Annotated in this window: 54 protein-coding genes and 1 pseudogene (1 of these 55 running past the window's edge); 24 read left to right on the top strand and 31 right to left on the bottom strand. The window is 59.7% G+C overall.

The window, feature by feature from the left end; translation table 11 throughout:
• From hpf to MEB48_RS13795, 7 genes are all read right to left on the bottom strand, one after another.
• Positions 1–159 carry the 5' portion of a ribosome hibernation-promoting factor, HPF/YfiA family gene (gene hpf / locus MEB48_RS13825; RefSeq protein WP_095055115.1) on the bottom strand. Its footprint begins 150 nt before the window's first position, so only the first 159 of its 309 coding nucleotides appear in the window; the start codon lies at positions 157–159; the stop codon falls past the left edge of the window.
• A gap of 79 nt (positions 160–238) precedes the next feature.
• Positions 239–1732, bottom strand: a complete 1494-nt coding sequence (locus MEB48_RS13820; protein ID WP_237884747.1) for an RNA polymerase factor sigma-54 — start codon at positions 1730–1732, stop codon at positions 239–241.
• A 186-nt stretch (positions 1733–1918) separates the two neighbouring features.
• Positions 1919–2644: an LPS export ABC transporter ATP-binding protein gene (lptB, locus tag MEB48_RS13815; RefSeq protein ID WP_030128011.1), complete on the bottom strand. Its 726-nt coding sequence runs from the start codon at positions 2642–2644 to the stop codon at positions 1919–1921.
• Positions 2644–3192 (bottom strand): lipopolysaccharide transport periplasmic protein LptA, encoded by a 549-nt coding sequence (gene lptA, locus MEB48_RS13810; RefSeq protein WP_030128010.1) that lies wholly within the window; start codon positions 3190–3192, stop codon positions 2644–2646. The genes lptB and lptA overlap by 1 nt, the downstream gene beginning before the upstream one ends.
• The gene (gene lptC, locus MEB48_RS13805) at positions 3179–3751 is read right to left on the bottom strand and encodes an LPS export ABC transporter periplasmic protein LptC (protein WP_095055185.1); all 573 of its coding nucleotides are present in this window, start codon (positions 3749–3751) and stop codon (positions 3179–3181) included. Before lptC ends, lptA begins: the two co-directional genes overlap by 14 nt.
• A 7-nt stretch (positions 3752–3758) precedes the next feature.
• Entirely contained in the window at positions 3759–4283 is a 525-nt protein-coding gene (locus MEB48_RS13800; protein WP_030128008.1) for a KdsC family phosphatase, read from the bottom strand.
• Positions 4284–5258 (bottom strand): KpsF/GutQ family sugar-phosphate isomerase, encoded by a 975-nt coding sequence (locus MEB48_RS13795; protein ID WP_237884746.1) that lies wholly within the window; start codon positions 5256–5258, stop codon positions 4284–4286.
• A gap of 276 nt (positions 5259–5534) precedes the next feature.
• Between MEB48_RS13795 and MEB48_RS13790 the strand changes: the two genes are divergently transcribed.
• From MEB48_RS13790 to hisC, 10 genes are all read left to right on the top strand, one after another.
• Positions 5535–6344: an ATP-binding cassette domain-containing protein gene (locus MEB48_RS13790; protein WP_095055110.1), complete on the top strand. Its 810-nt coding sequence runs from the start codon at positions 5535–5537 to the stop codon at positions 6342–6344.
• Complete coding sequence (gene mlaE, locus MEB48_RS13785) at positions 6344–7141, top strand: lipid asymmetry maintenance ABC transporter permease subunit MlaE (protein ID WP_237884745.1); 798 nt, start codon at positions 6344–6346, stop codon at positions 7139–7141. Before MEB48_RS13790 ends, mlaE begins: the two co-directional genes overlap by 1 nt.
• On the top strand, positions 7141–7608 hold the full coding sequence (mlaD, locus tag MEB48_RS13780; protein WP_095055108.1) for an outer membrane lipid asymmetry maintenance protein MlaD: 468 nt from the start codon (positions 7141–7143) through the stop codon (positions 7606–7608). Before mlaE ends, mlaD begins: the two co-directional genes overlap by 1 nt.
• An 11-nt stretch (positions 7609–7619) precedes the next feature.
• Complete coding sequence (locus MEB48_RS13775) at positions 7620–8273, top strand: MlaC/ttg2D family ABC transporter substrate-binding protein (protein WP_237884744.1); 654 nt, start codon at positions 7620–7622, stop codon at positions 8271–8273.
• Entirely contained in the window at positions 8270–8575 is a 306-nt protein-coding gene (locus MEB48_RS13770) for an STAS domain-containing protein (protein ID WP_237884743.1), read from the top strand. Before MEB48_RS13775 ends, MEB48_RS13770 begins: the two co-directional genes overlap by 4 nt.
• Positions 8576–8689: 114 nt before the next feature.
• Positions 8690–8929, top strand: a complete 240-nt coding sequence (locus MEB48_RS13765; protein WP_105340088.1) for a BolA family protein — start codon at positions 8690–8692, stop codon at positions 8927–8929.
• A 22-nt stretch (positions 8930–8951) separates the two neighbouring features.
• The gene (gene murA, locus MEB48_RS13760; RefSeq protein WP_237884742.1) at positions 8952–10217 is read left to right on the top strand and encodes a UDP-N-acetylglucosamine 1-carboxyvinyltransferase; all 1266 of its coding nucleotides are present in this window, start codon (positions 8952–8954) and stop codon (positions 10215–10217) included.
• Between the two features lie 129 nt (positions 10218–10346).
• Positions 10347–10982 carry an ATP phosphoribosyltransferase gene (hisG, locus tag MEB48_RS13755; RefSeq protein ID WP_007901570.1) on the top strand — a complete coding sequence of 212 codons (636 nt, stop codon included), beginning with the start codon at positions 10347–10349 and terminating at the stop codon, positions 10980–10982.
• 378 nt (positions 10983–11360) lie between these two features.
• Positions 11361–12686, top strand: a complete 1326-nt coding sequence (gene hisD, locus MEB48_RS13750; protein ID WP_237884741.1) for a histidinol dehydrogenase — start codon at positions 11361–11363, stop codon at positions 12684–12686.
• Between the two features lie 2 nt (positions 12687–12688).
• Positions 12689–13756: a histidinol-phosphate transaminase gene (gene hisC, locus MEB48_RS13745; protein WP_237884740.1), complete on the top strand. Its 1068-nt coding sequence runs from the start codon at positions 12689–12691 to the stop codon at positions 13754–13756.
• A gap of 111 nt (positions 13757–13867) precedes the next feature.
• Here the strand turns inward: hisC and MEB48_RS13740 are convergent, their stop codons facing one another.
• From MEB48_RS13740 to algW, 3 genes and pseudogenes are all read right to left on the bottom strand, one after another.
• The gene (locus tag MEB48_RS13740; protein ID WP_237884739.1) at positions 13868–14596 is read right to left on the bottom strand and encodes a DUF4198 domain-containing protein; all 729 of its coding nucleotides are present in this window, start codon (positions 14594–14596) and stop codon (positions 13868–13870) included.
• Positions 14597–14714: 118 nt separating this feature from the next.
• Positions 14715–14984 (bottom strand): annotated as a pseudogene (locus MEB48_RS13735) (TonB-dependent siderophore receptor); the annotation flags it as partial.
• A 145-nt stretch (positions 14985–15129) separates the two neighbouring features.
• The gene (algW, locus tag MEB48_RS13730) at positions 15130–16290 is read right to left on the bottom strand and encodes a Do family serine endopeptidase AlgW (RefSeq protein WP_237884738.1); all 1161 of its coding nucleotides are present in this window, start codon (positions 16288–16290) and stop codon (positions 15130–15132) included.
• 103 nt (positions 16291–16393) lie between these two features.
• Between algW and MEB48_RS13725 the strand changes: the two genes are divergently transcribed.
• The 3 genes from MEB48_RS13725 to cysN all read left to right on the top strand — a co-directional run bounded on the left by MEB48_RS13725 (position 16394) and on the right by cysN (position 20235).
• Entirely contained in the window at positions 16394–17152 is a 759-nt protein-coding gene (locus tag MEB48_RS13725) for a Nif3-like dinuclear metal center hexameric protein (protein ID WP_237884737.1), read from the top strand.
• Between the two features lie 257 nt (positions 17153–17409).
• Positions 17410–18327, top strand: coding sequence for a sulfate adenylyltransferase subunit CysD (cysD, locus tag MEB48_RS13720; RefSeq protein ID WP_008008639.1), 918 nt, complete (start codon positions 17410–17412; stop codon positions 18325–18327).
• A 9-nt stretch (positions 18328–18336) separates the two neighbouring features.
• Positions 18337–20235, top strand: coding sequence for a sulfate adenylyltransferase subunit CysN (gene cysN / locus MEB48_RS13715; protein WP_237884736.1), 1899 nt, complete (start codon positions 18337–18339; stop codon positions 20233–20235).
• A 176-nt stretch (positions 20236–20411) separates the two neighbouring features.
• Here the strand turns inward: cysN and MEB48_RS13710 are convergent, their stop codons facing one another.
• From MEB48_RS13710 to MEB48_RS13700, 3 genes are read right to left on the bottom strand one after another with little or no spacing between them, the layout of a single operon-like run.
• The gene (locus MEB48_RS13710) at positions 20412–21317 is read right to left on the bottom strand and encodes an acyltransferase (protein WP_237884735.1); all 906 of its coding nucleotides are present in this window, start codon (positions 21315–21317) and stop codon (positions 20412–20414) included.
• Positions 21318–23417 carry a phosphate acetyltransferase gene (gene pta, locus MEB48_RS13705; protein ID WP_237884734.1) on the bottom strand — a complete coding sequence of 700 codons (2100 nt, stop codon included), beginning with the start codon at positions 23415–23417 and terminating at the stop codon, positions 21318–21320. It abuts the gene before it with no gap.
• Positions 23418–23477: 60 nt separating this feature from the next.
• Complete coding sequence (locus MEB48_RS13700; protein ID WP_237884733.1) at positions 23478–23816, bottom strand: DUF3565 domain-containing protein; 339 nt, start codon at positions 23814–23816, stop codon at positions 23478–23480.
• On the opposite strand from MEB48_RS13700, the gene MEB48_RS13695 reads away from it, so the two are divergent.
• The 3 genes from MEB48_RS13695 (at position 23785) to MEB48_RS13685 (ending at position 26207) form a co-directional block, all read left to right on the top strand.
• On the top strand, positions 23785–24270 hold the full coding sequence (locus MEB48_RS13695; RefSeq protein ID WP_007901600.1) for an FKBP-type peptidyl-prolyl cis-trans isomerase: 486 nt from the start codon (positions 23785–23787) through the stop codon (positions 24268–24270). The genes MEB48_RS13700 and MEB48_RS13695 overlap by 32 nt on opposite strands.
• Before the next feature lie 125 nt (positions 24271–24395).
• Positions 24396–24878 carry a glutathione peroxidase gene (locus tag MEB48_RS13690; RefSeq protein WP_052965554.1) on the top strand — a complete coding sequence of 161 codons (483 nt, stop codon included), beginning with the start codon at positions 24396–24398 and terminating at the stop codon, positions 24876–24878.
• A gap of 225 nt (positions 24879–25103) precedes the next feature.
• Entirely contained in the window at positions 25104–26207 is a 1104-nt protein-coding gene (locus MEB48_RS13685; RefSeq protein ID WP_237884732.1) for an NADH:flavin oxidoreductase, read from the top strand.
• 116 nt (positions 26208–26323) lie between these two features.
• Here MEB48_RS13685 and pmbA read toward each other — a convergent pair whose 3' ends face one another.
• On the bottom strand, positions 26324–27670 hold the full coding sequence (pmbA, locus tag MEB48_RS13680) for a metalloprotease PmbA (RefSeq protein ID WP_237884731.1): 1347 nt from the start codon (positions 27668–27670) through the stop codon (positions 26324–26326).
• Positions 27671–27778: 108 nt separating this feature from the next.
• Between pmbA and yjgA the strand changes: the two genes are divergently transcribed.
• Complete coding sequence (gene yjgA, locus MEB48_RS13675; protein ID WP_008026892.1) at positions 27779–28303, top strand: ribosome biogenesis factor YjgA; 525 nt, start codon at positions 27779–27781, stop codon at positions 28301–28303.
• A gap of 60 nt (positions 28304–28363) precedes the next feature.
• On the opposite strand, the gene tldD is transcribed toward yjgA, so the two are convergent.
• From tldD to mreB, 8 genes are all read right to left on the bottom strand, one after another.
• Positions 28364–29806, bottom strand: coding sequence for a metalloprotease TldD (gene tldD / locus MEB48_RS13670; protein ID WP_237884730.1), 1443 nt, complete (start codon positions 29804–29806; stop codon positions 28364–28366).
• Positions 29807–29818: 12 nt separating this feature from the next.
• A complete protein-coding gene (locus tag MEB48_RS13665; protein ID WP_237884729.1) occupies positions 29819–30673 on the bottom strand; it encodes a carbon-nitrogen hydrolase family protein in 855 nt (284 codons plus the stop codon).
• A gap of 205 nt (positions 30674–30878) precedes the next feature.
• Positions 30879–34682, bottom strand: a complete 3804-nt coding sequence (locus MEB48_RS13660; protein WP_237884728.1) for a YhdP family protein — start codon at positions 34680–34682, stop codon at positions 30879–30881.
• Between the two features lie 75 nt (positions 34683–34757).
• Positions 34758–36215, bottom strand: a complete 1458-nt coding sequence (gene rng, locus MEB48_RS13655) for a ribonuclease G (protein ID WP_237884727.1) — start codon at positions 36213–36215, stop codon at positions 34758–34760.
• Between the two features lie 55 nt (positions 36216–36270).
• Positions 36271–36867, bottom strand: coding sequence for a Maf family protein (locus tag MEB48_RS13650; RefSeq protein WP_237884726.1), 597 nt, complete (start codon positions 36865–36867; stop codon positions 36271–36273).
• Between the two features lie 90 nt (positions 36868–36957).
• Positions 36958–37449 (bottom strand): rod shape-determining protein MreD, encoded by a 492-nt coding sequence (gene mreD / locus MEB48_RS13645; RefSeq protein ID WP_095055128.1) that lies wholly within the window; start codon positions 37447–37449, stop codon positions 36958–36960.
• Positions 37449–38594 (bottom strand): rod shape-determining protein MreC, encoded by a 1146-nt coding sequence (mreC, locus tag MEB48_RS13640; protein WP_330932709.1) that lies wholly within the window; start codon positions 38592–38594, stop codon positions 37449–37451. The genes mreD and mreC overlap by 1 nt, the downstream gene beginning before the upstream one ends.
• 143 nt (positions 38595–38737) lie before the next feature.
• Positions 38738–39775: a rod shape-determining protein MreB gene (gene mreB / locus MEB48_RS13635; protein WP_002555108.1), complete on the bottom strand. Its 1038-nt coding sequence runs from the start codon at positions 39773–39775 to the stop codon at positions 38738–38740.
• A gap of 210 nt (positions 39776–39985) precedes the next feature.
• Here mreB and gatC point away from each other — a divergent pair, with 210 nt between their 5' ends.
• The 6 genes from gatC to MEB48_RS13605 all read left to right on the top strand — a co-directional run bounded on the left by gatC (position 39986) and on the right by MEB48_RS13605 (position 45189).
• The gene (gatC, locus tag MEB48_RS13630; protein ID WP_003221657.1) at positions 39986–40273 is read left to right on the top strand and encodes an Asp-tRNA(Asn)/Glu-tRNA(Gln) amidotransferase subunit GatC; all 288 of its coding nucleotides are present in this window, start codon (positions 39986–39988) and stop codon (positions 40271–40273) included.
• 16 nt (positions 40274–40289) lie between these two features.
• A complete protein-coding gene (gene gatA / locus MEB48_RS13625; RefSeq protein ID WP_237884724.1) occupies positions 40290–41741 on the top strand; it encodes an Asp-tRNA(Asn)/Glu-tRNA(Gln) amidotransferase subunit GatA in 1452 nt (483 codons plus the stop codon).
• Positions 41742–41751: 10 nt separating this feature from the next.
• Complete coding sequence (gatB, locus tag MEB48_RS13620) at positions 41752–43197, top strand: Asp-tRNA(Asn)/Glu-tRNA(Gln) amidotransferase subunit GatB (RefSeq protein WP_237884723.1); 1446 nt, start codon at positions 41752–41754, stop codon at positions 43195–43197.
• 128 nt (positions 43198–43325) lie between these two features.
• Positions 43326–43700 carry a septal ring lytic transglycosylase RlpA family protein gene (locus MEB48_RS13615; protein ID WP_237884722.1) on the top strand — a complete coding sequence of 125 codons (375 nt, stop codon included), beginning with the start codon at positions 43326–43328 and terminating at the stop codon, positions 43698–43700.
• A 50-nt stretch (positions 43701–43750) separates the two neighbouring features.
• The gene (locus MEB48_RS13610; RefSeq protein WP_237884721.1) at positions 43751–44812 is read left to right on the top strand and encodes a calcium/sodium antiporter; all 1062 of its coding nucleotides are present in this window, start codon (positions 43751–43753) and stop codon (positions 44810–44812) included.
• Entirely contained in the window at positions 44809–45189 is a 381-nt protein-coding gene (locus MEB48_RS13605; RefSeq protein ID WP_030128031.1) for a carboxymuconolactone decarboxylase family protein, read from the top strand. Before MEB48_RS13610 ends, MEB48_RS13605 begins: the two co-directional genes overlap by 4 nt.
• 144 nt (positions 45190–45333) lie before the next feature.
• On the opposite strand, the gene MEB48_RS13600 is transcribed toward MEB48_RS13605, so the two are convergent.
• From MEB48_RS13600 to kdgD, 5 genes are all read right to left on the bottom strand, one after another.
• Positions 45334–46275 (bottom strand): AEC family transporter, encoded by a 942-nt coding sequence (locus MEB48_RS13600; RefSeq protein WP_237884720.1) that lies wholly within the window; start codon positions 46273–46275, stop codon positions 45334–45336.
• Positions 46276–46450: 175 nt separating this feature from the next.
• The gene (gene garD / locus MEB48_RS13595) at positions 46451–48004 is read right to left on the bottom strand and encodes a galactarate dehydratase (protein ID WP_237884719.1); all 1554 of its coding nucleotides are present in this window, start codon (positions 48002–48004) and stop codon (positions 46451–46453) included.
• 11 nt (positions 48005–48015) lie between these two features.
• Positions 48016–49386: an MFS transporter gene (locus MEB48_RS13590; RefSeq protein ID WP_237884718.1), complete on the bottom strand. Its 1371-nt coding sequence runs from the start codon at positions 49384–49386 to the stop codon at positions 48016–48018.
• Between the two features lie 183 nt (positions 49387–49569).
• Positions 49570–51015, bottom strand: coding sequence for an aldehyde dehydrogenase family protein (locus MEB48_RS13585; protein ID WP_237884717.1), 1446 nt, complete (start codon positions 51013–51015; stop codon positions 49570–49572).
• A gap of 37 nt (positions 51016–51052) precedes the next feature.
• Positions 51053–51964 carry a 5-dehydro-4-deoxyglucarate dehydratase gene (kdgD, locus tag MEB48_RS13580; RefSeq protein ID WP_008015297.1) on the bottom strand — a complete coding sequence of 304 codons (912 nt, stop codon included), beginning with the start codon at positions 51962–51964 and terminating at the stop codon, positions 51053–51055.
• A 351-nt stretch (positions 51965–52315) separates the two neighbouring features.
• On the opposite strand from kdgD, the gene MEB48_RS13575 reads away from it, so the two are divergent.
• Positions 52316–52690 carry a hypothetical protein gene (locus tag MEB48_RS13575; protein WP_237884716.1) on the top strand — a complete coding sequence of 125 codons (375 nt, stop codon included), beginning with the start codon at positions 52316–52318 and terminating at the stop codon, positions 52688–52690.
• 71 nt (positions 52691–52761) lie between these two features.
• Here the strand turns inward: MEB48_RS13575 and MEB48_RS13570 are convergent, their stop codons facing one another.
• From MEB48_RS13570 to MEB48_RS13555, 4 genes are all read right to left on the bottom strand, one after another.
• Positions 52762–53508, bottom strand: a complete 747-nt coding sequence (locus tag MEB48_RS13570) for a FadR/GntR family transcriptional regulator (protein ID WP_237884715.1) — start codon at positions 53506–53508, stop codon at positions 52762–52764.
• A gap of 182 nt (positions 53509–53690) precedes the next feature.
• The gene (locus tag MEB48_RS13565) at positions 53691–55418 is read right to left on the bottom strand and encodes an ABC transporter ATP-binding protein/permease (RefSeq protein WP_237884714.1); all 1728 of its coding nucleotides are present in this window, start codon (positions 55416–55418) and stop codon (positions 53691–53693) included.
• Positions 55419–55514: 96 nt separating this feature from the next.
• On the bottom strand, positions 55515–56075 hold the full coding sequence (locus MEB48_RS13560; protein ID WP_007901386.1) for a response regulator transcription factor: 561 nt from the start codon (positions 56073–56075) through the stop codon (positions 55515–55517).
• Positions 56068–57330, bottom strand: coding sequence for an ATP-binding protein (locus tag MEB48_RS13555; protein WP_237884713.1), 1263 nt, complete (start codon positions 57328–57330; stop codon positions 56068–56070). The genes MEB48_RS13560 and MEB48_RS13555 overlap by 8 nt, the downstream gene beginning before the upstream one ends.
• Positions 57331–57671: the final 341 nt, after the last annotated feature.

Raw genomic sequence — 57671 nt, 5'->3', positions numbered from 1 at the left:
CGTGGCTTCGATCTTCTGCAGCAGCTTCTCGACGTTCATCGTGACTTGCACGTTGGTGATCCTGTCGAAATGCCTCTCCAATCGGTCGAGTTTTTCGCCGATATAGGTGCGCAGGGGTTCGGTCACTTCCAGTTGGTGTCCACTGATGTTGACTTGCATACAGCTTCTCCTTCGTTGCCAGTGCATAAAGCGGCAGGCAGAAATGCCTGCCACTGGAACGCTGTGGCGAGCCCGGCGGCTACATCAACCGCTTCCGTTCGCTGGAAGGCGCGATCCCCAAAGATTCGCGGTACTTGGCGACGGTACGACGGGCTACCTGAATGCCTTGTGCCTCCAGTAAACCAGCGATCTTGCTGTCACTCAACGGCTTTTTCTGATTTTCCGCGGCAACCAGTTTTTTGATGATCGCGCGGATCGCCGTGGACGAGCATTCACCGCCTTCGGAGGTACTGACGTGGCTGGAAAAAAAGTATTTCAGTTCATAGATGCCCCGTGGGGTATGCATGAACTTTTGCGTGGTCACCCGTGAAATCGTCGATTCGTGCATGCCCACCGCTTCGGCGATGTCGTGCAGTACCAGCGGTTTCATGGCTTCGTCGCCGTATTCAAGAAAGCCGCGCTGATGCTCGACAATCTGGGTGGCCACTTTCATCAGGGTTTCGTTGCGGCTTTGCAGGCTCTTGATGAACCAGCGAGCTTCCTGCAGCTGATTGCGCATGAAGGTGTTATCAGCGCTGGTATCGGCACGGCGTACGAAACCGGCGTATTGGGCGTTGACCCGCAGGCGTGGCACCGACTCCTGGTTCAATTCCACCAGCCAGCGCTCGTTGTCCTTGCGCACGATCACGTCGGGAACCACGTATTCGGCTTCGGTAGACTCGATCTGTGAGCCCGGGCGCGGGTTGAGGCTCTGGACCAGTTCGATGACCTGGCGCAGTTCATCTTCCTTGAGCTTCATGCGGCGCATCAGCTGGCTGTAGTCGCGGCTGCCGAGCAGGTCGATGTAGTCGGTGACCAGGCGCTTGGCCTCGGCCAGCCAAGGGGTCTTGGCGGACAGTTGGCGCAGTTGCAGCAGCAGGCATTCCCCGAGGTTACGGGCGCCGATGCCGGCGGGTTCGAATTGCTGGATGCGGTGCAGGACGGCTTCGATTTCGTCCAGTTCGATGTCCAGTTCCGGGTCGAACGCATCGAGGATTTCCTCGAGGGTTTCGTCCAGGTAGCCCTGATTATTGATGCAGTCGATCAGGGTCACAGCGATCAGGCGATCGGTGTCAGACATCGGTGCCAGGTTCAGTTGCCAGAGCAAATGGCTTTGCAGGCTTTCACCGGCCGACGTACGGGTGGTGAAATCCCACTCGTCGTCATCGTTGCTCGGCAGGCTGCTGGCGCTAGTCTGGTAGACGTCTTCCCAGGCCGTATCGACGGGCAATTCGTTGGGAATGCGCTCGTTCCAGTCACCTTCCTCGAGGTTATCCACCGTCGGGGCGGTTTCCTGATAGGAGGGTTCCTGAATGTCGGCGTTGGGTTTTTGGTCGGCGCTATCGGCCAAGGGGTCGGCGTTATCGAAGTCGTCGCCTTCTTCCTGGCGTTCGAGCATCGGATTGGACTCCAGGGCCTCCTGGATTTCCTGTTGCAGGTCCAGGGTCGACAATTGGAGCAGGCGGATGGCCTGTTGCAGCTGCGGTGTCATCGTCAGCTGCTGGCCCATTCTCAAGACTAGCGATGGTTTCATGGCAGGGGCTTAACACCTTAATTCGCCGGCGCACATGCGCCATCCACTACAGGGCGCCGAAGCGCCAAACATAAGCAAATTATATGCCCGAAACTGAAGTGTTTGCCTAGAGCGCTGTAACAATAAAAAGTTATTGATTTTTTATTGAAACAAGCGCTTTGGCACCTGGCCAGGCACCTCAGGCGCTTACAGCCGGAACTCATGGCCCAGATACACTTCCTTGACCAGTTCGTTGGCCAGGATGGTGGCGGAGTCACCTTCGGCGATCAACTGTCCGTCGTTGACGATGTAGGCCGTTTCGCAGATATCCAGGGTCTCGCGGACGTTGTGGTCCGTGATCAGCACGCCAATGCCTTTGGCCTTGAGGTGATGGATGATCTGCTTGATATCGCCCACCGAAATCGGATCTACGCCGGCGAAGGGTTCATCGAGGAGGATGAATTTCGGGTTGGTAGCCAGGGCCCGGGCGATTTCCACACGGCGGCGTTCACCACCGGACAGGCTCATGCCAAGGTTGTCTCGGATGTGGTGGATGTGGAATTCCTGCAGCAGGCTTTCCAGCTCTTGGCGACGACCGGCCTTGTCGAGTTCCTTGCGGGTTTCGAGGATGGCCATGATGTTGTCGGCCACCGACAGTTTGCGGAAGATCGACGCTTCTTGCGGAAGATAGCCGATACCCGCCTTCGCACGACCGTGCATCGGCTGGTGGCTGACGTCCAGGTCATCGATCAGTACGCGGCCCTGATCGGCCTGTACCAAACCGACAATCATGTAGAAACAGGTAGTTTTACCCGCACCGTTAGGGCCAAGCAAGCCGACGATCTGACCGCTGTCGATGGACAGGCTGACGTCGCGCACGACCTGGCGGCTCTTGTAGCTCTTGGCCAGATGCTGAGCTTTCAGAGTTGCCATTACTGGGCCTTTTGCTCGTCGGTTTTCTTCTTCGGCTGGATCACCATGTCGATGCGAGGACGCGCCTCGGTGACCTTGTTACCCGTGGCGCGACCGGCGCTCGCAAGCTTTTTGACCGTGTCGTAGACGATTTTCTCGCCTTGGGTGACGTTGTTGTCTTTGTCGATGACTTTGGCGCGATCGATCAGAACGACACGGTTTTGCGAGGCGTGGTACTGGATAGTGACGCCATAGCCCTGAACCGGCTTGGTATCGCCTGCCGTTTGCAGTTGCTCGAAATAGGCAAGGTTGCCCACCGAAGTCACCACGTCGATGTCGCCGGCCGGAGTGCGGGTGATGGTCACGGTGTTGCCGGTGACCTTCATCGAGCCCTGGGTGATGATCACGTCACCTTTATAAGTGGCCACGCCATTCTTGTCGTCCAGTTGGGCATCGTCGGCCTGGATGCGGATAGGCTGCTCTTGATCATTCGGCAGAGCCCAGGCGCTCACGCTTCCCAGTGCTGCGCCCAGACTGAGCAAAATAGGGAGAGTTTTAACGAGCCTCATACTGTCCTCTTACGTTCGATAGCAGGTGTATCCTGCTTTCTTTCAAGTACGCTTTCATTCCGTTGCCAGTCGATACACCGCCAGCGCCGTCGATTCTAACGGGTTGATCGGTCTGCGCATATTGCTGCTGCGGGAACACGGTCATGCGAGTGGTGGTAATCAGGGTCTTGCGGTTTTTCTCATCGAAACGCGTGATTCGTACCGAATCGATCAGTTCGACCTGAGTGCCGTCCGGATTGACTTCGCCGCGCTCGCTCTGGACGTGCCAGGGGAATTCGGTGCCACGGAACATGTTCAGGTCAGGATTGGTCAGCAATGTCACTTCGGTCGCTTTCAGGTGTTCGACCTTGTCCGACGTCATCTCGTATTGCAGTTTGCCGTCGGGCAGGTATTGCACGCTGTGGGCGTTGACGGCGTAATAGTCGATCGCGCTTTCATCGACCTTCACCACCGGCTTGTCGAGGAAGCGTTCCGGGCTGATGTTCCAATAGCCGACCGCTGCAAAAATCGCCGCGATGCAACCGAACACCAGGATATTGCGAATCTTTTTGCTCAGCATGATGGGCTCACAGGTACGCGGCATTGGCCGCATCGAGGCGGCCCTGGGCGCGCAGGATCAACTCGCAGAATTCGCGAGCGGCACCCTCGCCACCGCGGGCCTGGGTGATGCCATGGGCGTGTTCGCGCACGAAACTGGCGGCGCTGGCTACCGCCATGCCAAGGCCGACGCGGCGAATCACCGGCAGGTCTGGCAAGTCGTCGCCGAGGTAAGCCACTTGTTCATAACTCAGGTTGAGTTGGGCAAGAAGCCCGTCTAGGACTACCAGTTTGTCTTCTCGGCCCTGGAACAGATGTGGAATGCCGAGGTTCTTCGCGCGCCGTTCGACCACCGGCGTTTTGCGGCCGCTGATGATCGCGGTTTGCACACCGGCAGCCATCAACATCTTGATGCCCTGGCCATCGAGGGTGTTGAACGTCTTGAATTCGCTACCGTCTTCGAGGAAGTACAAGCGCCCGTCGGTCAGTACGCCGTCGACGTCGAATACCGCCAGTTTGATCTGTTTGCCACGTTGCAGCAGGTCCGTGCTCATTTAGATTACTCCCGCACGCAGCAAGTCGTGCATATTCAAGGCGCCGACCGGGCGGTCTTCGCTGTCGACCACTACCAGTGCATTGATCTTGTGGTCTTCCATGATTTTGAGCGCCTCGGCGGCGAGCATCTCGGCGCGGGCGGTCTTGCCATGGGCGGTCATCACTTCGTCAATGGTCGTGCTGTGAATATCAATGGTGCGGTCCAGAGTGCGTCGCAAGTCGCCGTCGGTGAAGATCCCGGCGAGTTTCCCATCTGCGCTCAGCACGACGGTCATGCCCAACCCCTTGCGGGTCATTTCCATCAAGGCATCCTTGAGCAGCGTGCCGCACGTTACTTGCGGCAATTCGGTGCCGGCATGCATGACGTTTTCCACTTTCAGTAGCAAGCGGCGGCCAAGGGCACCCCCGGGGTGGGAAAAAGCGAAATCTTCAGCGGTAAAGCCACGCGCTTCAAGCAAGGCAACGGCGAGAGCGTCACCCATGACCAGCGCAGCGGTGGTCGACGAAGTAGGTGCCAGATTCAGCGGGCAGGCTTCGTGTTCGACGCTTACATTGAGGTTGACTTCCGCAGCCTTGGCCAGCGGCGACTCGGGGTTGCCGGTCAGGCTGATCATTTGAATGCCCTGGCGCTTTATCAGCGGTAGCAAGGTGACGATTTCGTTGGTGGACCCGGAGTTCGAGAGCGCCAGAATGATGTCATCACGGGTGATCATGCCCATGTCGCCATGGCTGGCCTCGGCCGGGTGCACGAAAAAAGCCGTGGTGCCGGTGCTGGCCAGGGTGGCGGCAATCTTGCTGCCGATATGCCCCGATTTGCCCATGCCGACCACGACCACGCGGCCTTTGCTGGCCAGAATCATCTCGCAAGCACGTACGAAATCTGCATCGATATGGGGCAGCAAGCCTTGTACGGCTTCCAGTTCGAGGCGGATGGTACGTTGTGCTGATTGAATCAGGTCGCTGGATTGGTTCATGTCGGAAATCGAATAGCCTGATGAAAAGGCGGCGATTATAACGGTAATGATCAAAACCCTCACGCAAGTTCGTCGCGGTTTGTCATTCCTTGTTACTGAATCTCTCTAAATAGATGATTTGCGGCGGTCCTGTTGCTGAACATGCCCGGCTTGGGCCTTGGGCGCTTGAGCGTTGCAGTGATATAGTTCGCCGCCAGTTCGGCCTGCCCGGGGAGGTATGTGCTTTCGCCAGAAAGCCAGGCGTCCGAGTGAGAGGCTGCATCGCAAGGAGTTTAGATGAGCGCCGATAACGCCTACGCGGTCGAGCTGAAGGGACTGACCTTCAAGCGCGGTACGCGCAGCATTTTCAATAACGTCGATATTCGCATCCCGCGCGGCAAGGTCACCGGCATCATGGGGCCTTCCGGGTGTGGCAAGACCACGCTGTTGCGGCTGATAGGCGCACAATTGCGCCCCACCAGCGGCGAAGTCTGGGTCAACGGCCAGAACCTGCCAACGTTGTCGCGCAGCGATCTGTTCGATGCGCGCAAGCACATGGGCGTGTTGTTTCAGAGCGGCGCGCTGTTTACCGATCTTGATGTGTTCGAGAACGTTGCCTTTCCGCTGCGTGTCCATACCGGGCTGCCGGAAGAAATGATCCGCGACATTGTCCTGCTCAAGTTGCAGGCTGTGGGCCTGCGTGGTGCCATCGACCTGATGCCTGACGAATTGTCCGGCGGCATGAAGCGTCGTGTCGCGCTGGCCCGGGCAATTGCGCTCGATCCGCGAATCCTCATGTATGACGAGCCCTTTGTCGGGCAGGATCCGATCGCCATGGGCGTGCTGGTACGCCTGATCCGCCTGCTCAACGATGCGCTGGGCATCACCAGCATCGTGGTTTCCCACGATCTGGCCGAGACCGCGAGCATCGCCGACCACCTCATTGTTGTAGGTGACGGGCAAGTGTTGGGCCAGGGCGCGCCCAAGGATTTGATGAAATCGGACGAGCCACGTATTCGTCAATTCCTGACGGGCGAACCCGATGGTCCGGTCGCCTATCATTTTCCAGCGACGGATTACCGCGCAGATCTTCTGGGGAAGCGCTGATGCGCAAGATTTCACTGATAGAAAGAGTGCGCCGCTTCGGCTACGCCGGCATCGATGTGCTGGCGGTATTCGGGCGTTCGGCGTTGTTCCTGTTTCATGCCTTGCTCGGTCGTGGCGGCATCGGCGGCGGTTTTGGCTTGCTGGTCAAGCAACTGCATTCGGTGGGCGTGATGTCCCTGGTGATCATTGTCGTCTCCGGGATATTCATCGGCATGGTGCTGGCGCTGCAGGGCTTCAACATTCTGTCCAGCTACGGTTCGGAGCAGGCCGTCGGGCAGATGGTTGCGCTGACGCTGTTGCGTGAACTGGGCCCGGTGGTCACGGCCTTGCTGTTCGCCGGGCGCGCAGGTTCCGCCCTGACCGCCGAAATCGGCAACATGAAATCCACCGAGCAATTGTCCAGTCTGGAGATGATCGGGGTCGACCCGCTCAAGTACATCATTGCCCCGCGCCTGTGGGCCGGCTTCATTTCCCTTCCTGTGCTGGCGATGATCTTCAGTGTGGTGGGTATCTGGGGCGGTTCGTGGGTGGCCGTCGACTGGCTGGGTGTCTATGAAGGCTCCTACTGGTCGAACATGCAAAACAGCGTGACGTTTGTCGATGATGTGCTCAATGGCATTATCAAAAGCATGGTTTTTGCCTTTGTCGTGACCTGGATCGCCGTATTCCAAGGCTATGACTGCGACCCCACTTCCGAGGGGATCAGTCGTGCCACTACCAAGACCGTGGTGTACGCCTCTTTGGCTGTACTCGGCCTGGACTTTATTCTGACCGCCTTGATGTTTGGAGATTTCTGATGCAAAACCGCACCCTGGAAATCGGTGTCGGCCTTTTCTTGCTGGCTGGCATCCTGGCTTTGCTGTTGCTTGCGTTGCGGGTCAGTGGCCTGTCCCCGAGCGCCACCACCGATACTTATAAACTTTATGCGTATTTCGACAATATCGCCGGTTTGACGGTCAGAGCTAAAGTGACCATGGCCGGTGTGACCATCGGCAAGGTCACAGCGATCGATCTGGACCGCGACAGCTTCACCGGCCGGGTGACCATGCAACTGGAAAAGCGCGTGGATAACCTGCCGACTGATTCCACTGCATCTATCCTGACCGCTGGCCTGTTGGGCGAGAAGTACATCGGTGTGAGCGTCGGTGGGGAAGAAACCCTGCTCAAGGAGGGTGGAACCATCCACGACACGCAGTCGTCGCTGGTGCTCGAGGACCTGATCGGTAAATTCCTGCTCAATACCGTTAGTAAAGACGCCAAATGAGGAGCTTTTGAATGATCTCTATATTGCGACGTGGCCTGTTGGTAATACTCGCGGCCTTGCCGTTGATGGCTAACGCCGTAGCGGCGCCTTCCGCGCACGAACTGGTACAGGACACCACCACCCGGTTGCTCGCGGATCTTGCCGCGAACAAGGAAAAGTACAAGCAGGACCCGCAGGGCTTTTACACGGCGCTGAATACCATCGTAGGGCCTGTGGTGGATGCCGAGGGTATTTCCAGGAGCATCATGACGGTCAAGTATTCACGCAAGGCCACGCCCGAGCAGATGCAGAAGTTTGTCGAGAACTTCAAAAAAGGCCTGTTCCAGTTCTATGGCAATGCCCTGCTGGAGTACGACAACGAAAGCATCACCGTTGACCCTGCCAAGGATGAATCGGGAGACCGTACCAGCGTTGGCATGACGGTCAAAAGCAGCAGTGGCGCGATCTATCCTGTTTCTTACACGCTCGAAAAGATCAATGGCGAGTGGAAGCTGCGCAACGTGATCATCAATGGCATCAATATTGGCAAGCTGTTCCGCGATCAGTTCGCTGATGCAATGCAGCGCAATGGCAACGACCTGGACAAAACCATCAACGGTTGGGCCGGGGAAGTCGCCAAAGCCAAGGAAGCCACCGAAAAATCCACCGAGACCCAAACCCAATGAGTGAGTCGGCCATTCGCATGAGCGAATCCGGCGAGCTGCTGCTCAGTGGTGTGCTGGATTACCGGACAGGCCCGAACCTGCGCAAGCAGGGGCAGGCGCTGATCAAGTCCAGTAACGCGGCTGCGCTGGTGGTTGATTGCTCCTCGGTGGAGAAGTCCAGCAGCGTCGGCTTGTCGTTGTTGCTGTGTTTCATGCGCGATGCTCAGGCGGCCGGCAAGGCCCTGAGCATTCGTGCGATGCCCGACGATATGCGTGAAATCGCTCAGGTCAGCGAATTGACCGAGCTGTTGGCGTACTCCTGAACCGCATCTATAAAGAAGCCCCCCGTCAGAGTCCTGCTTCGCGGGGTTCGCAGGCGCGGGGCTTTTTTGTATGATGTCCGACCCGCGCGCACAGGGCGCCGATTGAGGTTGAGCATGCAGGCCGTAGAAGTGAAGAGCTTCCTTGAAGGAAAGCTGCCAGGAACTCAAATTGAAGTTGAGGGCGAAGGCTGCAACTTTCAGCTGAACGTGATTAGCGATGAACTGGCGGCGTTAAGCCCGGTCAAGCGTCAGCAGAGCATCTATGCCCATTTGAACCCATGGATCGCCGATGGCAGCATCCATGCGGTCACTATGAAATTTTTCAGCAGCGCGGCCTGGGCCGAGCGCACCTGAGCCCAAGGGCGTCGAGATTCTTATGGATAAATTGATTATTACCGGTGGCGCTCGTCTTGATGGCGAGATCCGCATCTCCGGGGCAAAGAACTCTGCCCTGCCGATCCTGGCTGCAACCCTGCTGTGCGATGGCCCGGTTACCGTTGCCAACCTGCCGCACCTGCACGACATCACCACCATGATCGAGTTGTTCGGTCGCATGGGCATCGAGCCGGTGATCGACGAGAAGCTCAGCGTCGAAATCGACCCGCGCACCATCAAGACCCTGATCGCACCGTACGAACTGGTGAAAACCATGCGGGCCTCGATCCTGGTGCTGGGCCCGATGGTTGCCCGTTTCGGTGAAGCCGAAGTCGCACTGCCTGGCGGTTGCGCCATCGGTTCGCGTCCGGTAGACCTGCACATCCGTGGCCTCGAAGCCATGGGCGCGGTCATTGACGTCGAAGGCGGCTACATCAAGGCCAAGGCCCCTGAAGGCGGCCTGCGCGGTGCGCACTTTTTCTTCGATACCGTCAGCGTGACCGGTACCGAAAACATCATGATGGCGGCCGCTCTGGCCAAGGGCCGTAGCGTGTTGGCAAACGCCGCTCGCGAGCCTGAGGTCGTCGACCTGGCGAACTTCCTGAACGCCATGGGCGCCAAGGTTTCCGGTGCCGGCACTGACACCATCACTATCGATGGCGTCGAGCGCCTGCACACCACCACTTACAAAGTGATGCCTGACCGCATCGAGACCGGCACCTACCTGGTGGCGGCAGCGGTCACCGGCGGGCGTGTGAAGGTCAAGGACACCGATCCGACCATCCTTGAAGCCGTCCTGGAAAAACTTCGCGAGTCGGGTGCTGAAATCACCTGCGGTGAAGACTGGATCGAGCTGAACATGCACGGCAAGCGGCCGAAAGCCGTCAACGTGCGGACCGCTCCGTACCCGGCGTTCCCGACCGACATGCAGGCGCAGTTCATCTCCCTCAATGCCATTGCTACCGGCACGGGCGCGGTGATCGAGACCATCTTCGAAAACCGCTTCATGCACGTTTACGAGCTGCACCGCATGGGCGCTCACATCCAGGTCGAAGGCAACACCGCCATCGTCACCGGCATCGACAAGCTCAAGGGCGCGCCAGTGATGGCCACCGATCTGCGGGCTTCGGCCAGCCTGGTGATTTCGGCGTTGATCGCTGAAGGCGATACGCTGATCGATCGCATCTACCACATCGACCGTGGTTACGAGTGCATCGAAGAGAAGCTGCAGATGCTCGGCGCCAAGATCCGCCGCGTACCGGGCTAGTCGTTGCCGTATGGGCGCAAGGACGCGCCTGCTGAATTTGTTATGAATCGAGGGTGGTGACACCCTCGATGTGTGTCCGGCGCCATTTGCGACCGGGCATGAGTACCTTGATAAGGACTGACGTTTCCCATGTTGACTATCGCACTGTCCAAGGGCCGCATCCTTGACGACACCCTGCCGCTTCTGGCTGAAGCGGGCATCGTGCCGACCGAGAATCCGGACAAGAGCCGCAAGCTGATCATCCCCACGACCCAGGCCGATGTGCGCTTGCTGATCGTGCGCGCCACCGATGTGCCGACTTATGTCGAGCATGGTGCCGCGGACCTGGGCGTCGCCGGTAAAGATGTGCTGATGGAATATGGCGGCCAGGGTCTGTACGAGCCTCTGGATCTGCGAATTGCCCTGTGCAAGCTGATGACCGCCGGCCGTGTCGGCGATGTCGAGCCCAAGGGCCGTCTGCGGGTAGCGACCAAATTCGTCAATGTCGCCAAGCGTTACTACGCCGAGCAGGGCCGTCAGGTCGACATCATCAAGCTCTACGGCTCGATGGAGCTGGCGCCGCTGATTGGTCTGGCGGACAAGATCATCGATGTGGTCGACACCGGTAACACCCTGCGTGCCAATGGCCTGGAACCTCAGGATTTCATTGCCGACATCAGCTCCCGACTGATCGTCAACAAAGCTTCGATGAAAATGCAACACGCCCGTATCCAGGCGTTGATCGACACCCTGCGCAAGGCAGTGGAGTCTCGACACCGCGGCTGATTTACCTGCGCGACCTTGAGTCGCGCCCGTCTATCCGCCTCATAGCCAGAATTCTCAGGTGCCCAAGCGGAAACGACTGTTGGGGAAGGTGCGCCGACGTTTAATAACGAATCGCGCCTCACTCCAAAAGGCTACTTATGGTAATAGAAGAATTTTTCTCGCAAGTAAGAATCGCGTAGCGGCCTGCCTTTTGGAGCAAGGCCCTGCGGGTTGGCACTGTGGTCGTGCCATGCTGCGTTGCGGGACTTGGTAAGGAAACAACCCTTACCTTCGTCCCGCGCCTTGCCTGGCACGACCACAATACCAACGCGATCCGTTATTAAACGTCAGCGCACCTTCGGGCGCCTGAGTTTTTGCCAATCCTATGAGGCTCTCGCTATGACCGCACCGACTGCAATTCGCCGACTCAACGCTGCTGACCCGGATTTCGCACATCATCTGGATCATCTGCTGAGCTGGGAAAGTGTGTCTGACGACTCGGTCAATCAGCGAGTGCTGGACATCATCAAGGCTGTTCGCGAGCGTGGCGACGCGGCGCTGGTGGAATTCACCCAGAAGTTCGACGGTCTGCAAGTCGCCTCCATGGCAGACTTGATCCTGCCGCGCGAACGCCTGGAACTGGCCCTGACACGCATCACCGTGCCCCAGCGCGAAGCCCTGGAAAAAGCCGCGGCCCGCGTGCGCAGCTACCACGAAAAACAGAAACAGGATTCCTGGAGCTACACCGAAGCCGATGGCACGGTGCTGGGCCAGAAGGTCACGCCGCTGGATCGCGCCGGTCTGTATGTGCCGGGCGGCAAGGCCTCGTACCCGTCCTCGGTGCTGATGAACGCGATTCCGGCCAAGGTTGCCGGCGTGACCGAAGTGGTCATGGTCGTGCCGACTCCGCGCGGCGAAATCAACGAGCTGGTGTTGGCCGCGGCCTGCATTGCCGGCGTTGACCGGGTGTTCACCATCGGCGGCGCGCAAGCAGTTGCCGCGCTGGCTTACGGCACCGAAAGCGTGCCGAAGGTCGACAAGGTGGTTGGCCCGGGCAACATCTATGTCGCCACCGCCAAGCGCCACGTATTCGGTCAAGTCGGCATCGACATGATCGCCGGCCCGTCGGAGATTCTCGTGGTCTGTGACGGTCAGACCGATCCGGACTGGATCGCCATGGACCTGTTCTCCCAGGCCGAGCACGATGAAGACGCCCAAGCGATTCTGGTCAGCCCGGATGCCGAGTTCCTCGATAAGGTCGCAGCGAGCATCGCCAAACTGCTGCCGACCATGGAGCGCGCCGACATCATCGAAACCTCGATCAATGGTCGCGGTGCGCTGATCAAGGTTCGCGACATGGAACAAGCCATCGAAGTCGCCAACCGTATCGCGCCAGAACACCTGGAGCTGTCGGTCGCCGACCCGCAGGCCTGGTTGCCGCAGATCCGTCACGCCGGCGCGATCTTCATGGGTCGTCACACGTCCGAAGCTTTGGGCGATTACTGCGCTGGCCCGAACCACGTGCTGCCGACGTCCGGCACCGCGCGCTTCTCTTCGCCGCTGGGTGTTTACGACTTCCAGAAACGTTCGTCGATCATCTTCTGCTCCGAGCAAGGTGCCTCCGAACTGGGCAAAACCGCTTCCGTGCTGGCTCGTGGCGAATCGCTGACCGCTCACGCCCGCAGCGCCGAATACCGCATCGTTGACGATAAGAAGGGCAACTGAGCATGAGTAAATTCTGGAGTCCCTTCGTCAAGAACCTGGTGCCTTACGTGCCGGGCGAGCAGCCGAAGCTGGCGAAACTGGTGAAGCTCAACACCAACGAAAACCCGTACGGTCCATCGCCCAAAGCGTTGGCCGCGATGCAGACCGAATTGAACGACAACCTGCGTCTGTACCCGGACCCGAACAGCGACCTGCTCAAACAGGCCGTTGCCAGGTACTACGGCGTGCAGGGCAATCAGGTGTTCCTCGGCAATGGTTCCGATGAAGTACTGGCGCACATTTTCCACGGTTTGCTGCAACACGATCAGCCGCTGCTATTCCCGGATATCAGCTACAGTTTCTACCCGGTTTACTGTGGGTTGTACGGCATCGCATTCGACGCGGTGCCGCTGGATGAACAGTTCCAGATCAACCCGGCAGACTACGCCAAGCCGAACGGCGGGATCATTTTCCCTAACCCGAACGCGCCGACCGGTTGCCTGTTGGCGCTGGACGCGGTTGAGCAGATCCTCAAGGCCAGCCCGGATTCGGTGGTCGTGGTGGATGAGGCTTACATCGATTTCGGCGGGGAAACGGCGATCACGCTAGTGGACCGTTATCCGAACCTGTTGGTGACTCAGACCCTGTCCAAGTCCCGTTCGCTGGCGGGCCTGCGGGTTGGCCTGGCGGTTGGTCATCCGGACCTGATCGAGGCGCTGGAGCGGATCAAGAACAGCTTCAACTCCTACCCGCTGGATCGTTTGGCGATTGTCGGGGCTGCGGCGGCGTTCGAGGATCGCGAGTACTTCGACAAGACCTGCCGGTTGGTCATCGAGAGTCGCGAGAAGGTGGTCGCGCAGCTGGAGGCGAAAGGGTTTGAGGTGTTGCCATCGGCGGCGAACTTCATTTTCGCCCGTCATCCGAAGCATGATGCGGCAGGGCTGGCGGCGAAGTTGCGCGAACAGGGCGTCATCGTTCGGCACTTCAAGCAGGAGCGGATTGCCCAGTTCCTGCGGATTTCCATCGGTGCGCCGGAGCAGAATCAGGCGCTGATCGACGGCCTCGGCGACCTCTACCCCCCCCCAAACTGATCGTTCCCATGCTCTGCGTGGGAATGCATCCCGTGACGCTCCGCGTCACAGTGGACGCAGAGCGTCCATGGCGGCATTCCCACGCAGAGCGTGGGAACGATCATGGGGTGGTTACTCGTGATGCGGTTCGCCCAGGAAGGTCAGTGACGTGAACAGCCCGCGTGTCGCCACATCCGGGCTATTTTTCACTGGCACTTCCACCTGCGCCGCAATCACGTTCAAGCCTTCATTGCGCACCAGAACCTGCGCCCGGCCGTCCGCATCGGTTTCGGTGCTCATGGTACTCGGCGCGCTACGATAGTCGCCCACCAACTTCACGCCCGCCGCCGGCTTGCCGTCCAATAGCACCCGTACCGGCAACGACTTGCCCGGCCCAACCGTCAGCGGATCGACTTCCGGCAAAATCACCAATTTCATCTGATCGAGCTTCGGCAACTTCGCCCCCGGCTGGTAAATGGCCAGGCTGTATTTGAACGTCTCGGTCGACTCGATCGCTCCAGGCACCTTACTGCGCCCTTCGTTGATCCACTTTTTGTCGGCGGTCAGCGACCACATGCCATTGTCCAGCGCGACTGCCAGCGCCGCAGGTGGTTTGAGTGGTTGCAGACGCGCATGGTCGGCCAGGCGTTCCACGGTAACCGGGATCATTTTTCCTTCGGTGTCGTAGGCCCAGGCGCCGCTGATTTTCTGCGCCTTGAAGGCGTTGTCCTCAGCGCCATCACCGTAGATGGCTTCGATATTGCCGCGACGCTGTTCGGTCCACAGGCCATGGGCCGAAACGTGGGTGGCGAACATTGCGCCGAACAGACCCAGCAGAACCAATGATTTGCCTTGTTGCATGAAGATTTTTCCTTTTACAGATTGAGTGTCAGGCTGACCGTGAAATTGCGCGGCTCACCGGGATTGACCCAGTAGTTGCTGTAGGAGCGCTCGAAGTATTTCTCGTCCAAAATCCAGTGCGCTCGACGCTGGTGCTGCCCAGCTCCTTGAGCACACTGACAGGAATCACGCTGATCGATTGCGGGATATCGCGAAGGGCCGTGTCGGTTTTGGTCGCGCTGGAAGAGTGGGTTGCGCGATAGCCCTTAACCGGGCCGGTGGGGGATTCATAGTCGGAGGCGACGCTGATGGCGTCCAGTTCAACGGTATGCGACTCTTCGGCGAAGACCGGATCCCCCAGCAAACCGAGGGTCAGGCCTGCGAGGGAGGCGATTGTTCGAGGCGACATGTCAGGTTGCTCCAACAGTGATGTTGGAAGAATATAACATGCCAAATGAGAATGTCTGCTGTTAACGACTGTGGGAGTCAAGGAGCTACCGAGGGCGTAAAAGATCGTCCGAACGCGGCCCGAACCTTGGGTAGCCCCTACCGGCTTACTCCCCTTCTTTTTCCTTGAGCGGTGCCGGTGGCGGACGCAGGCCGATTTCTGCCGTGAGCTTGAGTTCTTTGCCGTTGCGCATCACCTGAATAGTGACCTTGTCAGTCGGCTTGATTCGCGCCACCTGGTTCATCGAACGGCGACCGTCGCCGGCCGGTTCACCGTCGATGCTGAGGATCACGTCGCCCAGTTGCAGGCCGGCCTTCTGCGCCGGGCCGTCACGAAAAATCCCCGCGACTACAATCCCAGGACGTCCCGACAGACCAAACGACTCCGCCAGTTCCTGACTCAACGGTTGCACTTCGATGCCGAGCCAGCCGCGAATCACCTGACCGTGTTCGATGATCGACTTCATCACTTCCATCGCCAGTTTCACCGGGATCGCGAAGCCGATGCCCTGCGAGCCGCCGGATTTGGAGAAAATCGCCGTATTGATGCCGGTCAGGTTGCCGTTGGCGTCCACCAGCGCACCGCCGGAGTTGCCGGGGTTGATCGCGGCGTCGGTCTGGATGAAGTCTTCGTAGTTGTTGAGCCCGAGCTGATTGCGCCCGGTGGCGCTGATGATGCCCATGGTCACGGTCTGGCCGACACCGAACGGGTTGCCGATGGCTAGGGCCACGTCGCCGATACGGATATTGTCGGAACGTCCGACGGTGATCGATGGCAGGTTTTTCAGGTCAATCTTCAATACCGCGAGGTCGGTTTCCGGGTCGCTGCCGATGATCCGGGCCAGGGTTTCACGGCCATCCTTGAGCGCCACCACGATCTGGTCGGCACCGCTGGTCACGTGGTTGTTGGTCAGCAGGTAACCTTCCGGGCTCATGATTACGCCCGAACCGAGGCTCGACTCCATGCGCTTCTGCTTGGGCGAGTTGTCGCCGAAGAAACGGCGGAACTGCGGATCTTCGAACAACGGATGGCTGGGTTTGTTGACCACTTTGGTGGTGTACAGGTTGACCACCGATGGCGCAGCCGTGGTCACCGCGTCGGCATAGGACACCGGACCTTGCTGCAGACCGAGGGTTTGCGGAGCTTGTTGCAGATTGACGTCCAGGCTCGGTAGCCCGACCCACTCCGGGTAACGCTGCATAATCAATAGAGCGATAAGCACGCCGGCCAACAGCGGCCAGCCGGAAAAACGCAACGCCTTGAGCATTAAGCACGTCCTACAGAAGTTGCAGGCGGTGTGAGACCGCCCATAATGTCGCGCATTATACGAGGCCGCGCGCGCCTCTGAACGGGATATTTAGGAGTCTTTTATGGCCGTCGCCCTGAACACCCTGGTCGAAGAAGCCGACCGCTACCTGGCAAGTGCGAAGATCGCCGATTACTGCCCCAACGGTTTGCAGGTCGAAGGCCGGCCGCAAGTGATGCGCATCGTCAGCGGTGTCACCGCAAGCCAGGCGTTGCTGGACGCTGCGGTGGAGGCCCAGGCCGATCTGGTGCTGGTGCATCACGGCTATTTCTGGAAAGGCGAGAATCCGTGCATCACCGGCATGAAGCAGCGCCGGTTGAAAACCCTGCTCAAGCACGATATCAGCCTGCTGTCCTATCACTTGCCGCTGGATCTGCACCCGGAAGTCGGTAACAACGTGCAGCTTGCCCGGCAACTGGATATCACTGTCGAAGGCCCGCTGGATCCGGACAATCTGAAAGTCGTTGGCCTGGTCGGCTCGTTGAGCGAACCGATGACCCCGCGTGATTTCGCCCGTCGGGTGCAGGAAGTCATGGGGCGCGAGCCATTGCTGATCGAAGGCAGCGCGATGATTCGTCGGGTCGGCTGGTGCACCGGAGGGGGCCAGGGTTACATTGATCAGGCGGTGTTGGCTGGCGTCGACTTGTACCTCAGCGGCGAGGCCTCCGAGCAGACGTTCCACAGCGCCCGGGAAAACGACATCAGCTTCATCGCCGCCGGTCACCACGCCACCGAGCGTTACGGGGTGCAGGCATTGGGCGATTACCTGGCGCGACGTTTCGCCCTCGAGCACATCTTCATCGATTGCCCGAATCCGATTTGAATCTCAAGGCTGAACGGGCCCCCCTGTAGGAGCGAGGCTTGCCCGCGAAGAACGATAATGCGGTGTATCAGGCATACCGCGTTATCGTTCTTCGCGGGCAAGCCTCGCTCCTACAGGGGAAGAAGCCCGAACGAGGGGGTATATTCATATACTCTTTCGATCTAGCCGTGGTCCTGATTAGAAGGGGGCGCTGTGCTAGGATTCCCCGCTCGAACACGGCCCGCCGGCCGTCCATAAGATCGTTTTCGTGAGTAGCCATGGTCGACAAACTGACGCATCTGAAACAGCTGGAGGCCGAAAGCATCCACATCATCCGCGAGGTCGCCGCCGAGTTCGATAACCCGGTGATGCTGTACTCCGTCGGTAAAGACTCCGCCGTGATGCTGCACCTCGCGCGCAAAGCATTCTTCCCGGGCAAACTTCCGTTTCCGGTGATGCACGTCGACACCCAGTGGAAATTCAAGGAAATGTATGCGTTCCGCGACCGCATGGTCGAAGAACTCGGCCTGGACCTGCTGGTGCATGTCAATCCCGAGGGTGTTGCGCAGGGTATCAACCCCCTCACCCACGGCAGTGCCAAGCACACCGACATCATGAAGACCGAAGGCCTCAAACAGGCCCTCGACAAGTACGGCTTCGATGCGGCATTCGGTGGCGCCCGTCGCGACGAAGAGAAGTCCCGTGCCAAAGAGCGCGTGTATTCCTTCCGTGACACCAAGCACCGCTGGGACCCGAAAAACCAGCGTCCCGAGTTGTGGAACGTCTACAACGGCAAGGTCAACAAGGGTGAATCGATCCGCGTGTTCCCGTTGTCGAACTGGACCGAACTGGATATCTGGCAGTACATCTACCTCGAAGGCATCCCGATCGTGCCGCTGTATTTCGCCGCTGAGCGCGACGTTATCGAGATGAACGGCACCTGGATCATGATCGACGACGAGCGCCTGCTCAATCACTTGAGCGACGAAGACAAGGCACGGATCGTCAAGAAGAAGGTCCGTTTCCGTACGCTGGGCGACTACCCGTTGACCGGTGCGGTCGAGTCCGAGGCCACCAGCCTGACCGACATCATTCAGGAAATGCTCCTGACGCGAACTTCCGAACGCCAGGGCCGGGTCATCGATCACGATGGCGCAGGCTCGATGGAAGAAAAGAAACGTCAGGGTTATTTCTAAGGGGTTGTCATGTCGCACGCATCTGATTTGATCAGCGAGGACATCCTCGCCTATCTGGGCCAGCACGAACGCAAGGAAATGCTGCGCTTTCTTACCTGTGGCAACGTCGACGACGGCAAGAGCACCCTGATCGGGCGTCTGCTGCACGACTCCAAGATGATCTACGAAGATCACCTGGAAGCCATTACCCGCGACTCGAAAAAAGTCGGCACCACCGGCGAAGACATCGATCTGGCGTTGCTGGTCGACGGCTTGCAGGCCGAGCGTGAGCAGGGCATCACCATCGATGTCGCCTACCGCTATTTCTCCACCGCCAAGCGCAAATTCATCATCGCCGATACCCCCGGCCATGAGCAGTACACCCGCAACATGGCCACCGGTGCATCCACCTGTGACCTGGCGATCATCCTGGTCGACGCCCGTTACGGCGTGCAAACCCAGACCCGTCGCCACAGCTTTATCGCCTCGTTGCTGGGCATCAAGCACATCGTTGTCGCCATCAACAAGATGGACCTCAACGGCTTCGACGAAAGCGTATTCGAGTCGATCAAGGCCGATTACCTGAAGTTCGCCGAAGGCATCGCGTTCAAGCCGACCACCATGGCGTTCGTGCCGATGTCCGCGCTCAAGGGCGACAACGTGGTGAACAAGTCCGAGCGCTCGCCGTGGTACACCGGCCAGTCGCTGATGGAGATCCTCGAAACCGTCGAAATCGCCAGCGACCGCAACTACACCGACCTGCGTTTTCCGGTGCAGTACGTCAACCGTCCGAACCTGAATTTCCGTGGTTTTGCCGGCACCCTGGCCAGCGGCATCGTGCACAAGGGCGACGAAGTCGTTGTGTTGCCGTCGGGCAAGAGCAGCCGCGTGAAATCCATTGTCACCTTCGAAGGTGAGCTGGAGCATGCCGGTCCTGGTCAAGCGGTGACGCTGACCATGGAAGATGAAATTGACATCTCCCGCGGCGACTTGCTGGTGCATGCCGACAACCAGCCGCAAGTGACCGACGCCTTCGACGCCATGCTGGTGTGGATGGCCGAAGAGCCGATGCTGCCGGGCAAGAAATACGACATCAAGCGCGCCACGACTTACGTGCCGGGTTCGATCACCAGCATCGTCAATCGCGTGGACGTGAACACCTTGGCCGAAGGGCCGGCGAGCTCGCTGCAGCTGAACGAGATCGGTCGGGTCAAGATCAGCCTCGATGCGGCCATCGCGCTGGATGGTTACGACAGCAACCGCACCACCGGTTCGTTCATCGTCATCGATCGACTGACCAACGGTACGGTCGCGGCGGGCATGATCATCGCTCAGCCGTTGAGCCATGGCACCAGCACCCACCACGGCAAACTGGCCCATGTAGCCATTGAAGAACGCGCCCAGCGCTTCGGTCAGCAACCGGCCACCGTGTTGTTCAGCGGCTTGTCGGGCGCTGGTAAAAGCACCCTGGCCTATGCGGTTGAACGCAAGCTGTTCGACATGGGCCGCGCAGTGTTTGTACTCGATGGCCAGAACCTGCGTCACGATCTGAACAAAGGCTTGCCGCATGATCGCGCCGGGCGTACCGAGAACTGGCGTCGTGCGGCGCACGTTGCGCGTCAGTTCAACGAAGCCGGCCTGCTGACCTTGGCAGCCTTCGTTGCGCCGAGTGCTGAAGGTCGTGAGCAGGCCAGGGAACTGATCGGCAAGGAGCGTCTGCTGACGGTCTACGTCCAGGCCTCGCCGACGGTCTGCGCCGAGCGTGATCCGCAAGGTCTGTACGCGGCGGGTGGCGACAACATCCCGGGCGAATCCTTCCCGTACGACGTGCCGCTGAATGCCGATCTGGTGATCGACACCCAGTCGCTGTCGCTGGAAGAGAGCGTCAAGCAAGTGCTGGATCTGCTACGCAAGCGTGGCGCGATCTAAGCGTTAGTTGCCAATAAAAAACCCGCAGATGAGTGATCGTCTGCGGGTTTTTTTGTGTTCTTGAGATGATCGTTCCCACGCTCTGCGTGGGAATGCATCCTGTGACGCTCTGCGTCACGCCTGAAAAGGGACGCGGAGCGTCCCGGGCGGCGTTCCCACGCGGAGCGTGGGAACGATCAGTTAGACGGATACTCCCGGTGCATCTGCCCCAGCAGCGCATCCTTGTCATTCCACAGCTGATTGATCCAACCCTGAAACTCGAGGCGATACACCCCATCCTGGTCGTAGTTCTTGCCGACGAACTGCGGTGGAATCTTCAGCTCCTGAAAATGCACCACCACATCCTTCACATTCCCACAGAGCAAATCCCAATAACCCGGACGCCCCGCCGGGTAATGGATGGTCACGTTGACGATGGCTTCCAGCTGATCACCCATGGCATCCAGCACGAAGGCGATACCGCCCGCTTTCGGCTTGAGCAGATAGCGGAACGGTGAACCCTGCTGTACGTGTTTGCCCTCGGTGAAGCGCGTGCCTTCGACGAAGTTGAAAATCCCCACCGGGTTATTGCGGAACTTGTCGCAGGTCTTGCGGGTGGTTTCCAGGTCTTTGCCTTTCTTCTCTGGATGCTTTTCCAGATAGGCCTTGGAGTAACGCTTCATGAATGGAAAACCGAGCGCCCACCACGCCAGGCCAATCACCGGCACCCAGATCAGTTGCTGTTTGAGGAAGAACTTCAGCGGGCGGATGCGACGGTTGAGTACGTATTGCAACACCATGATGTCGACCCAGCTCTGGTGGTTGCTGGTAATCAGGTACGAGTGCTGATAGTCCAGGCCTTCCAGCCCGCTGAGCTGCCAGCGCGTGTGCCCGAGCAGGTCCATCCATGCCTTGTTGTTGCTGATCCAGGTTTCGTGGATATGGCCCATCAGCCAGTCGGTGAAACGCTGGGCGGCGGTGAAGGGTAGCAGCAGTTTGAAGATCGCCACCACGAACAGCGGCGTGCAGCAGACAATCGTGTTCAGTGCCAACAACAGCGAAGCGATCACGCCGCGCAGGGGTGCAGGTAGAAAATCCAGCATTTAAACATCCATAGGTCGGTTGGCAGCCTGGATCGCGGTCAACGCGATGGTGTAGACGATGTCGTCAACTTGCGCGCCGCGCGGCAGGTCGTTCACCGGTTTGCGCAGGCCTTGCAGCATCGGGCCGAGGCTGACGCAGTCGGCGCTGCGCTGCACGGCTTTGTGGGTGGTGTTGCCGGTGTTCAGGTCGGGGAACACGAACACCGTGGCACGACCGGCCACCTGACTGTTCGGCGCCAGTTGTCGGGCCACGGTTTCGTTGGCGGCGGCGTCGTACTGCAATGGACCATCGATCAACAGCGAGTTTTGCTGTTCGTGGGCGAGCAACGTCGCTTCGCGGACCTTCTCGACTTCTTCGCCGCTGGCCGACTCGCCGCTGGAATAGCTGATCATCGCCACGCGCGGAGTGATGCCGAATGCCGCTGCCGAATCGGCGCTTTGCAACGCAATCTCGGCCAGTTCACTGGCGCTCGGGTGCGGGTTCATCACGCAGTCGCCGTAAACCAGCACCTCTTCCGGAAACAGCATGAAGAACACCGAGGACACCAGCGTGCAGCCCGGCGCCGTTTTAATAAGCTGCAGGGCCGGGCGGATGGTGTTGGCGGTGGAGTGAATGACTCCGGACACCAGGCCGTCGACTTCATCCAGAGCCAGCATCACGGTGCCGATCACCACGGTGTCTTCCAGTTGTTGCTCGGCCATCGGCGCGTTGAGGCTTTTGCTTTTACGCAGGGCGACCATCGGCTCGACGTAACGCTCGCGGATCAGGTCCGGATCGAGGATTTCCAGCCCTGGCGGCAACTCGATACCCTGGGCGCGGGCGACGGCTTCGACATCCGCCGGTTTGGCCAGCAATACGCAACGGGCAATGCCGCGGGCCTGACAGATTGCCGCGGCTTGCACCGTCAGCGGCTCGCTGCCTTCGGGCAACACGATGCGCTTGTTGGCGGCCTGGGCGCGCTGGATCAGTTGATAACGGAATACCGCGGGCGACAGGCGCATTTCCCGTGGCGTGCCGCAGCGCTGGTGCAGCCAGTTGGCGTCGAGATGACCGGCGACGAAATCGGTGATGATCTCCGCACGTTCGCGGTCGTCGATCGGGATTTCCTTGTTCAAACCGTTCAACTGGTTGGCGGTATCGTAAGAACCCGTGCTGACCGATAACACCGGCAAGCCGGCCTGCAAGGCGCCACGGCACAGATCCATGATGCGCGGATCGGGCAGCGTGTCGCTGGTCAGCAACAGACCGGCCAGGGGCACGCCGTTCATCGCTGCGAGACTGACCGCGAGGATGATGTCGTCGCGATCGCCGGGAGTCACCACCAGCACGCCGGGCTTGAGCAGCTCCACGGTGTTGCGCATGGTGCGGGCACAGATAATGATGTTGGTCATGCGCCGGGTTTCGTAATCGCCGGCGTTGAGCACCTGAGCGCCCATCAGGTCGGCCACGTCGCGGGTGCGCGGGGCGTTCAATTCGGGCTGGAACGGGATGCAGCCGAGCAGGCGGAAATCGCCACTGCGCAGCAACGGCGAGTGTTCCTTCAGACGCGAGGCGAAGGCCTCCATGCTTTCGTCGGTCTTGACCTTGTTGAGGATCACGCCCAGCACTTTCGGGTCTTTCGGCCCGCCGAACAATTGCGCCTGCAACTCCACCCGGCCGGACAATTCGGTCAGCACTTCGTTTTCCGGTGCCGAGACCAGAATCACGTCGGCGTCCAGGCTCTTGGCCAAATGCAGGTTGACCCGCGCTGCGTAACTGGCGCTACGGGTCGGGACCATGCCTTCGACGATCAGCACATCTTTGCCGACAGCGGCTTGCTGATAAAGCGTGATGATTTCTTCGAGCAACTCGTCCAGCTGACCGTCGCCGAGCATCCGTTCGACGTGGGCCAGACCCAACGGCTGAGGCGGTTTCAAGCCGTGGGTGCGCGCTACCAGTTCGGTGGAGCGCTCAGGGCCCGTGTCGCCCGGGTGCGGCTGGGCAATCGGTTTGAAAAAGCCGACTTTGAGACCGGCCCGCTCAAGAGTACGCACCAGCCCGAGGCTGATGGAGGTCAGACCCACACCAAAATCGGTGGGCGCGATAAAAAAAGTTTGCATGCGGATTCTCTAAGGGAGCATGGCAGTGGTGAGCGCCTATGGCTGGCGTTCTACCGATATTCAGTCGCCAAGGTTATCGCTAACCGAGCCCTGTGCGCACCAACCGCATTCAAAGGGCTGGCCTATTTTTTCATTACGCAGCGAAGGATCCAGCACCCAGGCCCGGGATTGCCATGGGGGCTGGTGCCGCAAGTGCTGTGTATGGCCGCAGGAAAGCTCGGCTACCCAGTGTCCGTCCTCGTCCTGATGAAAGCCTGTGACGGTCGAGGCTTGCGTCACGCCCCGTCTGTCCGGGTTGTGTTCGCTTTCGGGCGATTGCTTCGCTAAACTTGGACATTCATCTTTCTTATGCAAAAGGTCTCGCCCCATGCTGATCGCCGCCAATAAGGCTGTCTCCATCGACTATACCCTGACCAACGACGCTGGTGAGGTCATCGACAGCTCCGCCGGCGGCGCGCCGCTGGTCTACCTGCAAGGCGCAGGTAATATCATCCCGGGCCTGGAAAAGGCCCTGGAAGGCAAAGCAGTCGGTGACGAACTGACTGTCGCCGTAGAACCTGAAGATGCCTACGGCGAATACGCTGCCGAACTGGTCAGCACTCTGAGCCGCAGCATGTTCGAAGGCGTCGACGAACTGGAAGTGGGCATGCAGTTCCACGCTTCCGCTCCGGATGGCCAGATGCAGATCGTCACCATTCGCGATCTGGACGGCGACGATGTCACCGTTGATGGCAACCACCCGTTGGCCGGTCAGCGCCTGAATTTCCAGGTCAAGATCATCGACATCCGTGACGCCAGCCAGGAAGAAATCGCTCATGGTCACGTCCATGGCGAAGGTGGCCATCACCACTGATTTTCTGCGCTAAGCTTTCGAGATCTGGAGAGGCGCCCGAGGGCGCCTTTTTAGTCCGCGGCTGTCCTTGATGGGACACCGCCAAGTGGCTGTTTCGAGAAGAACACGGGAATTTGGAGTTCGTCATGAGTGCTTTTCACGACCTTAAACTGACAGCCCTGGATGGTCAGGAGCTACCTCTGGCGCCTTTCAAGGGGCGTGTCGTGCTGGTGGTCAACGTCGCCTCCAAATGTGGCTTGACCCCACAGTACGCGGCGCTCGAAAACCTCTACCAGCAATACAAGGACAAGGGTTTCAGTGTGCTGGGCTTGCCATGCAACCAGTTTGCCGGACAGGAACCGGGCACCGAACAGGAGATCCAGGCATTCTGCAGCCTCAACTATGGCGTGACCTTTCCGTTATCCAGCAAGCTGGAAGTCAACGGTCATGAGCGTCATCAGTTGTACCGTCTGCTGGCGGGCGAGGGCGCTGAATTCCCGGGCGACATCACCTGGAACTTCGAGAAATTCCTGTTGGGCAAGGACGGTCGCGTACTGGCGCGGTTCTCGCCTCGAACGGCGCCGGATGATCATGCTGTCATCCAGGCCATCGAAAAAGCGCTGAGCTGACATCCCCCCTGTAGGAGCGAGGCTTGCCCGCGAAGACGTCATGTCATTCAATATTGATATCGACTGACATGACGCCTTCGCGGGCAAGTCGGATCGCCGCACCGCTCGCTCCTACAAATGCTTTCTGAGTTTTGATCCTTAATCATCTAAATCAATAGTGCTATTCAAGCCTTGCGACTCTCCATATTATCGCCGTCATAAAGTCTATATCCCGTGGAGCGTCCCATGCCCGTCAATGCCCTGTTCAAGCCTTTCCACCTCGGCGCTCTCGAACTGCCGACCCGCGTCGTCATGGCACCGATGACCCGCTCCTTTTCGCCGGGCGGCGTGCCCAACTCCAAAGTGATCGAGTACTACCGCCGTCGCGCCGCTGCCGGGGTTGGGCTGATCATCACCGAAGGCACCACCGTCGGTCACAAGGCCTCGAACGGCTACCCGAACGTGCCGCACTTTTATGGTGAAGCGGCATTGACCGGCTGGAAGAAAGTCGTCGACGCGGTGCATGCCGAGGGCGGCAAGATTGTTCCGCAACTGTGGCATGTGGGTAGCGTGCGTCGCTTCGGCACCGAGCCGGACGCCAGCGTGCCGGGTTATGGTCCGTCGGAAAAGCTGAAGGACGGTCAGGTCGTGGTTCACGGCATGACCAAGAAAGATATCCAGGACGTGATTGCTGCGTTCGCCCAAGCTGCCAAAGACGCTCGGAGCATCGGCATGGACGGCGTGGAAATCCACGGTGCCCACGGTTATCTGGTGGACCAGTTTTTCTGGGAAGGCAGCAATCAGCGCACTGATGAATACGGTGGCAGCCTGGCCAATCGTTCGCGCTTCGCCATCGAACTGATTCAGGCGGTGCGTGCAGCGGTCGGTGAGGGTTTCCCGATCATCTTCCGTTTCTCCCAGTGGAAGCAGCAGGACTACACCGCTCGTTTGGTACAAACCCCGCAAGCCTTGGGCGAATTCCTCAAACCATTGTCCGGCGCCGGCGTGGACATTTTCCACTGCTCGACGCGCCGTTTCTGGGAGCCTGAGTTCGACGGTTCCGAGCTGAACCTGGCCGGCTGGACCCGCAAGCTCACCGGTAAGCCAACCATCACCGTCGGCAGCGTCGGTCTTGACGGTGAGTTCCTGCAATTCATGGTCAACACCGACAAGATCGCGCAACCGGCCAGCCTTGAAAAACTGCTGGAGCGTTTGAACAACGATGAGTTCGATCTGGTGGCTGTGGGCCGTGCATTGCTGGTGGACCCGGACTGGGCGCAGAAAGTGCGCGAAGGTCGTGAGGAAGACATCCTGCCGTTCAGCCGTGAGGCATTGATGACGCTGGTTTAAGTAGAGTCTGGAAGGACCTATCGCGGGCAGGCCTCGCTCAGGGTTGTATGAGCCCAATAAAAAAGGCGCGCTACCCAAGGGTGGTGCGCCTTTTTGTGCAACGGTGTGGTCGGAGTTTAGCTACCCGCCACCGTCATCCGCTCGATCAATACCGAACCGGTGCGAATGTTGCTGCGCAGTTCCAGATCATTACCGACCGCAATGATCTGCTTGAACATGTCGCGCATGTTGCCGGCGATGGTCACTTCCTGCACCGCGAACTGGATTTCACCGTTCTCGACCCAGAAACCCGCTGCACCACGGGAGTAATCGCCGGTGACCATGTTCAGGCCCTGCCCCATCAGCTCAGTGACCAACAGGCCGCGACCCATGCGGCGCAGCAAGGCTGCCTGATCTTCATCGCCATGGGTGACGAACAGGTTGTGCACGCCGCCGGCATTGGCGGTGCTCGGCATGCCTAGCTTGCGGCCAGAATAGGTACCGAGCACGTAGGACACCAACTCGCCATTCTCCACAAACGGCTTGGCGTAGGTCGCCAGACCATCGCCGTCGAAGGCCGAACTGCCCAGGGCGCGCATCAAGTGCGGACGCTCATCGAGGGTCAGCCATTCCGGGAACAGCTTCTGCCCCAGGGTGCCCTCGAGGAACGACGATTTGCGGTACAGACTGCCGCCAGAGATCGCCGAGAGAAAACTGCCGAACAAGCCACCGGCCAGTTCCGCGGAAAACAGTACCGGCACTTCGCACGTCGGCACCGGACGCGCGCCCAGACGGCTCGCCGCCCGTTGCGCGGCACGTTGGCCGATACTTTCCGGAGTGGCCAGCAAGTTGCCCTGACGATTCACGTCATACCAGTAATCGCGCTGCATCTGGCCGTCAGCTTCGGCGATCATCACACAGCTGAGGCTGTGACGAGTCGACGCGTAACCGCCGATAAAACCGTGGCTATTACCGTAAACCCGGCAGCCCTGATGAGTGCTGAGCGTCGTGCCGTCGGCGTTCAGAATCCGGCTGTCGGCGGCAAACGCCGCCGCTTCACAGGCCAGAGCCTGCTCGATGGCTCGCTCCGGCGTGATGCTCCATTGATGGAACAGGTCGAAATCCTGCAGATCCTTGGCCATCAGCGCGGCATCCGCCAGGCCCGAAGCTTCATCTTCCGAGGTGTGCCTGGCAATGGCCAGCGCGGCGGCGACGGTTTCGCGAATGGCTTCCGAACCACTGGCCGAGGTGCTGGCCGAGCCTTTGCGCTGCCCCACATACAAGGTGATGCCAAAGCCCTGATCGCGATTGAACTCAACGGTTTCGACTTCCCGCTGACGCACCGTGGTCGACAAGCCCTGCTCCAGCGACACCGCCACTTCACAGGCACTGGCGCCCTGGCGCTTGGCTTCAGCGATGATCTGCTCGACTTGTTCTTGCAGTGCCGGCAACGCTTGTGGGCCGACGCTTTCAACTGCACTCATGCTGTTCTCCACTCAAATTCTGCTTTCGGCTGGGGCCTTCGAGCGACCGGGCCGGACAAGCGGCCCCCGACTGGTTATCATGGCGGCGTTTCTTTGCGGACGGCCACCATGGTTGATTCTTACGACGACTCCCTCGATACGGGAGAAAAAAGCAAATCCCAGGTTAAACGCGAGCTTCATGCTCTGGTTGACCTCGGCGAGCGCCTTACAACGCTCAAGCCTGACTTGCTGGCAAAACTGCCGTTGACCGACGCTTTGCGCCGGGCTCTGGGCGATGCCCCCAAGCACACCGCGAATATCGCGCGTAAACGGCACCTTATGTTCATCGGCAAACTGATGCGCGATCAGGACACTGACGCCATTCTGACTCTGCTCGATCAACTGGATGCCTCCACTCGGCAGTACAACGAACGTTTCCATGGCCTGGAACGCTGGCGCGATCGCTTGATCGCGGGCGACGATGCAGTCCTGGAGAAGTTCGTGCTCGACTACCCGGAGGCTGATCGTCAGCAATTGCGCTCCCTGATCCGTCAGGCCCAGCACGAACTGGCGACCAACAAGCCACCGGCTTCGAGCCGTAAAATCTTCAAGTACATCCGTGAGCTGGACGAGACTCAACGCGGTCTGCGTTAAGTCCCGAATCGGGTGAGTTGCCTCGCAACTCACCCGAAGCTTCACTGTTTCAAGAGCCCCTTACGATCCTGTGCCACCCACAGTGATCGCATCGATTTTCAGCGTTGGCTGGCCGACACCCACCGGCACCGACTGCCCATCCTTGCCACACGTTCCCACACCGCTGTCCAGCGCCAGATCATTACCGACCATCGACACCTTGCTCATGGCTTCCGGCCCGTTGCCGATCAATGTCGCACCTTTGACCGGGGCAGTAATCTTGCCGTCTTCGATCAGGTATGCCTCGCTGGTGGAGAACACGAACTTGCCGCTGGTGATGTCCACCTGACCGCCGCCGAGATTGGCGCAATAGATGCCTTTTTTCACCGAGGCAATGATTTCCGCCGGGTCGCTTTCGCCAGCCAGCATGTAGGTGTTGGTCATGCGCGGCATCGGCAAGTGCGCGTAGGATTCACGACGTCCATTACCAGTGCGGGCCACGCCCATCAGGCGCGCATTGAGTTTGTCCTGCATATAACCTTTGAGCACACCGTTTTCGATCAGCGTGGTGCACTCGGTCGGCGTGCCTTCGTCGTCGACGCTCAGCGAACCACGGCGCCCGGCGAGGGTGCCATCATCGACGATGGTGCAGAGCTTCGAGGCAACCATCTCGCCCATGCGCCCGCTATAGGCCGAACTGCCCTTGCGGTTGAAATCGCCTTCCAGACCATGGCCGACGGCTTCGTGCAGCAATACGCCGGACCAACCCGAACCCAACACCACCGGCAACGTACCGGCCGGGGCCGGGATCGCTTCCAGATTCACCAGTGCCTGACGCAACGCTTCGCGGGCATAACCCATGGCGCGGTCATCGCTGAGGAAATAGCGGTAGTCGGTACGACCGCCACCGCCATGACCGCCGCGTTCACGACGACCGTTCTGCTCGACGATCACGCTGACGTTGAAACGCACCAGCGGCCGCACATCCGCCGCCAGGCCGCCGTCGGTGGACGCAATCAAAATCCGTTCCCAGACCCCGGCCATGCTCACGGTGACTTGCTGGATACGCGGGTCGAGGGCGCGGGTCGCCACGTCGATACGCTTGAGCAGCTCGACTTTCTCCGCACGGGTCAGCACTTCCAGCGGGTTGTCCGGCCCGTACAACTGGGCGACATCCTGAGTGGTGAACGCCTGCACGCTGCCATTCTGCCCGGCCCGGGAGATCGAACGGGCCGCACGGGCCGCCGCGCCCAAGGCTTCGAGGGTGATTGCATTGCTGTAGGCGAAACCGGTTTTTTCGCCCGATTGCGCACGCACGCCGACACCCTGGTCGAGGTTGAAGCTGCCTTCCTTGACGATCCCGTCTTCCAGTGCCCAGGACTCGGAAATCTGCCCCTGGAAATACAGGTCGGCGGCATCGATGCCCGGGCCGGCCAGATCGCCGAGCACACCTTGCAGGCTTTCGATTGTTACGCCGCCGGGCGCCAGGAGGTGTTCACTGACGGAGGACAACAACTCGCTCATATGCTTTACGCCTTAAATTCGTCGTTCTGATGCAGGTCGCTGGGCGCCCTGCGAGAAAAAGCGCCGGTGAGTGGACACCGGCATCCGCGCCCTGATGGACGCCTGTTCGCTACTATCGCGTTGGGCCAGCAGCACGGCCTCGCCTTGATCCTGTTGTGCCAGCACACGCCCCCATGGGTCGACGATAGCGGCATGACCAAAGGTTTCTCGTGGCCCCGGATGCGTCCCACCCTGGGCGGCCGCGAGCATGTAACACTGAGTCTCGATCGCCCGCGCGCGAATCAGCACATCCCAATGGGCCGCGCCCGTCACCGCGGTAAAGGCCGACGGTGCGGTAATCAACTCCGCGCCGGCAGCACGCAATTCGCTGTATAGCTCCGGAAAACGCAGGTCATAACACACTGTCAGGCCGACTCGACCGACCGGAGTGTCGGCAATTACCACACCACTGCCATAAGCATAGTCATCGGATTCGCGATAACGCCCGCGATTGTCCGCCACGTCTACGTCGAACAGGTGCAGCTTGTCATACCGTGCAACGGTTTCGCCCTGGTCATCCACCAACAACGAGCACGCATGCACTTTGGCCGTCGGTTTATCCACCGGCGGCAACGGCAATGTACCGGCCACTATCCATAACTTGAGGTCGCGGGCGGTCTGTTTCAACCACGGCAGGATCGGGCCTTCGCCCAAGGCTTCGGCGCGGCCGATGTCGGCAATGTCGCGACGGCCCATGGCGGCGAAATTTTCCGGCAGCACGGCAAGCCGCGCGCCACCGGTCGCCGCCTGCTCAAGCAGACGACGGGCCTTGGCCAGATTGGCCAGCACGTCGCTCTGGCTGACCATTTGAATCACCGCTACAGACATGGCCTGTTCCTTACTCAAAACACCTCATGACTGTAGGAGCGAGCTTGCTCGCGAAATCGGTATATCTGGCGACATCGATGTTGACTGTACCGCCGTCTTCGCGGGCAAGCCCGCTCCTACAGGGGCAAGCGTCGCTCCTACAGATGCATTAGAACGTAGGGACATGCTACTCCATAGGCCCAAGGAGCGCTTTTTCAAAAAGAATTCAAAAAGGCTTGTCGAAGGTGATTTTCGGTTCTTTCCACGGGCCTTTGACGGTGTATTTGACACTGGCGAAACGCGCCACGCGGTCACCGATCAGCTTATCGATCAGGAACAGCGCTCCGCCGACGGCCGGCGCACCGACGATCAGCGCAGCAATCGGCAGATTGTTGGTCACCGGTAAGGTCACCAGCAACTTGGCATCGATCTGATCGCCCACCATGTCCAGCGTGCCATTGAGCTCCACATTGCTCGACGGGCCGGTCATCAAGATCGGCTCACGGGTGACGTAGACCCCGTTATTGGCGACCAACAGACCTTTGACCCGGTCATAACTCAAGCCCTTGCCAAACAGATCGGAGAAGTCCAGGCGCAAGCGGCGGCCAATGGAGTTGAAGTTGAGCAGGCCGAATACGCGTAGCGCCTGGGCGCTGCCCTCGACCTCAACGAACTGACCTTTTTTCAGCGAAGCATCAAGGCTGCCGGAAAAGCGCTTGGTGGCCAGCCACGCCGGTGAGCCGGGCCAGCGACCGTCGACATCCATATGAAATTCTTCACTGGTGACGCTCGGTGCAAAACCCCAGCCCTTGAGTACGTCAGCGAGGTTCTTGCCACTGACCCGGCCCTTGTACCAACTGCTGGAATTACCCGGCGTGCCTTCCCAGCCACCGCTGCCCCGCAAGAGGATGCCCTTGAGGCCCAGATCAAGGGCATTGAAGGCGATGCCTTTGGCGGTCGGCCGAATTTTCAGATGCCACGCGCCCACCAGATCCGGCCCCTGGAACAGCTGATTGATGGTGACATCCAGCGCCGGGATCTTCGTCGGGTCCACGGTGGCCAGCGGATCCGGCGAATTCTCGTCAGTCAGCGCCGTCGGGTCTCGTGCCGGCAAACGGACGTATTGCAAATTGACCGCAATCGGCGCGGCTTTCGCATCGGCAATAACGGCGCTGCCCTTGGCCTGCTGACTGTCTAGCTGCAAGCTCCATGCGGCCGGTTTGCGCGTCAATTGCACCGAGGCCTGATCGAAGGTCGTGCCGAAACCGCTGAGCTTGCCAATCTTGAAATCTGCGCCGCTGAGCAATTGTTTGGCACTGCCTTGCGGATCCTGGCCGGCATACTTGCTCAGCAGATCCTGCCAAGGGGCGACATCCAGCTCGGACAGTACGCCACGCACACGCAAGCCTTTGGCGCCAGGCAACACGGCATTGCCACCACCGAGAAACAGCTCGCCGCGACCTGCGGCGAAATTACCGGTCGGTGCCGCAAACGTGAAGTTCGCCAGTTCACCGTAATTGACCCAGTAGCGCCGCTCCGGCCCTTGCAGGGTCATGCGGAACACGGTATCGCGCCCGACATCGGCCGCCATGCCGAACGGCGCCGGCAAATCCACCGTCACGCCTTTGAGGTTGGAACTGACCATTAATTGACTGTCGGCGCCATCAAGGTTCAGCTGCAACTGATAAGGAATCATCCCTGCCACCGGCAATGGCTGAGTGACATTCAGCCATTCAGTGAGTTTTTTGACCTCCACGTCGCTCGATGCGGTGATCCGTGTGATGAGTTTGCCCTCACGGCCCTCGGCATGGATCTGTGCGGACACCGGCTTGTCGAACGCTCGCGCCGTGATCTTTTGCCCGCTCAATCCCTTGGTGCTGTCGAAACGGAAATCGCCCTTGAGTTGCGTCAGCTCCAGGGTGGGCTCGCGGAGCTTCAAACGGGCTTTGTCGGTCTTGAAGTCGACAAGGATTTTCGGCCGCTCGCCTTTGACCAGCGGGATATCGAGTTTGAGCTTGCCTTGCAGATCGCCCTCGCCTTCCCAACCGGCGAAGGTGTCGGCGGTGCCGATTGGCGCTTCCTGCAGAATCTTCAGGCCATCGCCCAAGCCGCCAGCGAACGCACCGTCGAGGAACAGATGAGTGCTCTGCCCGGCAGGTACACGGGGAATATTGACGTAGACATCACTGACCTGAGTGTCGAGCAATTGACCCTTGCTCGCGAGGATCCGCACACCGCTGTCTTCGATGAACACATCGCCGCTGACCTTGCTGACAGGCGGCCAGCCCGGCTGAAACGCCAGCTCGGCATCGTGAACCTTGAAAAACAGGCTGATGCTGCGAGCCGTTTCAGCGGCGCCGTGGTTCAGCGAACCCTGGTACTGGAAGAAGCCTTCATCCACCGCGCCTTTGAGGATCGCGGTGCGCAGCCATTCGTCCAGCCCTGGGCTGAGCACCGTCGGCAGGTACTTGGCGGTGTAGCGACCGTCGCCGTCGATCAGGCCGACCCGCAGGTCCATGTAATCTTCCCGGGCGCGATCGAAATGCAGGCGTATCAGGAAATCGCCGGCAATCTTGCCCTCCTCGCCCAATACCTTCAGGTACGGTGCGATCAGGGTGAAACCTTCTTTGTCGAGTTTCCAGGTCAACCGGGCGTTGGCTTGAATGTATTGCCATGGCTTGGCGAAAATCGGGTCCAGGTGCAGAGAGAAATCCTTGCTGTCCATGCGCAGCTCACCCTGCCCGAGGTCGCCGCTGATGTTGCCGCTGACATTTCGCACCGCTGGTGCACCGCGATAAGCGTCGAAGCCAACCTTTTCCAGATTGGCGGCAAAACTGAATTTGTTGTCATCGGTAGCGGCTGGGCGGAAGTCGATCAGCACATTGCGCAAAACCCCGGTGACCTTGAGCCGCTCGACCGCCGTGGCGATTCCTTCGGGCAGTGGGCCCAGTGCGTTCAGCAACGGAGTGAGTGGTGTGAGATCAAGACGGTCGGCTTGCAGGTGCAAGAGCTCTGGTGCCGTATCGGTCGCCGCCGTTTGTTGAAATTGCAGTTTCGATTCCCAGCGGGTATCGGCCAGGTTCATGCCCAGAGAATCCAGGGTCACCAGGACGCCTGTGGAACTGCGCTGGAAATACCCGTTCAGCGCCAGATTATTGATCTGGATCGGCTTGCGCTCGGCATAGGCGCCCTTGAGTTGCGGCGCGTTCAAACGGATCGCGGCACTTTGCAAAGTGCCCTTGCTCCAGCTCGCCCAGAGCTCACCACCGGCCTTGATCTCGGAGAAATTCCATTGCTGGGTCACGCGCTCGGGCAACCATTTCGACCAATCGCTTTGCGGCAGACTCAGGTAAACCTCAGCCTCACCATCCTTCCACCGACTGGCGTGGATACGGGTGCGCAGGCTCATCGCAACCGGCTGGCCGTCGGGCAGAGTCAAACGGGCATCGAGTCGCTGGCGGGATGGTCCGGTTTTCAGATTCAGGCCGACGTACGTCAGGGTCAGCGGCGACTCCCCCAATGGCTGCAAGGTGATCTGGCTGTCGAGCACCGACAGCTGCTGGATCATCTGCATACGGTTGAGCAGTTGCTCCGGATTCAACGGCTGGTCTTGCTGCACCGGTAAACCTTCCAGCGCCCAATGACCATCCTCACCTTCCTTGAGGCTGATCTTCAGGCCGTTGAGTTCCAGGTGTGCGATGCGCACTTCGCGCGCCAGCAGGCTGGCCCAGAGATCCGGCACCGCGCGCACCTGATCCAGGCGCAAGGCATTGGAACCCTCGCCGACCATCACGTCATGGGCCAGCAGAACCGGGGCGAGGTCGCTCCAGTTGCCTTCCAGCTTGCCGATTTGCAGGGGCATGCCCAAGGCTTCGCTGGCTTTGTCTTCGACATCGGCACGGTACTCGGCCACCAGCGGCGTCAACTCCCGGCCGAGGCTGACGAACAGCGCCGTCAATACTAAAACCAACGCGCACAGGCCCAGGCCCCAGCGGGTCAGTGCGGCCAAAATGCGTGTCAGACGCTCCATGTCAGTTGGCTCCCATGGCAAAAATACTGCAAAAAACTGAGGCCAGCCGCTCTAGTGGAGTTGAAACCCAACGATTCAGAGCAACACCACGTCGTATTGCTCCTGGGAATACATGGTTTCCACCTGGAACCGAATAGTGCGCCCGATAAAGCCTTCGAGTTCGGCAACGTTGCCCGACTCTTCGTCGAGCAAACGGTCGACCACTTTCTGATTCGCCAGCACCCGATAGCCTTCGGCCTGATAGGCCCGGGCTTCACGCAGGATTTCACGGAAGATCTCGTAACACACGGTTTCCGGAGTTTTGAGTTTGCCGCGACCCTGGCAGCTGTTGCACGGTTCACACAGCACTTGCTCAAGACTTTCGCGGGTGCGCTTGCGGGTCATCTGCACCAGCCCCAACTCGGTGATGCCGATGATGTTGGTCTTGGCGTGATCGCGTTCCAGTTGCTTCTCGAGCGTGCGCAACACCTGGCGCTGATGCTCTTCATCTTCCATGTCTATGAAGTCGATGATGATGATCCCGCCCAGATTACGCAGGCGCAGCTGACGGGCAATGGCGGTGGCGGCTTCGAGGTTGGTCTTGAAGATGGTTTCTTCAAGGTTGCGATGACCGACGAAGGCCCCGGTATTGACGTCGATGGTGCTCATGGCTTCCGCCGGATCGACCACCAGATAACCGCCGGATTTGAGCGGCACCTTGCGTTCCAGGGCTTTCTGAATTTCGTCTTCGACGCCATACAGGTCGAAGATCGGCCGTTCACCGGGATAATGCTCCAGACGGTCGGCGATTTCCGGCATCAGTTCGGCGACGAACTGCGTGGTTTTCTGGAAAGTTTCCCGCGAATCGATGCGAATCTTCTCGATCTTCGGGCTCACCAGATCGCGCAAGGTACGCAGCGCCAGGCCGAGGTCTTCGTAGATCACACTCGGTGCGCTGATGGTCTTGATCTGTTCGTTGATCTGGTCCCAGAGCCTGCGCAGGTAGCGGATGTCCATGAGGATTTCATCGGCCCCGGCCCCTTCGGCAGCGGTGCGCAAAATGAAACCGCCGGCCTCCTTGATGCCTTCTGTGGCCACGCAGTCGGTGACCACTTGCTTGAGGCGTTCGCGCTCGGCTTCGTCTTCGATCTTCAGGGAAATGCCGACGTGGGCGGTGCGCGGCATGTACACCAGATAGCGCGACGGAATCGACAGTTGCGTGGTCAGGCGTGCGCCTTTGGAGCCGATCGGATCCTTGGTGACTTGCACCACCAGGCTTTGACCTTCATGAACCAGCGCGCTGATGCTTTCCACCGTTGGGCCTTCGCGAAGGGAAATCTCCGAGGCATGAATGAACGCGGCGCGGTCCAGTCCGATATCGACGAAGGCGGCCTGCATGCCCGGCAATACCCGTACGACCTTGCCTTTATAGATGTTGCCGACGATCCCGCGCTTTTGCGTGCGCTCGACGTGGACCTCTTGCAGGACACCGTTTTCGACCACCGCCACGCGCGATTCCATCGGCGTGATGTTGATCAGGATCTCTTCACTCATGGCAGGGTCTCGTTCAGGCATGTTCACGATAATGGCCGCATCTTGTCAACGACGCTCAGCGCGCGTTAAGGGTTTGCCAACAGGGTATGCCGAAATGGCCGAGTAGCTCGAAGGTTTCGCACAGCGGCAATCCGACCACCGCCGAATAGCTGCCATTGAGCCCGGCGACGAACACCGCACCCAATCCTTGAATCCCGTAGCCGCCAGCCTTGTCCCGGGGTTCGCCGCTGGCCCAGTAGGCCGCCGCTTCATCGCGGTCGATGGTGCGAAAACGCACCAGACTGCGCACCACCAAAGACTCGCAGCGCTCGCCATCGCGCACCGCAATCGCTGTCAGCACTTCATGCTCACACCCGGACAACAGCATCAGCATGGCGCATGCGTCGGCTTCGTCCACCGGCTTACCGAGAATTTTCCCGTCCAGCACCACGGCGGTGTCGGCGCCCAGCACGCAGAAATCCGCGTCGGACACGACCGTGCCGTGCCCGGCCTCCGCCTTGCCGCGCGCCAGACGCTCGACATAGGCCGATGGGGATTCTTCAGATAAAGGGGTTTCATCGATGTCCGCGCTGATGACGGAGAACGACACGCCAATCTGCGTGAGCAGTTCACGCCGACGCGGCGAACCTGAGGCGAGGTACAGCTGTTTCATCAAGACATCTCCCTGCTAGCGCCCTGTCTCACAAATACTGTTCCTTTTCGGCGAGACAGAGCACCAGGTGCGGGCACATGCCTGACCGAATTAATTGATTTTGTAGCGTCGACGCAAACCGCGCAAACCGTAGCTGATCCATGGCCAGAGCAATGCGCTGACCAGTGCCGGCAACACCAGTGCCAGGGTCGGCTGACGATTGCCGGTCAGGGCGCTCAGCCACAACTGAACCAGTTGGGCGAGGCCGAAGATCACCAGGATCACCAGGCTCTGTTGCCACATCGGGAACATGCGCAGGCGCTGTTGCAACGACAGCACCAGGAAGGTAATGAGCGTGAGGATCAACGCGTTCTGGCCCAGCAACGTGCCATACAGCACGTCTTCGGCCAACCCCAGGCACCAGGCGGTCACCATGCCGACTTTCTGCGGCAGGGCCAACACCCAGAACGCCAACAGCAAGGCCAGCCACAGAGGACGCAGGATTTCCATGAACTGCGGCAGCGGCGAAACGCTGAGCAGCATGCCGATGGCGAAGGTCAGCCAGACCATCCAACCGTTTTTGGATGAAGTAGTACCGCCCATTATTCTCTTCCCCCAGTGGTGGCCGGCGCGGAGACAGGCGGTTTGGCAGCAGGCTTCACGGCAGCAGGCTGGGCCGTCGGTGGTTTGGCGGCGGCCGGTGCAGACGCGGGTGGCTTGCCGGCAGCATGGGCAGCGGCAGGTTTTGCCGGCGTCGCGGCAGCAGGTGCCGTCGCAGGAGCAGCCGGAACAGCCGGAGCAGCGACAGCAGCCGGGATCACCGACACGGCCGGTTTCGGCACAGTCGCAGGAATGATCGGCCCACCGCCGTGCTGGTCCAGCGCTTCCTGAGCCTGGGCGGCGTCGTTGGCGCGCTCCTCGGCGGTGCGTCCGTCACTGAATACCAACAACAGATAACGGCTGCGGTTCAACGCGGCGGTCGGCACGGCACGGACGATGGCGAACGGCTGGCCGGAATCGTGGATCACTTCCTTGACCGTCGCCACCGGGTAACCCGCCGGGAAACGCTGACCGAGGCCGGAACTGACCAGCAGATCGCCTTCTTTGATGTCGGCGGTATCGGCCACATGACGCAGCTCAAGGCGTTCCGGGTTACCGGTGCCGCTGGCAATCGCCCGCAGACCGTTGCGGTTCACCTGCACCGGAATGCTGTGGGTGGTGTCAGTCAGCAACAGGACGCGGGAGGTGTACGGCATCAACTCCACCACCTGGCCCATCAGGCCGCGGGCATCGAGCACCGGCTGACCGAGGACCACACCGTCGCGCTCACCTTTATTGATGATGATGCGATGGGTAAAGGGGTTGGGGTCCATGCCGATCAACTCGGCCACTTCGACCTTCTCGTTGACCAGCGCAGAAGAGTTGAGCAACTCGCGCAGCCGAACGTTCTGTTCGGTGAGGGCGGCAAGCTTTTGCATGCGCCCCTGCAACAGCAGGTTTTCGGTTTTGAGTTTTTCGTTTTCGGCGACCAGTTCGGTCCGGCTGCCAAACTGGCTGGCCACACCCTGCCATAACCGCTGCGGCAAGTCGGTGATCCAGTAAGACTGCATCAGCACCAGCGACATTTGGCTACGCACTGGCTTGAGCAGTGTGAAGCGGGCATCGACCACCATCAGCGCGACCGATAGCACGGCCAGCACCAACAAGCGCACGCCCAGTGAGGGGCCTTTGGTGAAAAGCGGTTTAATAAGCCGCTCCTCCCAGGCAAATATTCTCTTTATTCATACGGCATCAAACCGGCCTGGATGCAGACTGACAGAAGATAAACGCCAACAGGCAGCACTGCAAAGTGCTGCCTGCGCGCTCAACAGCATAGAGGCGATCCGGCGACTTATTCGCTGGAAAGCAGATCCATGGTGTGTTTATCCATCATTTCCAATGCACGGCCACCGCCGCGAGCAACGCAGGTCAGCGGGTCTTCGGCGACGATCACCGGCAGACCGGTTTCCTGGGCCAGCAACTTGTCGAGGTCGCGCAGCAAGGCGCCACCACCGGTCAGTACCAGACCACGCTCGGCGATATCCGATGCCAGCTCCGGAGGCGATTGCTCCAGCGCACTTTTCACCGCCTGAACGATGGTAGCCAGGGACTCTTGCAGAGCTTCCAGCACTTCGTTGGAGTTCAGGGTGAATGCGCGTGGAACGCCTTCGGCCAGGTTACGGCCACGAACGTCGACTTCACGAACTTCGCCGCCCGGGTAGGCCGTACCGATTTCCTGTTTGATGCGCTCGGCGGTGGATTCGCCGATCAGGCTGCCGTAGTTGCGACGCACATAGGTGATGATCGCTTCGTCGAAGCGGTCGCCGCCAACCCGTACGGATTCGGCGTAGACCACACCGTTGAGGGAGATCAGCGCGATTTCAGTGGTACCGCCACCGATATCGACCACCATCGAACCGCGAGCTTCTTCAACCGGCAGACCAGCACCGATCGCTGCAGCCATCGGCTCTTCGATCAGGAATACTTCACGGGCACCGGCACCAAGGGCCGATTCACGGATGGCACGACGCTCAACCTGGGTGGATTTGCATGGAACGCAGATCAGCACACGAGGGCTAGGCTGCAGAAAGCTGTTTTCGTGAACCTTGTTGATAAAGTACTGCAGCATTTTTTCGCAGACGCTGAAGTCGGCGATCACGCCGTCCTTCATCGGACGAATGGCAGCAATGTTGCCCGGCGTACGGCCGAGCATGCGCTTGGCCTCGGTGCCGACAGCAACGACACTTTTCTGATTACCGTGTGTCCGAATAGCCACAACGGAGGGCTCATTCAGGACAATACCGCGCTCGCGCACGTAAATAAGGGTGTTGGCAGTGCCCAGGTCAATGGAAAGATCGCTGGAAAACATGCCACGCAGTTTCTTGAACATGGGAAAGGGACCCTAGGCAACGCGTGGGTAAAAAAGTGCGGCAAACTCTAACAACGACAGGGATTTTGGGCAAGGCGCCAATATGTTAAATTGGCTGCTTTTCTGTGCACCAAGCACCACAATCGCGGCCTTGAGACCGTAGATATGCGGTAGTGTTCCGACAATCTAACACACGGACGCGGTCCGTTTTGTTTTCCACTGGAGAATCCCATGGCGCTTGAACGCTCCGACGTGGAAAAAATCGCTCATCTGGCCTGCCTTGGCCTCAATGATGCCGATCTTCCACACATCACTTCGGCCCTGAACAGCATTCTCGGGCTGGTCGACGAAATGCAAGCGGTCGATACCGACGGTATCGAGCCGCTGGCCCACCCATTGGAAGCGAGCCAGCGCCTGCGTGCAGACGTCGTGACCGAAACCAATCATCGCGAGGCCTATCAGTCCATCGCACCAGCGGTCGAAAACGGCCTGTATCTGGTTCCGAAAGTCATCGACTAAAGGGAAAGAGCCTGCAATGCATCAATTGACTCTGGCCGAGATCGCCCGCGGACTCGCCGATAAAAAGTTTTCTTCCGAAGAGCTGACCAAAGTCCTGCTGGCGCGCATCGCCCAGCTCGATCCGCAGCTCAACAGTTTCATCAGCCTCACCGAAGATCTGGCGCTCCAGCAGGCGAAAGCCGCTGACGCTCGTCGGGCCAACGGTGAGAGCGGCGCCCTGCTCGGCGCGCCGATCGCCCACAAAGACCTGTTCTGCACCCAGGGCATCCGCACCAGCTGCGGCTCGAAGATGCTCGACAACTTCAAAGCACCGTACGACGCCACCGTGGTTGCCAAACTGGCCGCTGCCGGGGCCGTGACCCTGGGCAAGACCAACATGGACGAATTCGCCATGGGGTCGGCCAACGAGTCGAGCTACTACGGCGCGGTGAAAAACCCGTGGAACCTGGAACACGTTCCGGGCGGTTCGTCTGGTGGTTCGGCTGCTGCGGTGGCCGCTCGTCTGTTACCGGCCGCGACCGCCACCGATACCGGCGGCTCGATCCGCCAACCGGCAGCGTTCACCAACCTCACCGGCCTGAAACCGACGTACGGTCGCGTTTCGCGCTGGGGCATGATCGCTTATGCGTCCAGCCTCGATCAGGGCGGTCCATTGGCCCGCACCGCCGAAGACTGCGCGATCCTGCTGCAAGGCATGGCGGGTTTCGACCCGCAGGACTCCACCTGCATCGACGAACCCGTGCCGGATTACAGCGCCAGCCTCAATACCTCGCTGCAAGGCCTGCGCATCGGCGTGCCGAAGGAATACTTCAGCGCCGGTCTCGACCCGCGTATCGCCGACCTGGTCATGGCCTGCGTTGAAGAGCTGAAAAAGCTCGGTGCCGTGGTCAAGGAAATCAGCCTGCCGAATATGCAGCACGCAATCCCTGCGTACTACGTGATCGCTCCGGCGGAAGCCTCTTCCAACCTGTCGCGTTTCGACGGTGTGCGCTTCGGTTATCGCTGCGAAGACCCGAAAAACCTCGAAGACCTGTACAAACGCTCTCGTGGTGAAGGTTTCGGCCCGGAAGTACAGCGCCGGATCATGGTCGGTGCCTACGCGCTGTCGGCCGGTTACTACGACGCCTACTACCTGAAGGCACAGAAGATCCGTCGCCTGGTGAAGAACGATTTCATGGCTGCCTTTAATGAGGTCGACGTCATCCTCGGCCCAACCACGCCGAACCCGGCCTGGAAGCTTGGTGCCAAGAAAGACGATCCTATTGCCGAGTACCTGGAAGATTTCTACACCATCACCGCCAACCTCGCCGGTTTGCCGGGCTTGTCCATGCCTGCAGGTTTTGTCGACGGTCTGCCGGTCGGCGTGCAGTTGCTCGCCCCGTATTTCCAGGAAGGCCGCTTGCTCAATGTTGCCCATCAGTACCAACTGAACACTGATTGGCACACCCGCACCCCAACCGGCTTCTGAGGAGAAACACATGCAATGGGAAGTCGTGATCGGGCTGGAGATTCATACCCAGCTCACCACCCGGTCGAAAATCTTTTCCGGTAGCTCCACCACCTTCGGTTCCGAGCCGAACACCCAGGCCAGCCTGGTTGACCTGGGCATGCCCGGCGTATTGCCGGTGCTGAACCAGGAAGCGGTGCGCATGGCGGTGATGTTCGGCCTGGCCATCGATGCCGAGATCGGCCAGCACAACGTGTTCGCCCGTAAAAACTATTTCTACCCGGACCTGCCCAAGGGCTATCAGATCAGCCAGATGGAATTGCCGATCGTCGGCAAGGGCCACCTGGATATCGCCCTGGAAGACGGCACGGTCAAACGCGTCGGCATCACCCGCGCGCACCTGGAAGAAGACGCCGGTAAAAGCCTGCACGAAGAATTCAGCGGCGCCACCGGCATCGACCTGAACCGCGCTGGCACACCGTTGCTGGAAATTGTTTCCGAGCCGGACATGCGCAGCGCCAAGGAAGCCGTGGCTTACGTCAAAGCTGTCCACGCGCTGGTGCGTTACCTGGGCATCTGCGATGGCAACATGGCCGAAGGCTCGCTGCGTTGCGACTGCAACGTGTCGATCCGTCCGAAAGGCCAGGCTGAATTCGGCACGCGCTGCGAGATCAAGAACGTCAACTCGTTCCGCTTCATCGAGAAAGCGATCAACAGCGAAGTGCAGCGTCAGATCGAGTTGATCGAAGACGGCGGCAAGGTGATCCAGCAGACCCGTCTGTACGATCCGAACAAGGACGAAACCCGTCCGATGCGCAGCAAAGAGGAAGCCAACGACTACCGTTACTTCCCCGATCCGGACCTGCTGCCGGTGGTCATCGAGGACTCGTTCCTCGACGATGTGCGCGCCACCCTGCCGGAACTGCCACCGCAGAAACGCGAGCGCTTCCAGGACCAGTTCGGTCTGTCGGTCTACGACGCCAGCGTCCTGGCCACCAGCCGCGAGCAAGCCGATTATTTCGAGAAAGTCGCGAGCATCGGCGGCGACGCCAAACTGGCGGCCAACTGGGTGATGGTTGAACTGGGCAGCCTGTTGAACAAGCAAGGCCTGGACATCGACCAGTCGCCGGTGTCGGCCGAGCAATTGGGCGGCATGTTGCTGCGCATCAAGGACAACACCATCTCCGGCAAGATTGCCAAAGTGGTGTTTGAAGCCATGGCCAACGGCGAAGGCAGTGCGGACGAGATCATCGACAAGCGCGGTCTCAAGCAAGTGACCGACACCGGCGCGATCTCGGCGGTGCTGGACGAAATGCTCGCGGCCAACGCCGAGCAGGTCGAACAATACCGCGCGGCAGACGAAGCCAAGCGCGGCAAGATGTTCGGCTTCTTCGTCGGCCAGGCCATGAAAGCCTCCAAAGGCAAGGCCAACCCGCAACAGGTCAACGAACTGCTCAAAAGCAAGCTCGAAGGCTAACCACAGTGATCGTTCCCACGCTCCCGCGTGGGAACGCCTCACTGGACGCTCTGCGTCCGCTTTTGTGACGCAGAGCGTCACGGGCTGCATTCCCACGCGGAGCGTGGGAACGATCATGGGGTCACCTAATGAAGCGTCTGCTCAGTGCCTGCGCCCTGCTCTCTCTGCTGGCCGGTTGCGCCAGCACGGATGTTGTTGATCCACACGGCTACGACAAGACCGGCGTAGCTTCGTATTACGGCGCCAAACACCATGGCAAACGCACCGCCAGCGGCGAGCGTTTCAACAAGAATTCCCTGACCGCCGCCCATCGCCAGTTGCCGTTCGGCACCCGGGTGAAGGTCACCAACCTGAAAAATGACAAGTCCTGCGTGGTGCGCATCAACGACCGCGGGCCATACTCTCGTGGGCGCCTGATCGACGTGTCACGTGAAGCGGCCGAACAGTTGGGCATGCTGCGCAGCGGCACCGCGAAGGTTCGCGTGCAAGCCCTCGACGACTGATAGACGGAGCGCTGACTATTTTCGGACTGGCCGATTTACCCCTGATCAGCGTGATTGAATTGTTCAGCGGTCTGTTTTTACTGATCGCCGGCGCTGAACTGATGGTGCGCGGCGCCGTGCGCCTGGCCGCGCGATTGCATGTGCGGCCGCTGATCATCGGCCTGACCATCGTGGCCCTCGGCAGCAGCGCACCGCAGATGGCGGTCAGCCTGCAAGCCACCCTGGCGCAAAACGCCGACATCGCCGTCGGCAGCGTGATCGGCAGCAGCATCTTCAACATCCTCGTCACCCTCGGGCTCTCGGCGCTGATAATTCCGCTGCGGGTTTCGCGACAATTGGTGCGCCTGGATATCCCGCTGATGATCGGCGCCAGCCTGCTGGTGTTCGTCCTGGCGTGGAACGAAGAACTGAACCGGACCGACGGCATGATTCTGCTGGGCGCATTGGTGCTGTACCTGGGCTTGCTCCTGCGCCAGTCGCGACACTCGGCCCGCCCGCCATCGGGGGCGCATGAAGCGCCACAGACGCCGTGGTTCAGCAGCCTGCTGATGATCGTCGCCGGGCTGGCGATGCTCGTGTTCGCCGGGCACTTGCTACTCGGGGCCGCGGTGGCGGTCGCGACTGACCTGGGGTTGTCGGAGCGGATCATCGGCCTGACCATCGTCGCTGTCAGCACCTCCCTGCCGGAGCTGGCCACTTCGTTGATCGCTGCGTTGCGCGGCCAGCGGGATATCGCGGTGGGAAACGTGATCGGCAGCAATCTGCTCAACCTTCTGGGCGTACTCGGGCTTACCGCATTGATCGCGCCGTCGCCGCTGTCGGTTTCACCCAACGCACTGGATTTCGATTTGCCGGTGATGCTCGGTGTCGCGGTGTTGTGCCTGCCGGTGTTCTATTCCGGCTACCGGGTGACGCGCGCCGAAGGCCTGCTGTTTTTGGGTTTGTACCTGGCCTATGGGCTGCACGTGGTGTCGTTTACCACGGGAATGCCGCTGGCCGGCAAGCTTGAACACCTGATGCTGTTTTTCGTCCTGCCGGCGCTGGGGGCGTTTTTGCTGTTCACGTCGCTGCGCGCCTGGCGTCGCCAACACCACAAGAGGGAATTGCCATGAGCACTGATAAAAAGCCCGGGGTTGAAGTCCGTCGCCAAGTGATGGGCGACGCTTTCGTCGACCGCGCCTTGGGCAATGCCACCGAGTTCACCCAGCCGCTGCAAGACTTCGTCAATGAACATGCCTGGGGCGGTGTGTGGAACCGTGAAGGCTTGCCGCTGAAAACCCGCAGCCTGATTACCCTTGCGGCGCTGACTGCGTTGAAGTGTCCGCAAGAATTGAAAGGTCACGTGCGCGGTGCGCTGAACAACGGCTGCACCGTGGAAGAGATTCGCGAGGCGTTGCTGCATTGTGCGGTGTATGCCGGCGTGCCGGCGGCGATCGATGCGTTTCGGGCGGCGCAGGAAGTGATTGATACGTACCAGAAGCCGGAGTAAGTCGCTGACATTTCTGGTGGCTGTTCAGCCGTCTTCGCGAGCAAGCCCGCTCCCACATTTTGGAATGCATTCCCCTGTGGGAGCGGCGGTGCGACGATTCGACTTGCTCGCGAATGGATCTAAAAAACACCACAAATCCTGAAGCTAAATCCACCCACCCCACTGCAACAAAAAGATCCCGAGGTTGGTGGTGATCGCCGCCATCAGCGTGGTAATCACGATGATCGCCGCCGCCAGTTCATGATTGCCATTGGCCGCTCGAGCCATGACGAAACTGGCCGCGGCAGTCGGGCTGCCGAAGTACAGAAACAGAATCCCCAACTCCGCCCCGCGAAAGCCCCAGAGCCAGGCACCAAGCGTCGCCAGCACCGGCAGGCCGATCATTTTCAGCAGGCTCGAACTCAACGCCATCGTGCCGCTTTTGCGCATCGCCGCCAGCGACAACGTGCCACCGATGCAGATCAACGCCAACGGCAACGTGGTTTGTGCCAGGTACTGGCCGGACGTTTCCAGCCACCCTGGCAAACCGATCTTGAACCAGGCAAACGGTATCGCCGCAAACACGCTGATGATCAACGGGTTGACCATCACGCTTTTGCAGATGCTCCACGGATCAGATTTGATCACCGGGCTATAGACAGCCAGCACGATGGTCGACAGGGTGTTGTAAAGCACGATCACCAGCCCCGCGAGTATCGCCCCGAGAGAAATCCCGTAGCCGCCGTACATGCTCGCCGCCAGTGCCAGACCGATAACACCGTTGTTGCCGCGAAATGCACCCTGGGTGTAGATGCCTCGGTCTTCCCGCGGGCATTTCCAGATCGCCCAGCCCCAGGCAATCGTAAAGCACAGCAGCGTCGCGACCGAGAAGTAGATCAGCAGCGCCGGTTGCAGCGCGGCATGCAGGTCGGCATGCAAGATGCCCAGAAACAGCAACGCCGGCATGGTGACGTTGAACACCAGGGCCGACGCGGTATGAATGAAGCTGTCATTGATCCAGTCGATGCGCTTGAGCAGGACCCCCAGAAACAGCATGGCAAACACCGGCGCGGTGATGTTCAGGGTTTCGAGGAAGATAGCCAGCATGCCGGGGGGAACCTTGGGTGGGTGTCGTTAGGGGGCTAATGATAAGCCACTTTCACCCGGATCGTTCCCACGCTCTGCGTGGGAATGCCTCTTGTGACGCTCTGCGTCACGCTTTTGGGACGCAGAGCGTCCCGGGCTGCATTCCCACGCAGAGCGTGGGAACGATCACTCGGTCTCAGGTGATCGGCGCAGGGTTGAACAAGGTGATGTCGTTATGCAGCTTATGCTGCTCCGCCCATGTCTGTTTCTTGCCGCTGGCCACGTCCAGGTAGTAGTGGAACAACTCCCAGCCAAGGTCTTCAATCGACGCCCGCCCGGTGGCAATCCGCCCGGCATCGATGTCGATCAAATCCGGCCAGCGTTGCGCCAGTTCTGTGCGGGTCGACACCTTCACCACCGGCGCCATCGCCAACCCATAAGGCGTACCCCGCCCGGTGGTGAACACATGCAGGTTCATCCCCGCCGCTAACTGCAACGTCCCACAGACAAAATCACTGGCCGGGGTCGCGCAGAAAATCAGCCCTTTGCGCTTGAACCGTTCACCAGGGCCAAGCACCCCGTTGATCGCGCTGCTGCCGGATTTGACGATCGAGCCCAGGGACTTCTCGACGATATTCGACAACCCGCCCTTCTTGTTCCCCGGCGTGGTGTTGGCACTGCGATCCGCTTCGCCCTTGGCCAGGTAACGGTCGTACCAGTCCATTTCCCGCACCAACTCCTGAGCAACTTCCTCGGTTTCGGCGCGGGACGTCAGCAGGTAAATCGCATCGCGCACTTCGGTAACTTCGGAAAACATCACCGTCGCCCCCGCCCGCAACAACAGGTCCGAGGCATAGCCAAGCGCCGGATTGGCGGTGACGCCAGAGAACGCATCGCTGCCGCCGCACTGCATGCCGAGGATCAGTTCGGAGGCCGGCACGGTTTCCCGACGACGCAGATCGAGCTTCTTCAAACGAGTCTCGGCCAGCGCCATGATCTGCTCGATCATCTCGGTGAAACCGTGGCTGGAATCCTGTAAGCGGTACAACCATGGATCGCTTAAATCCACCGAACTGTCGTTCTCGTGCATCACCTGGCCAGCCTGCAATTTCTCGCAGCCCAGACTGATCACCAGCGCTTCGCCACCCAGGTTCGGGTTGCGCGCCAGATTGCGCACGGTGCGAATCGGGATGTACGCGTCGGTGGCGGTGATCGCCACGCCGCAGCCGTAACTGTGGGTCAGCGCCACCACGTCATCGACGTTCGGGTACTTGGGCAGCAACTCGTCCTTGATGCGTTTCACCGCATGGTCCAGCACCCCGGTGACGCATTGCACAGTGGTGGTGATGCCCAGAATATTGCGCGTGCCGACAGTGCCGTCGGCGTTGCGATAACCCTCGAAGGTGAAGCCTTCCAGCGGTGCCTGCGCGGCGGGCACTTCGGTGGACAGCGGCAGACTGTCCAGCGGCGGCGCGGTCGGCATGCGCAATTGATCTTCCTTGACCCAGCTGCCGCGAGGAATCGGCTGCAACGCATACCCAATGGTCTGGCCGTAACGAATCACCTGGCCGCCCTCGGGAATGTCCTCGAGAGTGACCTTGTGGCTCTGCGGCACGAAATCCACGGTGACCAGGCCATCGGGGAATTCGGTGCCGGCCGGCACGCCCTGATCGTTGACCACGATCACCACATTGTCCCGCTCGTGCAGGCGGATGTAGCGCGGCGAGTCGGAATGTTCAATCAACTGCATGACGCCGCTCCTCAGGAATGCGCTTCAGATAACTTGGTGTTGGTTTCAGGACCGCTGACCGGCGGCTCTTTGAGCACCACTCGCTTGATCGGGCCAACGATCACCAGATAGCTGAAGACGGCTACCAGCGCGTTGCAACCGACGAACACCAGCGCCCATTTGAACGAGCCGGTGGAGCTGATGATGTAACCGATGACAATCGGCGTGGTGATCGACGCGATGTTGCCGAAGGTATTGAACAGGCCACCGCTGAGACCGGCGATCTGTTTCGGCGAGGTGTCGGACACCACCGCCCAGCCCAACGCACCCACGCCTTTGCCGAAGAATGCCAGGGCCATGAAGCCGACGACCATCCATTCAACGTCTACATAGTTGCAAGCCACGATGCTACTGGAAACCAGCAGACCGGCGATGATCGGCGCCTTGCGGGCAAAGGTCAGCGAGTGCCCCTTACGCAGCAGGTAATCGGAAATCACCCCGCCAAGCACACCACCGATAAACCCGCAGATCGCTGGCAGCGAGGCAATGAAACCGGCCTTGAGAATGGTCATGCCACGCTCCTGCACCAGGTACACCGGGAACCAGGTGAGGAAGAAGTAAGTGATGCCGTTGATGCAGTACTGGCCCAGATACACACCGAGCATCATGCGGTTGGTCAGCAGTTGGCGAATGTAGTCCCACTTCGGACCGTCGCCCTTTTTGCCTTTACCTTTGTCCTGGTCCATGTCGACCATGCCGCCGTTGTCGGCGATGTGCTTGAACTCGGCGTCGTTGATCATCGGGTGTTGGCGCGGGCTGTAGATCACCTTCAGCCAGATCCCGGAGAAGATGATGCCGATTACCCCCATGACGATGAACACGTGCTGCCAACCGAAGGAATAAACGATCCAGCCCATCAGCGGCGCGAACAACACGGTGGCGAAGTATTGCGCCGAGTTGAAGATCGCAGACGCTGTACCGCGTTCAGCGGTCGGGAACCAGGCCGCCACGATGCGTGCGTTGCCGGGGAAGGATGGCGCTTCGGCCAGGCCCACCAAAAAGCGCAGCATGAACAGCGCGACAACGGCGGTGGAAAGCCCGAATTCACCAACATAGCCTTGCAGCACGGTGAACAGCGACCAGGTGAAGATGCTCAGGGCGTAGATTTTTTTCGAACCGAAACGGTCCAGCAGCCAGCCACCGGGAATTTGCCCGGCCACGTAGGCCCAACCGAATGCGGAGAAGATATAACCGAGAGTGACCGCGTCGATGCCGAGGTCTTTTTGCAGGCTGGAGCCGGCGATTGCGATGGTGGCCCGGTCGGCGTAGTTGATCGTGGTCACGAGGAAAAGCATGAGCAGGATCAAATAGCGGACGTGAGTCGGCTTCTGGGTCGATTGCATGTAGATGTACTCCCACAAATTATTTTTATGCGCGGGTGAATCTGCTGTGTTCCCTGTAGAAGCTGGCTTGCCAGCGAAGGCGGTAAAACATTCAACAAATGCGTTGGCTGTCAGGACGTCTTCGCTGGCAAGCCAGCTCCTACAGGGGTTGCGGTATCGATGCCGATACCGCGGTGTTTCCTGTCAGGAGCCGATGTAGCTGGTCTTCACGACCGTGTAGAACTCTTGCGCATAGCGACCTTGCTCACGTGATCCATAGGATGAACCTTTACGCCCACCGAACGGAACGTGGTAATCCACGCCGGCGGTCGGCAGGTTGACCATCACCATCCCGGCCTGGGAGTGGCGTTTGAAGTGGTTGGCGTACTTCAGCGACGTCGTGGCGATACCCGCCGACAGACCGAACTCGGTGTCGTTGGCCATGGCCAGCGCTGCCTCGTAATCGGCGACGCGAACGATGTTGGCCACCGGGCCGAAAATTTCTTCGCGGCTGATGCGCATCGCAGCTTCGCTGTCGGCAAACAGCGTCGGGGCGAGGAAGTAGCCTTCGGTGTCGCACGTCACCAAACCACCGCCGCTGACCAGACGCGCACCTTCGCACTGGCCGATGTCGATGTACTTCAAGTCCTGTTCAAGCTGAGCCTGCGAGACGACCGGACCGATATCGGTACCGGTTTTCAGTGCGTGACCGACCTTGATCGACTTCATGCGCTCGGCCATGGCTTCGACGAATTTGTCGTGAATCCCGGCGGTGACGATGAAGCGACTCGACGCGGTGCACCGTTGGCCGGTGGAGTAGAACGCGCTCTGTACCGACAGCTCGACCGCTTGCTTGAGGTCGGCGTCATCCAGAATGATCTGCGGGTTCTTGCCGCCCATTTCCAGCTGAACCTTGGCCTGGCGCGAGACGCAGCTGATAGCGATCTGACGACCGACACCGACGGAACCAGTGAAGCTGATGCCGTCGACTTTCGGGCTCTGTACCAGCGCATCGCCAACCACGCGACCGCTGCCCATCACCAGGTTGAACACGCCGGCGGGGAAGCCTGCGCGGGAGATGATTTCCGCCAGCGCCCAGGCACAACCCGGTACCAGATCAGCAGGCTTCAGCACGACGCAATTGCCGTAAGCCAGGGCCGGAGCGATTTTCCACGCAGGGATCGCGATCGGGAAGTTCCACGGGGTGATCAGGCCGACCACACCGAGGGCTTCGCGAGTGACTTCGACGTTGACGCCCGGACGCACTGACGGCAGGTAATCGCCCGACAAGCGCAGGCATTCACCGGCGAAGAACTTGAAAATATTACCGGCGCGGGTCACTTCGCCAATGGCTTCGGGCAGGGTCTTGCCCTCTTCCCGGGCCAGCAAAGTGCCTAACTCTTCGCGACGGGCGAGGATCTCGCTGCCGACTTTATCCAGTGAATCGTGACGTGCCTGAATACCCGAAGTGGACCAGGCCGGGAACGCGGCGTGAGCGGCGTCGATGGCGGCGTGGACCTGAGCCAGATCAGCCTTGGCGTAATCGCCGATGGTATCGGTCAGCTCGGACGGATTGATGTTGACGCAGTAATCACTGCCCGCCACCCATTCGCCGTTGATGTAGTTATCGAAACGCGTTGAATCAGCCATGGGCTGCCCCTTTAAAAGAAGTCCTCACGCAAAAAGCTTATTGCGCACCTTGCTTGTCGATCAGCGCAGCAAGCATTTCGTACTCTTCGCCCGTCAGATCGGTCAGCGGTGCACGCACCGGGCCTGCGTCATAACCGGCAATTTTTGCCCCGGCCTTGACGATGCTCACGGCGTAACCGGCCTTGCGGTTGCGGATGTCCAGGTACGGCAGGAAGAAGTCGTCGATGATCTTGCCAACCGTGGCGTGATCTTCACGAGCAATGGCGTGGTAGAAATCCATCGCGGTTTTCGGGATGAAGTTGAACACCGCCGAGGAGTAGACGGGCACGCCCAACGCCTTGTAGGCCGCGGCGTAGACTTCGGCGGTCGGTAAACCGCCCAGGTAGCTGAAGCGATCACCGAGGCGGCGACGGATCGACACCATCAACTCGATATCGCCCAGGCCATCCTTGTAACCGATCAGGTTCGGGCAGCGCTCGGCCAGGCGTTCCAGCAGCGGAGCGGTCAGGCGGCAGACGTTACGGTTGTAAACCACCACGCCGATTTTTACCGATTTGCATACCGCTTCAACGTGGGCGGCAACGCCATCCTGGCTGGCTTCGGTCAGGTAATGCGGCAGCAGCAACAGGCCTTTGGCACCCAGACGCTCGGCTTCCTGAGCGTATTCGATGGCCTGGCGGGTGGCGCCACCGACACCGGCGAGGATCGGCACGCTGGTGGCGCAGGTATCGACGGCCGTCTTGATGATTTCCGAATATTCGCTGGCCGCCAGAGAGAAGAACTCACCGGTGCCGCCCGCGGCGAACAATGCCGAGGCGCCGTATGGGGCCAGCCATTCGAGACGCTTGATATAGCCCGCGCGATGGAAATCGCCCTGAGCATTGAAGTCGGTGACCGGGAACGACAGCAGGCCGGAAGAGAGGATGGACTTCAGTTCTTGTGGATTCATTTATTCGAACACCCTGGGTAGCAACGTTGTGAGAAAACCGTTCAGCCTTCGCCGAAGTTGTAGGTCATCGTACAACTTAAAATACAACCGTCAACTGCATTTCATCGCGGGATGGGCATTTTGCTAGACGGGGTGCTCATTCCGGCCCGAAAACGTGGGGTTACGCTCTGCCAGGAAGACCGTGCCGAAGAGTTACGTTGTCGGAGGAGATTACAAGATGGGAATAACAGACAGACCTGGACCTTGAAATGCCTGGTCAATATTGGCTTCTGCAAGGTATGGCCTGCCTGCGTAAAGTGCGACCACTGCCGCGAAGGATCGCGGCAGACTTTTCAAGGAGAGCGTTGCCTCATGACTTTTGCCATTGCATACCTTCCACAGTTCCCGGATCACCCCGTCGACCAGGTAACCATCCGATTATCGACCCTCAGTGAAGACTTGATCATCCGCGTGCCGGATCCGAACGATATTCCGCCGAACTGGGACGTCTATCCAATCCTTGGCACGAACACAGAAGAGCCTGACTGGGAGGGCCTCGCAGAGCCTACCGGCGTCTGGGATGAGGCCAGTGACGATGTGGTAAAACGAACGGGAATTGAGCTGCGAATCCCGAAAGCGGAACTGGAAAATTACCTGAACACAGAAGTGGAATTGCGTTACAAATTCGCGGATGAGTCGAGTATGGAACCGTGTTCGGAGCCTCTGAGACTGTATATGGAATCATGACATCCAACTTGCGCCTGGCCTTTATAGTTCAGGCGCACTACGACACAACCGAAGTGAAACCGTAACGCCTGTCACCCCTGCGCCTGCGCCTCTTCATGGGCCTGGCGCAGCCTTTCGCGGCTATTGGTCAGGTGCAGACGCATCGCTGCGCGCGCCGCATCGGAATCCTGTCGCGCGATCGCCTCGTAGATTTCCTCGTGCTCGCGGCTCAGGCGACTCATGTAGTGCTGCTGATCATCATGGGCCAGGCGCGCGGAGTTCAGACGCGTGCGCGGAATAATACTGGTGCCCAGGTGAGTCATGATGTCGGTGAAGTAGCGGTTGCCGGTGGCCAGGGCAATTTGCAGGTGGAACTGAAAGTCCGATCCCACGGCATCACTGGCGCGGGCGGCACTTTCATTGAGGGCGTCCAGGGCCTCACGCATGGCGGCCAACTGTTCAGGGCTGCGACGTTGCGCGGCAAGGCCGGCGGACTCCACTTCCAGGCTGATGCGCAATTCCAGAATCGCCAATACGTCGCGCAAGGTCACCACGGTGGCCGGGTCGATACGGAAACCGCTCGGGCTCGGGGTGTCGAGCACGAAGGTGCCGATGCCATGACGGGTTTCAACCTGGCCGGCGGCCTGCAAACGGGAAATCGCTTCGCGCACCACGGTGCGGCTGACGCCATGGGCCTCCATGATCGCCGACTCGGTGGGCAACTTGTCGCCACGTTTGAGGTGACCGTCGCGGATCTGCTCGGACAGCACCGTCACCAATTCCTGAGCGAGGCTGCGGCGCTTGCGAGGGAGGCGAGGTGCGTCGATCGGATTTTCCATGGTGAACGTCTGTCTCAAGAATTCGGCTGAGCCCGCATCATAGCGTATGCGAGTTGTACGATCACCACCGCCCCCCTGTAGGAGCGAGGCTTGCCCGCGAAGGCCTCCCCGCGGTTTTCAATCGAAGACCGCGTTATCGTTCTTCGCGGGCAAGCCTCGCTCCTACACGGGGGAGGTGGTGTTCAGGCGGTGACGGTCTGGTCCACCAGATGCCCATTCTCGATACGCACATGCCGTGGATGGAAACGCTTCAGGCTGCTGCGATGGCCGACGCTGACGATGCTCAAGCCCGGTAATTCATCGATCAACGCCTGATACAACGACGCTTCATCCTCTTCGTCCATCGCCGAAGTGGCTTCATCCATATACAACCATTGCGGCGCATAAAGCAGCGCGCGGGCGAAGGCCAGTCGTTGCTGCTCACCCGGCGAAAGCATGCGCTGCCAGTGATTGGCTTCATCCAGACGCGAAACCAGATGCGGCAAGCGGCAGGTTTCCAGCACGTGGGCATAACGCTCGTGCGGGTAAGTGTCGCCCGGCTGTGGATAACTCAGCGCCTCGCGCAAGGTGCCAATCGGCAGATACGGTTTTTGCGGCAAGAACAGGTAACGCCCCGTCGGCAGACGGATGCTGCCATGGCCGGCTGGCCAAAGGTGCCCCATCGCCCGCAGCAAAGTCGATTTGCCGCTGCCGGAACGACCGCTGAGCATCACGCGCTCGCCCTCCTCCACGGTCATGTCGGCGTTGGTCAGCAGATGACGACCGTCAGCGAGATCGAGGCCAAGGTTATGCACCTTCAACGTCGTGCCTTGGTTCTGTACATCGATGGCCGGTGCACGTTCTTCGTTATCGGTCATGGCCTGACGGAAACTCAGCAGACGATCACACGTGGCGCGCCATGCCGCCAGATCCGTATACGCGTTGATGAACCAGCTGAAGTTCTCCTGCACGTTGCCAAAGGCCGAGTTGATTTGCATCAGCTCACCGAGTTCGATCTTGCCGGTGAAGTAACGCGGCGCCGCAACGATGAACGGGAAAATGATCGCGATCTGACTATATCCGGAGGTGAAGAAAGTCAGGCGTTTGGACACGCGCATGATGTCCCAGAAATTGTGCCACACCAGCCCGAAGCGATTGCTCAAGCGCCGGTTTTCATTCGGCTCGCCGTTGTACAACGCAATGCTTTCGGCGTTTTCGCGCACCCGCACCATGGAGAAACGCAGGTCGGCCTCAAAGCGTTGCTGGTTATTGTTCAGGCCGATCAAGCGTTTGCCGATCAGGTGTGCCAGCCAACTGCCGACCGTCGCGTACACCAGCGCACACCAGAACATGTAACCGGGAATGGTGAAGCCGAACACCTCGATGCTACCTGAAACGCCCCACAAAATGATCGAGAACGACACCAGGCTGACCACGGTGCGGATCAATCCCAGGCCGAGGTCCAGGGTGATAGTGGTGAATCTATTGAGGTCTTCGGAAATCCGCTGGTCGGGGTTATCGGTATAACCGCCCTGCTCCAGCTGATAGTAATTCTTGCGCGCGAGCCAGCGGGCAAAGTGCTTTTCGGTAAGCCAGGCCCGCCAACGAATGGTCAGCATCTGGGTCAGGTACTGACGATACACTGAGCCGAGAATCGCCACGGCGGCGATGCCACAGAAATACAGGATCAATTGCCAGAACGCCGCTTCGTCCTTCTTCTGCAGGGCGTTGTAGAAATCCTTGTACCAACTGTTGATCCACACCGAAATCGCCACGCTGAACAATGACAGCGCGATCACTGCGATCAGTAACGTCCAGGCCTTGCCCTTCTCTTCGCTGCGCCAGTAAGGCGTGGTCATCGCCCAGACTTTGCGAAAAAACTGCCCGTGCACAGCATCGTTGACCGCGGAATATTCAGCGTTCTGATTCATGGATAAGGCTCGATAAAGAAAAGAACACACACGAACCGATCATAAATGATCGGTTCGTGTTATCGCGAGGGCTGGCGATAATCGTTCAGCGTCCGTTCAGCGACGAACCGGGCGCTTCTGCAGTTTGCGCTGCAGCGTGCGGCGGTGCATGCCCAAGGCGCGGGCAGTGGCGGAGATGTTGCCTTCGTGTTCGGTCAATACGCGCTGGATGTGCTCCCACTGGAGACGGTCCACGGACATCGGGTTTTCCGGCACCAGCGTGTCAAGGTCGGCGTGCTCGGAGAGCAATGCGGCCAGGACGTCATCGGCGTCCGCCGGTTTGCACAGGTAATTGCAGGCGCCGCGCTTGATCGCCTCGACAGCGGTGGCAATGCTCGAATAACCGGTGAGGATCACCACGCGCATTTCCGGATCGAGTTCGAGCAGCTTGGGCAGCAACACCAGGCCCGAGTCGCCGTCCATTTTCAGATCAAGGGCGGCGTAATCCGGTATGTCGGCCTGGGCGATGGTCAGGCCTTCTTCGGCGGAACCTGCCGTGCTGACGCGAAAACCACGGCGGGCCATGGCGCGGGCCATCACGCGGGTGAAGGTTGCGTCGTCATCCACCAGCAGCAAATGCGGCAGTTCTTCGCCTTCGACTTGGATCTCGTCACTCATGTTCGTCTCCTCGGGCGACACGGGGCAGGCGCAGCTCGGTAAGCGTGCCACCTTCCTCATGACTGTAGAGTTTCACTGAGCCGCCGGCGCGTGTCACGCTGGCCTTGCTCAAAAACAGGCCCAGGCCGAAACCTTTGCCCTTGGTGGTAAAAAACGGTTTGCCGATCTGCTCGGCAATGGCCAATGGCACACCGGCGCCATGGTCGCGAATGCTGATGGTCAAGTCCTCGGCATTCCAGTCCAGGGTCACTTGCAAGCCTTCGGGACAGGCATCGGCGGCATTGTTCAGCAAGTTCAGCAGGGCCTGGGTCAAGTCCGGCGGCGGCGCCATGCGCGGCACAGCCCCTTGGCCCAGACGCTGGAAGCGGTAACTGGCTTCCGGGCGCATCAAATGCCAGCGGTTCAGGGCTTCGTCGAGCCAGTCGGTGACGTCCTGCATCTCCACCGCCAAGCGACGATTGGCTTCCGCCGCCCGAACCAACTGCTGCAAGGTTTCTTTGCAGAGTTTGACCTGATCCTGCAACACGCTCAAATCGTCCTGCAACAGCGGGTCGGGATGGTCCTGGCGCATTTCCTTGAGCAGCACGCTCATGGTTGCCAGCGGCGTGCCCAGTTCATGGGCGGCGCCGGCAGCCTGGGTCGCGACGGCCAGCAATTGCTGATCGCGCAGGCCTTCTTCACGACGAATGGCGCGCAGCTCCTCTTGGCGGCGTAGCTCTTCGGCCATACGGGCAGCGAAGAACGTGATGACTGCCGCCGCCAGGGCGAAACTCAGCCACATGCCATAGATCTGCAAATTTTCCCGGGCGATCGGGAACGTTTCCAGCGGATAGAACCGCGCCAGCAGCAACGTATAAAGCGCCAGGGCGATACCCGACAGAATCACCGAATAGCGCCACGGCAACGTCACGGCGGCGATGGTCAGCGGCACCAGATAATAAGAGACGAACGGGTTGGTCGAACCGCCGGAGAAGTACAGCAAGGCACTGTGGATAAACAGGTCGCAGGCCAGTTGCAACGCGTATTCAAGCTCGGTGACTGGCCAGGAGGTACGCAGGCGGACGGCGGTGAACACGCAGAGCAGGATCGAGCAACCGAGGGTCATTGCCAGTTGCACCCACGGCAACGGCAGCAGGTCGAACCAGTAGGCCAGGCCTACGGAACCGGCCTGAGCGGCCAGCACTAACGTGCGGATGAACGTGAGCCGCCAGAGGTTCTGGCGAGTGGCGGAAGTGATTTGAACGGGGGCGAGCATGAGCTCTCCTGATGAGCGCTCCAGGCGGATCGCACGGAGTATAACCAAGCCGCGGGCCTGAGAGGCAAAAGTGCGGCAAACGACCACATGGCAGGAAGGTTTGCTGCGTCTATAAGGACGCCTTCGCGGGCAAGTCGGATCGCCGCATCGCTCGCTCCTACGGGATTTTGGCGTGCAGGAGTTTATATACGACGCATTCCTGTAGGAGCGAGCTTGAACTGGTCAAGTAAATCCGGACACCGGTTACGGTGTTTATGCCGCTTTTAGCTCCATAGCTATTGGCGACAGGTAGTTGTTGTAGCTGTGGAGCCTGGTGCGGTTGTAATACATGAAGAAACGCA

This window comes from Pseudomonas sp. PGPR40, from assembly GCF_022014505.1.
Classification (GTDB): Bacteria; Pseudomonadota; Gammaproteobacteria; order Pseudomonadales; family Pseudomonadaceae; genus Aquipseudomonas.
The sequence above is the reverse complement of the archived record's forward strand: the minus strand, read 5'-3'. Positions and strand labels throughout refer to the sequence as shown.

Coding starts and splice junctions, on each gene's coding strand:
- MEB48_RS13820 (WP_237884747.1), bottom strand. CDS start 1,732: ATGAAACCATCGCTAGTCTTGAGAATGGGCCAGCAGCTGACGATGACA.
- lptB (WP_030128011.1), bottom strand. CDS start 2,644: ATGGCAACTCTGAAAGCTCAGCATCTGGCCAAGAGCTACAAGAGCCGC.
- lptA (WP_030128010.1), bottom strand. CDS start 3,192: ATGAGGCTCGTTAAAACTCTCCCTATTTTGCTCAGTCTGGGCGCAGCA.
- lptC (WP_095055185.1), bottom strand. CDS start 3,751: ATGCTGAGCAAAAAGATTCGCAATATCCTGGTGTTCGGTTGCATCGCG.
- MEB48_RS13800 (WP_030128008.1), bottom strand. CDS start 4,283: ATGAGCACGGACCTGCTGCAACGTGGCAAACAGATCAAACTGGCGGTA.
- MEB48_RS13795 (WP_237884746.1), bottom strand. CDS start 5,258: ATGAACCAATCCAGCGACCTGATTCAATCAGCACAACGTACCATCCGC.
- MEB48_RS13790 (WP_095055110.1), top strand. CDS start 5,535: ATGAGCGCCGATAACGCCTACGCGGTCGAGCTGAAGGGACTGACCTTC.
- mlaE (WP_237884745.1), top strand. CDS start 6,344: ATGCGCAAGATTTCACTGATAGAAAGAGTGCGCCGCTTCGGCTACGCC.
- mlaD (WP_095055108.1), top strand. CDS start 7,141: ATGCAAAACCGCACCCTGGAAATCGGTGTCGGCCTTTTCTTGCTGGCT.
- MEB48_RS13775 (WP_237884744.1), top strand. CDS start 7,620: ATGATCTCTATATTGCGACGTGGCCTGTTGGTAATACTCGCGGCCTTG.
- MEB48_RS13770 (WP_237884743.1), top strand. CDS start 8,270: ATGAGTGAGTCGGCCATTCGCATGAGCGAATCCGGCGAGCTGCTGCTC.
- MEB48_RS13765 (WP_105340088.1), top strand. CDS start 8,690: ATGCAGGCCGTAGAAGTGAAGAGCTTCCTTGAAGGAAAGCTGCCAGGA.
- murA (WP_237884742.1), top strand. CDS start 8,952: ATGGATAAATTGATTATTACCGGTGGCGCTCGTCTTGATGGCGAGATC.
- hisG (WP_007901570.1), top strand. CDS start 10,347: ATGTTGACTATCGCACTGTCCAAGGGCCGCATCCTTGACGACACCCTG.
- hisD (WP_237884741.1), top strand. CDS start 11,361: ATGACCGCACCGACTGCAATTCGCCGACTCAACGCTGCTGACCCGGAT.
- hisC (WP_237884740.1), top strand. CDS start 12,689: ATGAGTAAATTCTGGAGTCCCTTCGTCAAGAACCTGGTGCCTTACGTG.
- MEB48_RS13740 (WP_237884739.1), bottom strand. CDS start 14,596: ATGCAACAAGGCAAATCATTGGTTCTGCTGGGTCTGTTCGGCGCAATG.
- algW (WP_237884738.1), bottom strand. CDS start 16,290: ATGCTCAAGGCGTTGCGTTTTTCCGGCTGGCCGCTGTTGGCCGGCGTG.
- MEB48_RS13725 (WP_237884737.1), top strand. CDS start 16,394: ATGGCCGTCGCCCTGAACACCCTGGTCGAAGAAGCCGACCGCTACCTG.
- cysD (WP_008008639.1), top strand. CDS start 17,410: ATGGTCGACAAACTGACGCATCTGAAACAGCTGGAGGCCGAAAGCATC.
- cysN (WP_237884736.1), top strand. CDS start 18,337: ATGTCGCACGCATCTGATTTGATCAGCGAGGACATCCTCGCCTATCTG.
- MEB48_RS13710 (WP_237884735.1), bottom strand. CDS start 21,317: ATGCTGGATTTTCTACCTGCACCCCTGCGCGGCGTGATCGCTTCGCTG.
- pta (WP_237884734.1), bottom strand. CDS start 23,417: ATGCAAACTTTTTTTATCGCGCCCACCGATTTTGGTGTGGGTCTGACC.
- MEB48_RS13695 (WP_007901600.1), top strand. CDS start 23,785: ATGCTGATCGCCGCCAATAAGGCTGTCTCCATCGACTATACCCTGACC.
- MEB48_RS13700 (WP_237884733.1), bottom strand. CDS start 23,816: ATGGAGACAGCCTTATTGGCGGCGATCAGCATGGGGCGAGACCTTTTG.
- MEB48_RS13690 (WP_052965554.1), top strand. CDS start 24,396: ATGAGTGCTTTTCACGACCTTAAACTGACAGCCCTGGATGGTCAGGAG.
- MEB48_RS13685 (WP_237884732.1), top strand. CDS start 25,104: ATGCCCGTCAATGCCCTGTTCAAGCCTTTCCACCTCGGCGCTCTCGAA.
- pmbA (WP_237884731.1), bottom strand. CDS start 27,670: ATGAGTGCAGTTGAAAGCGTCGGCCCACAAGCGTTGCCGGCACTGCAA.
- yjgA (WP_008026892.1), top strand. CDS start 27,779: ATGGTTGATTCTTACGACGACTCCCTCGATACGGGAGAAAAAAGCAAA.
- tldD (WP_237884730.1), bottom strand. CDS start 29,806: ATGAGCGAGTTGTTGTCCTCCGTCAGTGAACACCTCCTGGCGCCCGGC.
- MEB48_RS13665 (WP_237884729.1), bottom strand. CDS start 30,673: ATGTCTGTAGCGGTGATTCAAATGGTCAGCCAGAGCGACGTGCTGGCC.
- MEB48_RS13660 (WP_237884728.1), bottom strand. CDS start 34,682: ATGGAGCGTCTGACACGCATTTTGGCCGCACTGACCCGCTGGGGCCTG.
- rng (WP_237884727.1), bottom strand. CDS start 36,215: ATGAGTGAAGAGATCCTGATCAACATCACGCCGATGGAATCGCGCGTG.
- MEB48_RS13650 (WP_237884726.1), bottom strand. CDS start 36,867: ATGAAACAGCTGTACCTCGCCTCAGGTTCGCCGCGTCGGCGTGAACTG.
- mreD (WP_095055128.1), bottom strand. CDS start 37,449: ATGGGCGGTACTACTTCATCCAAAAACGGTTGGATGGTCTGGCTGACC.
- mreB (WP_002555108.1), bottom strand. CDS start 39,775: ATGTTCAAGAAACTGCGTGGCATGTTTTCCAGCGATCTTTCCATTGAC.
- gatC (WP_003221657.1), top strand. CDS start 39,986: ATGGCGCTTGAACGCTCCGACGTGGAAAAAATCGCTCATCTGGCCTGC.
- gatA (WP_237884724.1), top strand. CDS start 40,290: ATGCATCAATTGACTCTGGCCGAGATCGCCCGCGGACTCGCCGATAAA.
- gatB (WP_237884723.1), top strand. CDS start 41,752: ATGCAATGGGAAGTCGTGATCGGGCTGGAGATTCATACCCAGCTCACC.
- MEB48_RS13615 (WP_237884722.1), top strand. CDS start 43,326: ATGAAGCGTCTGCTCAGTGCCTGCGCCCTGCTCTCTCTGCTGGCCGGT.
- MEB48_RS13605 (WP_030128031.1), top strand. CDS start 44,809: ATGAGCACTGATAAAAAGCCCGGGGTTGAAGTCCGTCGCCAAGTGATG.
- MEB48_RS13600 (WP_237884720.1), bottom strand. CDS start 46,275: ATGCTGGCTATCTTCCTCGAAACCCTGAACATCACCGCGCCGGTGTTT.
- garD (WP_237884719.1), bottom strand. CDS start 48,004: ATGCAGTTGATTGAACATTCCGACTCGCCGCGCTACATCCGCCTGCAC.
- MEB48_RS13590 (WP_237884718.1), bottom strand. CDS start 49,386: ATGCAATCGACCCAGAAGCCGACTCACGTCCGCTATTTGATCCTGCTC.
- MEB48_RS13585 (WP_237884717.1), bottom strand. CDS start 51,015: ATGGCTGATTCAACGCGTTTCGATAACTACATCAACGGCGAATGGGTG.
- kdgD (WP_008015297.1), bottom strand. CDS start 51,964: ATGAATCCACAAGAACTGAAGTCCATCCTCTCTTCCGGCCTGCTGTCG.
- MEB48_RS13575 (WP_237884716.1), top strand. CDS start 52,316: ATGACTTTTGCCATTGCATACCTTCCACAGTTCCCGGATCACCCCGTC.
- MEB48_RS13570 (WP_237884715.1), bottom strand. CDS start 53,508: ATGGAAAATCCGATCGACGCACCTCGCCTCCCTCGCAAGCGCCGCAGC.
- MEB48_RS13565 (WP_237884714.1), bottom strand. CDS start 55,418: ATGAATCAGAACGCTGAATATTCCGCGGTCAACGATGCTGTGCACGGG.
- MEB48_RS13560 (WP_007901386.1), bottom strand. CDS start 56,075: ATGAGTGACGAGATCCAAGTCGAAGGCGAAGAACTGCCGCATTTGCTG.
- MEB48_RS13555 (WP_237884713.1), bottom strand. CDS start 57,330: ATGCTCGCCCCCGTTCAAATCACTTCCGCCACTCGCCAGAACCTCTGG.